This window comes from Paenibacillus sp. 01L418 (assembly GCF_056400045.1).
Genome location: NZ_JBFTSN010000005.1, coordinates 1 through 57671, shown reverse-complemented (window position 1 = coordinate 57671; position 57671 = coordinate 1). Strand labels below are relative to the sequence as shown.

Sequence of the window (57671 nt, the reverse complement as noted above, 5' to 3'; positions counted from 1 at the left end):
TGGATACAATTAAAGGCTATATTGACCTTGCGCACAGCAAAAACATGAAGGCGATGAACTACAATTTATTGTTCGGGGCATATGAGGGGGCAGAGGAGGACGGTGTCAAAAAAGCGTGGGCGCTGTACAAAGATCCTTCGCAAGCGAATCAGGATAAGCATCCATTGCCAGACAGCTGGGCCAGTGACATTATGCTCTATGACCCAAACAACGTGGAGTGGCAAAACTATCTGATCGATAAAGAAATTGAAGTATTTAACCAATTGAAATTCGACGGCTGGCATGTTGATCAATTAGGCGATCGCGGAGCGCTTTGGAATGCCAAAGGAGAAAGTGTAAAGCTGGCGCCGGGCTATGTATCATTTCTGAAAGCAGCTAAGGAGAAGCTGGATGTCGACTATGTGATGAACGCTGTCGGACAGTATGGGCAAGCCTTTATGGCTCCTCAGGCTCCTCTCTCATTCCTATATACCGAAGTATGGGACGGGCATCCGAAGTATGGCAACCTGAAGGGGATTATCGATCAAAACAACCAGTTTAGCAAAAATAAGCTAAACACGGTGCTTGCCGCTTATATGAACTATGATTTGGCAAACGCGAGCGGGGAATTTAATACGCCAGGCGTTCTGCTTACAGATGCAGTCATCTTCGCATCCGGCGGATCCCATCTGGAGCTTGGGGAAAATATGCTGGCCAAAGAGTATTTCCCTAATCGAAATCTCTCCATTCCAGCTGAACTGGAAGAGCAGCTTATTCGCTATTACGATTTCCTTGTCGCTTATCAGAACATTTTGCGAGATGGAGTAGAGGAATCTGAACTAATCGTATCAAGTACAGGGGACACAAGTGTTTCCGCTGCTCCAGAGCAAGGAAAAATATGGTCCTTTGCGAAGCAGAAAAGCGGAAGCGACATCGTTCACTTCATTAACTTCACTGATGCTAAAACCATGGAGTGGAATGACAGCAAGGGCGAGCAAGCTGTGCCTATTGAGCGTAAAGAAATAGACATTTCCATTGAGACAGAGCGTGAAGTTGCAAGTATCCTATTCGCCTCACCAGACTATTATCAAGGATCACCTATTAAGCTGAGCTTCAAGCAGCAAGAAGGCAAGGTTACACTTAAGCTTCCAGTCCTGAAATACTGGGATCTACTAACCATTAATTACAAGTAAGGTTGCGATAGCATGCAGAACCAAGCGATACGAAAGATAGTTTTCGTGCGCTTGGTTTTGTACACTGCAATGAAAGCGTTTGCTGATATGAACGTAATGCATGAGAATGAATGGAGCGAAGCCAGCATGGCTGCGCTCCTCTTCTATAAAACCTTCTATTTTAATCGTGTTGATTTAGGTAAACTAGGAGTATCTTCTTTAACAAGGTGGGCAGCTTATGGCGCGCTTCGAGAAAATAACGAACCGATTTGCTTCAAAAATGATTTTAGCGTTTTTACTCATTATTTTGATTCCGACCACTTTATCGGGTTTCTCTTTCTATTTGGAATCTTCCGCGCTTGTAAAACGAAATGTTAGAGCATCTACCGTTCAGGTTACCAAGCAAACCGCAGATGCCTTGTCTTCTATTTTCAACGCGGGAAGCGATACATCCGATTTAATATACAGTGATTTGAAGGTGCAAAAATCAGCGATGCAATATACCTCGAGTCCGCTTAGCGAGCAGATCGAGATGACGCAATCATTAAATACGCTGCTTAATAACGTCGTGTATTCAAGCTCATTCGTAAGAATTGTTTATATCATTAAAAGTGGGGGCATCGGCTGGGGGAGCGGCACATTTTCTACACCCAAACTGCGAAAGGTTGACTTGAATCATCAAGAGTGGGTAGCGGAGTCGAAAAAGCAGGATGGCGGGTTCGTATGGCAGCCGATGCGAAAGGATCCTTTTAGCGGTGGTGGGGAAAATACTGATCTTGTTCTCCCGATCAGCCGTGCGTTAAAAGACTTTGAATCGCTTCAGCAAATCGGTCTGCTGGTCGTTAATTTAAATGGCAAGGCCATCATTAATACGATTAAGCAAGTGAAGCTGGGGGAAACCGGACGTTATATGGTCGTTAACGCACAAGGTGAAATTATGATCGATGCGGATCTTTCACGAATTGGTCAGATGGTGGAGGATGCTAAACTGCATGAGTTGATCGTACATAATGATGCAGTTGAATTCGAGTACGCTAATAAGGGCGTCCATTATTATGGCGTAAAGCAGCTGCTAAGCAATGGTTGGCTGCTGGTTGGCACAGTTCCTACGCTTGAAATAACGGGGGCGCTGGATAAGCTGCATACACGTATTTTAATAACCTCAGCATGCTTCGCTTTGCTTGCGGTGCTCGTTGGTCTTCTCATCGCGAAGAAGGTTACGAATCCAATCAAGCAATTAACGCTAGAGATGAGGAGAGTTCAGCAGGGAGATCTATCTGTTCGAACAGCGTTAACGTCTACAGACGAGATTGGGCTCATGAGTAGGCATTTTAATAAAATGCTGGATGAAATTGAACAGCTGATGCTACGAGTGGAGCAGGAGCAAAACGAGAAGCTTGAGGCCGAGGTGCGTGCGGTCACTTACCGGATTCATCCGCATTTTCTCTACAATACGCTTAGTACGCTCAGATGGCTGATTCGAGCAGGAGAGATGGAGCGAGCCGAACAAGGGCTAGCGGCTCTAACTAGACTGCTTCAAGCGAATATGGGCAAGAACGGGCAAATGATTACACTTGCGGAAGAGCTGGAGATCATTCAGAAATATATCGTTATTTTAGAAATGCGGTATGAGCAAAAATATGCTTTGGCTATAGAGGTACAGCCTGGGGCGGATCAAGTGAAAATTCCAAGGATGCTGCTTCAGCCGCTCGTTGAGAATGCGATCTTCCACGGCTTCGTGCCGCTTAATCGCGGAGGAGATATTACGATTAAGGTGACAGAGCAGCAGGGAGAGCTGCGGATTGTGATCCATGATGATGGCTCAGGAATATCAGAAGAGAAGTTGAAACAATTGAATGCAAAGGAAGGTATGACGAAAGCAGGCATAGGAATGAAGCATGTTTATGATTCCTTAAGGCTTTATTATGGCGCAGGCTCGGGCATATCTGTTACGAGTGATATTGGACTCAGTACTCATATTCATATCGTCATCCGTTTATAAAGCTAAAGCTTCCGAGTTCAGATATTGCTGCCTACAACTTCGAGGAGGAAATGACGTGAACGATTATGTTTTGATTGTGGACGACGAGCCGATTATTCGAAACGGGCTTAAAAACTTCATAAGTTGGGATGAGCAAGGGCTGACCTTAGTAGGAGATTGTGCAAATGGCCTTGAAGCATTTGAACGGCTTCGATCTCAGCCTATTGATATTTTGATAACGGATATTAAGATGCCAGTTATGGATGGACTGGAGCTAACGCGAAAGGCGCTGGAGGTTAATCCGCTAACCAAGGTTATCCTAATTAGCAGCTACAATGAATTCGAATATGTGCGTGAGGGGATGAAGCAGGGTGCTGTCGATTACTTGCTTAAGCCGTCACTGGAAGCGGGGGAACTCATTGCTGTACTCGTGCGATGTAAAGAAATGCTGCAGCAAAACCGCAGACAAGTCGTGCAAAATCAACAGTTTGATGAGCAATTGGTTTTCCTTGCGAGAAGACGTTCTGAGCAGGAAATCATACGCTTGCTCGCAACCAGCGAGTCTGAATCTAAATTAGTTGATCTTTTTGATCAGCCAAATGATCGCTACGTTTGTGCTTTTGTTGTATCGGATGGTCTAAACGAGTGGCGGGAACGATACGGGGATTTGCATATTAGCATCATGTATGAGGATATGCAGGCTTTATTTTATGAGCAATTCCAGTATGGCAGTGCGCCGATTTTGACGGGAGAAGGTCTCTTTATGATCTTACCTCTTGTGGGGAATGCAGAAGGTGAGCTTGAGCGCTTCAAGAACCGGGTTGCTGCTGAACTATCGACCTCAATTTCTATTGGTTACTGTGTGGAGCAGGAAACAGAGCGGGTGGAAACAGGACTCAGAAAAAGCCGAGCTGCAGGGGAACGAAGATTTTTTGAAGGTACGGGCAAACTCTTTGCCTATGAACAAATACCGGATGAGAGCGAAGCGGGGTCTAATTATGAGGGAATGAACATGCAGGTTATGGTTGAGCAATTTCGCACCGAGGACCATACAAAAACAGTCATCGATCGCTTCGTTTCAAGCTGGACGAAGGGTGCTCAAACACCGGAGCACGTAAGAAAAGAAGCATATGAACTGCTCTCTGCCTATGCTTTTGTGAACGGAGGCTCAAAAACGCTATCAGATTTCCGAGAACATATTTGGCGCTGTGAGACGGTTGTTCAGCTCGAATCGACTATCCGTCAATTGTTTGAGGAAATGGAACATCCCAATCAGCTGAGGTTGGTTGATAAAGGCCATAGCGGACAGTTAATCACTAAAGCCATCGCCTACATTAAGCTCCATTACCGAGAAGACTTAACACTGCAACAAGTAGCAGATAACATACATGTAAGCAAAAGCTATTTTTCGAATTTGTTCAAAAAACAGGCAGGTCAAAATTTCATCGATTATTTAATCGATTTGAGGCTGCACGAAGCAAAACGGATGCTGGTTAAAAACGAGTACAAGATTTATGAGGTAGCTGAAAAATCCGGTTTTAACGATGTGAAATATTTTAGCAAGCTGTTTAAAAAAATGACTCAGATGACACCTGTAGAGTATCGAGATAAGCATCAACAATAGTTGATGGAGGAGATTGCCATGCTTATAAATAGGCTGATAATAATAGTGTGTTTACTTGCAATCTGCTCAGGCTGCAGCCAGCAGTCTATTCTTACAAATGACAGCAAGGTCGAGAAGTTAACAAATACCGAGAATACGGAAATCGAGTTCTGGCATACGTACAGTGATCAAGAGACTCGAATTTTGGAGGATATACTTATTCCTGCGTTTGAGGAGGCGTACCCCGCTATTCACGTCGTTCCTGTTCGGCAAAGCAACAACATGGAAATGAAATATACGCTCATCTCCAAGGCATCTTCCAATAGAGCGCCTGATGTAGTGCGTATGGATATTGTATGGGTGCCTGAGTTTTCCCAAAGCGGATTGCTGCTACCCCTGAGCGAATACGATGATTTTGGCAAAATAACGCAATTGCTGCAGAGCAATACAGGCTCAGCAGGTTATTATAAGGGTTCCTATTATTCTCTTCCCGTTAATATGAACACGAAAATTGCTATATTCAATCGTACATTGTTGGAACAGGCGGGCTTGTCAAAGCCGCCTGCAACTTTTCAGGAAGTGATTGATCTTGCTAAAAAACATCGATTCATGATTGGTATAGGGGGGCTTGAGTCGTGGAAGAGCTTGCCTTATATTTATGCGCTGGGCGGACGTATGACAGATGATTCATATTCGAAGGCATCCGGCTATTTGAATGGAGAAGCGACAATCAAGGCGGTTGAGCAGCTTTTATTGCTATATAAGGAGCAGTTGATTGATCGTACGGTTATTAACGGCGGCGGAGATAATTGGGAGGGGGTAAAGTCAGGGAAAATATTGGTCACAGATGATGGACCTTGGTTTTACAGCGTTTTTCAAGGCGAAGAGCTGGAGAGGGCGATTAACGCAACAATAGCAGTTCCGTTTCCGCCGGTTTTTGGTCCTGCCTCCATATTGGGAGGAGAAGATTTAGTTATTATGAAGGGCTCGAAAAATCCATTGCAGGCCTGGACATTTATGAAATGGATGGTCAATACGCAATCGCAAATTGCAATGTCGCAAACAGGCATAATTCCGACAAACTTGGAGGCCAAAGAGATAAAGGCGCAGGGTGAATCCTTTATTCATCCGTACACGGAGGCGCTTGATCATACATTTCTTCGTCCGCCAGTGAAAAGGTATAGTCGAATTGACGCTATTTATATAAAATATATGACCAAAATTTTTCAAGAGGAACTTTCGGTTAAACAGGGATTAACGGAAGCAGCCGCTAAGATTGATCGTTTGTTAAAGCAGTAAAATAGATTGATCCTCTAGACGAGACATGTTGTATGCAAAAAAAGCAGGAATCTATTTGTGATTCCTACTTTTTTTATTTCGAAGCGGCAGTCTGCTCCTTAACGGAGCTGAGCCATGCATCTTTAATATGAATTGAATTCACATCACTCAATCATCAGAATTTCACGAATATCCTTTTCCGATAGAGAGGATAGAGCCTCCTGACCAGGCTGGATAACCTCGTCAATCAGGTTCATTTTCTTTTGCTGAAGCTCATACATTTTGTCCTCGACCGTGCCTTGCGTTACGAGGCGGATGACCTGTACGACGTTTTTCTGTCCAATACGATGTGCACGATCGGCTGCTTGCTGCTCGACGGCGGGGTTCCACCAAAGGTCGTAGAGAATAACAGTGTCGGCACCCGTTAGGTTTAGTCCAGTGCCCCCGGCTTTTAACGAGAGCAGGAAGAGGTCGCGCTCACCGTCGTTGAATCGATTACAAAGCTCGACGCGCTCGGAGGCTTTTGTTTGTCCGTCCAAATAAAAATGAGTAATGCCTCGGTAACCCAGCTCCCGTGCGATTAGGCCGAGCATTTCTGTAAATTGTGAGAAGATGAGCAGCCGCTTGCCAGCACTCTGGCATTCCTCGATAATTTCGAGGAGCTGCTCAAATTTGGCGGAGCTTCCTCGGTAATCTTCTACGAATAAGGCAGGATGGCAGCAGAGCTGGCGAAGCCTTGTTATTCCAGCCAAAATTCGAATTCGATTTTGCTGGAAACTTTCATCGTTCAAATGCTTCACTGTTTCCTGCTGCAGCTTAGCAAGGAATCCAACATACAGCTGTTTCTGTTCAGGCAGCAGCTCCGACGCTTGTATTGACTCGATTTTGTCAGGCAGCTCCTTCAGTACATCACTTTTCAGCCTGCGCAGCAAGAACGGACGAACCCGCTTGGCGACAGCTTCTCGCGATAGCTCGTTGAAAGCTTGCTTGCTAGGAAATAACGCTGGGAAAACGGCTCCGAAAATAGACCATAGCTCCTCCAGCGTATTTTCCACGGGCGTGCCGGTCAATGCGAAGCGATACCCGGCATCAATAGCCTTAACGGCTTGCGCGGTTTGAGTCGTATGGTTTTTGAAATATTGCGCCTCGTCCAAAATAAGTGTGTGGAAGCTTTGCTTCATATAATCTTTAATATCTTTGCGCAGCAAGGGATATGAAGTTATGATCACATCCGCCGAAGAATCGCCTGTCAGCACGCCGCTGCGCTCTGACTTGGTGCCATCGGCAATAACGGCGCGAACCTCTGGAGCGAATTTCTTCAGCTCATTCAGCCAGTTGTAGGCGAGTGAAGCGGGAGCGACGATTAACGCTGGCTGCTCTCGCCTCCGAATCTCAGGAAGTACGGAAACGACAAATGCGATGGCCTGCACTGTTTTTCCGAGCCCCATATCATCGGCAAGAATGCCGCCGAAATGGTAATGGGCGAGCGTCTTCATCCATTGATAGCCATACTGTTGATAATCCCGCAGCACGTTCGCGAGATTGTCCGGTACAGGGAAATCCAAATTGTCGGGGTTACGCATGTTTTCCAGCAGCCGGCGGAACGATTTGCCAAGTCTTACCGCATTTCCGTTCTCATGTGAACCAATGAGATGAAGGCCGCGGGCTGTAGGTATCCGAAATTCAGTTCCTTGAATATCGCTCTGGCGCAGGCCGACCTCATTTAAGAAATGGATGATTTCTTGAAACTCGGCGCCATCAAGCGGCAATAACGAGCCGTTTGGCAAGCGGTGGTATTTGCGCTGCACTTCAAGCGACTTCAGCAGGTTCCGAATTTCCGATTCAGGAATGCCGTCCATATCGAACTTGAATTCCAGCCAGTCTGTACGCTCATCTACATTAATCGTTACTTTTGGCGCTGCATGCTTAGTCACAATTCGTACTTTAACAGCAGAGGTAGCGTACACGGTCAGCAGCTTCTCAAGCCGCGGGATGATATGGTGCAGAAATTCGAATTCCGAATCCTCGTCCTCCATGAAATAGCCGCCCTCTGTTTTGGCGAAGGGAACCAGCTCCATCAGCTCGAGAATGAGCCGCTCTTGTTCTCCGTCCCGCATGAGAATGCGATCAGTACCGCGTGATTTCTCGCTTCCTTCTAAAGGATTAATAATAATGTCGCCATATTGAAACTCAAGCCCTGCGACCAGCCGATCTCTTACCCGGTCCAAGTAAAGCTTCGCTTTAAGCTGCGTTTGCAGCACGCGGTCAGATATTGATTCCGCAATGCCGACACTGCCCAGCTTCATTAGTCCCGGGATGACCCTTTCCATAAACGGCTCCATTTGCGCAGGGGCAATATGAATCTTTGGCTTGCGCGAAGTGTCGAGCAGCTGCTTCATCTCCATAAGCCGTGTGCAAGATTCCGGTTTCAGCTCAATCAGCTTGCCGTTTGTAATGACCAGCTCATAATCTTCCATAATGATGATCTGATCAAGTCCCTGAATATCCAATTGATAGCCGTCGCTCGTCGCTTGATCAAACGCAAAATGGAGCGGGAGCGCTTCGTCACTCCGTTCAATGCCATGAAACGTTTGATTGTTATAGAGCAGCTGTACGGTCGGTGCAGCAGTTAGCAAAGGAAGCGTCTTATCCCATGAGGAGGGAGGCACAAGCAGCATACGGTCTCCGCTTGCCGGAGCCTCTCTTAGAATTGAGCGGGACAGCGATTCCCTGAATATCTTTTCATTTCGGTAGATTTGAATAAGCCTCGCAAGCACCGCATCATTCTCCTGCTGAAAGCTGTGAACGGCTGGATCATAGGTGAAATGTTTCGAGAAAACGTAAGGCTCCCGCCGATCGACCTTTTCCAGAAATTCTCGTATTTGCTGTACGATATATAACCGTTTTGGGCCAACCTTAAGCTCAATGCCGAACATATGCTTTCGGAAGCCGTAGGGGAAAAGCTTAACAGAAATCTCTACTTCAAGAGTGGTGCGCATGTCCAAAAGCGACCGGCTTCCGCTTGTGCGGATCGGACGGTGGCTGAACAAGCCTAACATGCCGTTAGCCAGCCGAGTATCGGCTGCTTCTAACCCCGCATGCGCCGCATATCGATTACGGAGATGGGTTGTATCTGCTTCGTCATCATCGTAGTAAGGCCTATCCTCTGGATGAAGGAGTGAGGGGTAGATACGGGCAGGCTTATCATACTCATTTTGAAAATGATGAATTTGCAGCAGCGCCGCAGCTACATGCTGGCAATACTTATCGTAGGTGCTGAAAGCGAGACAGGAGCACTCCGCTTCGACGTCTCCATCCAGGTCAATATCGATCGTAACCTCATAGCGATGGTTGCCCATTACGATAGCTTTAAAGCTGCTTGCCTCAGGACCTTGGTCCGCAAGCGTAACTTTTCCATCTTTATAGTAGGCTTCGCCGCGTTCATAGAAGGTATCGCCGCATAGCAGCTTAATAACTCGCTCGGACAACTGTACGCTCATGGTATGGTTCCTTTCCGCTAGCGGAACGCTTGTTCCGATGTGTAAGTTAATTCTTATCATAGCAGAATATGTACAGCAGGTCACAATTCAAAATGTGGGCATTGGGCTTCTGAAATAAAAGCCTAGCATGAAACAAGGATAATGCTAGCTCTACTTTTGATGTGGTCTAGGCAGCTCTTACTGAAATTGAATGCAATCAACGGTATAATGTAGGAAGAGAAGCTAAGCTTGATTATGGGAAAAGGAGCTGGACAACCATGCATTACCGACGACTTGGAAATAGCGGCCTCAAAGTATCCGCGCTCGGTTTAGGTACCAACGCTTTTGGCAAACGCGCAGATTATGAGGCTTCAAAACAAATCATTCATAGCGCGATAGACAATGGAATCAACTTTATCGATACAGCTAACATCTATGCAGCCACCGAATCCGAAAAAATCATTGGGCAGGTGCTTGAGGGACAGCGTCAACATGTTGTTTTAGCTACAAAAGCAGGGCTAGTTCGGGGAGCAGGCGTAAATGAGCGCGGCTCATCCAGATTTCATTTGCAGACGGAACTGGAACAGAGCTTAAAACGTCTAAAAACCGACTATATCGATCTATATCAAATTCATACGTTTGATCCTGAAACACCGCTTGAGGAAACACTTCGAGCATTAGAGGATATGGTACGCTCTGGCAAGGTGCGCTACATCGGAGCTTCCAATTACTTTGCGTGGGAGCTGATGAAGGCGCTCGGAATCAGTGATCGGCTTGGGATTAACCGCTTCGTATCGACACAAGTAAGCTACTCCTTAGCGGATCGAACGCCGGAAAACGAGCTGGTTCCGATGTGTCTAGACCAAGGCGTGGGCATCATTCCGTATTTTCCGCTGGCTGGCGGCATTTTGTCAGGAAAATACAGCGCAGCACAGCAAGCGCCAGAGGGCTCTCGCGCTCAGACCGACCCGAGTTTCCAGCGATTTATCGATACTAAAACCATTGCATTAGGTGAAAATGTAGCGAAGCTTGCGGAACAATTGGACTGTACGCCAAGCGTATTATCACTCGCGTGGCTCATGCATCAGCCTGTCGTATCTACAGTCATTGTGGGAGCGACAAAGGTGGAGCAGCTCAAAGAAAACTTGAAGAGTGTATCCTTGCAGCTGACCGCAGATACAGAAGAGGAATTGCAGAAGATTAGCCGCCCATTCCGTACGGGTGAACCTTTTGCATGGTATCGCTTGCCGTAGAGATAGACACAACGGGTACCCACACGCAAAACACTTTGAAGAAGGTGCATGGCTTGTGGGTGCTTTTTTGTATAGAAGCCTTGTTATTGTTGCATTCGTGGGCAAATTGTAGATGCAGCCTTGTTTCATCTCTATCCGATTTGTTTTATAAGTTATTATCAAATAGGAGGAGAGTGAGAGGCATGACGGAGAAGCAAACCTATTATGTATCGATTTCTGGAAAGCGGGTCGAGCCTGAACCTTCCATCAATGATCAGTTAACGGTAACCGCAACGCAGGCGGAGATCAGTGAGCTTCAGCAGCTGCTCGACCAAATTCAGCGGGACGATGAGAAAACACAATTTCGCGCACCAATCCCTTATAAATCAGCTGATAATGACAAAGCAACCGACAAGTTTAATGAGGATATCATCAAGGTTTACGAAACCGTATATGTGTTAGGCACGGCAGAAACTAGAGATCATATTCGCCAAATGAATATTTTAAACAAGCTGCAAGACTCTGATTACGACTATCCCGGATATGAGCGATAAAAAAACGGTAAGCCAGTAAACAGATAAGAGGCTGTCACTAAAGGCAAATTGCCTTAAAAGAGACAGCCTCTTTGCTTTGAAATGGATAAATGATGAAGAACATATTCAGATCAATATTGATGCCGCTCTAAGTCGTCTACGTAGTCCTTGGCCTCTTTGAGGCTGACGCCACTTTTTTTTCTAAACTCTTTAATTGCTTGAACTCTCTTTCCTGAAGCAACTAGCATGCGTAATCTATCATCGATATTTATAGGGGCGTTGTTGCGAGTCATACCGGGTGAGGAAGGAGGGGAATTCAGGTTTGGCTTGGGTGATCTCGAAAAATCCGAATGGTTGTTAGCCCGTTGAAGCTCTAATTTTATTTCGTCAACCTGTCTCTGCAAGCTAAATACTTTTAATCCAAGCAGGACGGATAGAACTAATGCACTCACAGCAACAATTTCGATCGTTTCCATTACGAATCTCCCCTTCCTGTTTTGAAAACCTATTATAACATAATTACAATTATTGTAAGGGCGATTTCTAGCTGCTGAGCAAGAATGTTTTGATAATGAGAATGATTATTAATATAATAAGAGAGGTGGAAATTGTAAATAGACATGGAAGGTGAACATGATGACATTACAGGAACATATACCATTATGGAATCATGCTGCTATACGGGTGCTTGATGTTCGTCGGTCTATTTTGCGATCGGGTGAGAGTGTGCAAGGCTTCCGATTGCCAGCTAGTGCCTTCTTTTTCGCTGCTGCTGGTGATGCAAAAATTCTCATAGACGGAATGGAGCATATGGTGAATCGTTTTTATGTGTGCCATGCCGGAAAAGGCGCTACGATTGATATTGTGCAAGTGAATGAAAAACTCGATTATTATTTTATTTTTTACAAAGCAGTCCTCGTTTTACCAGCTCGTAAAGAACTGTTAAAAGTATATRGAGACAATAATCCCTTTCAAATGCAATATGGTTTTGCCCCTGCCTTTCCGCTAGGTCTTCTGACGAGAATCGAGCAAATGTATTCGCACTGGATGCWTGATATTCAATTGGAAAGATTTCATGTGAGAGCGTTGTTTCACCAATTGGTATACGATCTTATGAAGCAGCTCCATGCCGCTGAGGGTGCAGCCAAAGCTCAGCCGGATTACGTCAGCCAAACGATTCGCTTCATGGAGGAACGTTACGCTGAGACAATCAGTCTTCAAGAATTGGCGAGCACTCTTCATTGCAATGAGAGAAAGCTGCAGCGATTATTTAAAGCGCAGCTTCGGATTGGGCCACTAGAGTATCTCATTCAGGTTCGAATGGATCATGCGCAAACGATGTTATTGAATACGAATATGCCGCTTAAAGCCATTGCAGAATCAGTAGGTTATGGTGATAGTTATTATTTTAGCCGAGCCTTTAAGAAGCATATTGGCGTTTCTCCTCTTAACTTCAGAAAGCACCGTCGGATAAGTTCATCCTCTATGTCGCAAAATTCCATTGTCGCGGATACTTCTCTCTCGTATGATGGTGATTGTGATAATCATTATCAACAATTAGACGGAGGAGTTATACGGATGAATAGGAGTAAGAGGTCGATTTTAGCGGTTAGCTTGATGCTCAGTTTAATGTTATTGTTGAGTGCATGTTCGACGGGAAATAGCATGGGAAACAATACGGGAGGGGCTAGTCCAGCTGGAGCTGAATCTAGTGCAGCTTCTACAAACACAAACGTATCGCAAACAGCGCAACAGGCGTATCCTGTTGTTATTAAACATATGAAGGGCGAAACAACGCTGGAGCAGCGCCCACTTAAAATTGCGGTGCTTGATACAAAATTTGTGGATCAATTGGTAACTTTAGAAGAGCAGCCAGCGGGCAGCGTAAAAGCCGCGGCAGACAAAACAGACTTCCCGGCTTATTTAATGGATAAGCTGAAGGATGTTAAATTGCTCGGTACAAGGGATGAGCCCAACCTTGAGGCTATTATGGCCATGGAACCCGATTTAATTATTTGTACAGAATTCCAAGAAGAAGTGTATGAGAGCTTGTCCAAAATTGCTCCAACGATCATGCTCGAATTTAATGAGGATTGGCGCGTCACTTTAGATACTTTTGGAAAAATTGTAGGGAAGTCTGAAGAAGCGAAGGCTGTCTTGGAGGCCTACAACGTGAAAACAGAGAAGCTGAAGGTAGAGCTAAAGGCTAAGCTCGGAGATCAAACTGTTGCATTAGCGCGCCCACGTGATGAGGGGATACGGATACATACACCAATCCACCGTACAGGAGCTATTTTATACAATGATTTAGGCTTGAATGCCCCAGAATCAGTTTTGAAGGAAAAGGATACCGCTTATGAAATTGCATTAGAGGCTTTCCCGGAAGTTGGCGCTAATCATTATTTCCTCGTAAAAGATGATATGTTCAAGGCGGCAGTGGACGAAATCCAGAAGACGGAAACGTGGAAAAATGTTGAAGCTGTGAAAAACAATCAAGTCTATGATGTGGATTCAAACATATGGATTGCCTATTATGGCCCGATTGCCATTAATATGATTGTTGACCGGGTAGCAGAAATTTTCCTTGGTAAGGCATAACATGTCAGCAAAGCTTTCAAATTCGGAGTGGGGTAATTTAAAAAGCAGATATAACTTCTCTTATGAAAATAATACTGACTCCGCTGATCGCTCCATTTATTCAAGAAATTTATTGAATAAGGAGCTATGCGAAACCTATCTGGATCGGCTAGGGAGCGAAATAGCTTCGCCATCAAGAAGAGTAACTGCGTCGATGCTCGCGAAGCGATATGCTTATCTAGTCGTTGCTCCTGTTCTGTATGCGATGACGGTATACAACAAGAATCTGACCATGACGTTGGACAATTGCCGCTTGGTTTCACCTAGCGACAGCGAGTTCAATGTGACGAAATCCAAGTATCCTAATTTAAGCTTTGAAGAACCAAGCGTTACGGAACCGGTAGCTGGGGAGCGGAAAGAGTGGCGGGATCAGGTAATAAGAGAACTTTTTGCAGAGCATATTTCTCCATTATTTCGTGCTTTATCTATGGTTGGCGGAATACCTATAGTGATCTTATGGGAGAATGCGATGGTTCGAATTGCTCCGCTTTATGAGGACGGGCTAGAGGAAGAAACGAATCCGGTTATCTTACAACGACTTCATGAGGATTTCACGTTTATAACGCAGACTGCACCAGCAAGCTTATTTGGAGAACGCCGCAATCCGTTTAAGAAGTTTATGAGCAAAACGAATATAGGCACGATGAGCGAGCTGCCTGATATTCGCAAGACCTGCTGCTTCTATTATGAAATGTCTTCGGCGGAATATTGCAGAGCTTGTCCGAAACCTTTCGAATGCCATAAATAGCTGGACATTGAGCAATCGTCTTGTCACCTTTTGGGGCAAGGCGATTGCTCATTTTATTTATTGGTTCTTAATATAAAAGGGATTTTGAAATATATTTTGATTCCACATATGCCATTTGACGGCCGGTGTCATAGAGCTGAAGCTCGGGATTTCTTTAGCAGCTTACAAACATTATTCATCCGAATTTATGTTAAATAGGAAAGAATGGTTTCTCCTGTTACAGCTATGAACATTTGAGCGAAGTAATGGCAGTTAAAGGGGTCATTTCGGCGGCGTCCGCTAGGGAGTTGGATGCCTCTTTTATAAACTTTTTCGAATGCTGAACATGTCCTCATGGGGATGCTTCCACCACAAATAGTGAATAGCAGGAGCTTTTCCTGCTATTTTATATTTAGCTGGAAAAGCTCCAGTTAATTTTAAGCTGTGCGCTCATTTGAGTTAATTAGCAGGAAAAGCTCCATGTAATTTTGCTGCAAAGCGGCTTTTTAGGGATTATGTGTTGAATTAGCAGGAGTAAATCCTGTTAATTGCTAAATTGGGCTGCTTCCATTACAAATAGCAGGAGCTTTTCCTGCTATTTTMKWTTTAGCTGGAAAAGCTCCAGTTAATTTTAAGCTRCGCRYTYATTTGAGTTAATTAGCAGGAAAAGCTCCAKGTAATTTTGCTGCAAAGCGACTTTTTAGGAATTATTTGTTGAAWTAGCAGGAGTAAATCCTGTTAATTGCTAAATTAGGCTGCTTCCATTACAAATAGCAGGAGCTTTTCCTGCTATTTTATATTTAGCTGGAAAAGCTCCAGTTAATTTTATGCTGCGCGAAGCTGACTTAATTAGCTGGAAGTGCCATGCTGAGCATTCTGCAGACTCCATATTATAATAAGTTTGTTTTAATACTTAGTGTGTTGATGGATTTTCAGTTTATCCCATGCGCTGATGGATTAGTGCTGTTAATTAGACACGTATTATGTAAGTTTGACCTGCTGCTCGCTCCATGCCCAAAGATTAGCCGCAAGCTCGGGATTGCTCGCTTTGCTTGCCGTTTGAACGCTTTTGCTGTCGATAAAATATTGGCCGGTCAGATTTGCCGCTTCATCGCTGGATGCTAAATAAATTGCCGTCTTTGCCCCTTCAAGCGGCGTTCTGAAAAAAGGCTTGAGCAGCTTATGCACCGTCTTACCGAAGCCGCTCTTGCGATCTACGCCAATATTGGTCGCTACCGCCCCGGGATGAAGACTGTTAACCGTCACCCTCGTACCTGCGAGACGCTTTGCCAGCTCATTCGTGAATAAAATATTCGCGAGCTTCGATTGCGCATAACCTTTTGCGACATTGTAGCCCCTCGTTAGGTTCGGATCGTCAAAATGTATTCTTCCGGCCTTATGGGCACCTGAAGATACATTGATAATTCTCCCTTGCGGAGCACGTTGAAGAAGGTCAAGCAGCTCGTTAGTCAGCAAAAAATGACCCAAATGGTTGATGCCGATTTGCGATTCAAATCCATCCGAGGTTATGCTTCGTTTCAAGGCGACAACCCCTGCATTGTTGATCAACACATCAAGCTGGCTATATTTCTGCTTAAATGCAGCAGTGAAGGTGCGAATGCTGGCAAACGAGCCCAAATCGCAGGTCATGAGGACAATATCGCTGCTGCCGCTTTGGCTGCGCGCTTGTTCAAGTGCAAGCTCGCCACGCTCCTTGCTGCGGCATATCATCACGACATGCGCCCCTTGCTTCGCAAGCTCGACCGTTGTCGCAAGCCCCATGCCGGAATTGGCGCCAGTTACTGCTACGACCTTTCCTGTCATATTGCTCATCCAAGCCACCTCCGTATATTCGTTATTTACAGCTTATCATGTGCAGCAAAGGTATGCCGTACAAATTCAATAAACGATCTGACATGTGGAGACAGCTGATCCTCGTTGCGGTACGCCAAACAAATATGCCGCTGGTTTACATACTGAGGCAGATCGCGCATAACGAGTTCGCCGGCTTCGATTTCTCGGATGACGCTTCGGCGCGGCAGGATGCCAACACCCATATTGCATTTTAGAGCTTCCTTGATCGTTTCGATCGCACCCAGCTCCATAACACTTTCCCACTGCAAGCCAGCCCCGGCTGCCCACTCATCGGACAAGGTACGCGAGGTTGAGCCAACCTCATGCAGCAGAAATGTTTCATGTCTAAGCTCTTCGACCTCTACTTGCGAATGGTTAGCTAACGGATGCTCCGGCGCAAGCAGCAGCTTCAGCTCATCAGCGACTAACGGCTGTATAATAAGGCCTTCTTCCAGCGATTCGCCAAGAGAGACGATGCCTATATCGATCTCATAGCTGCGCAGCATCGCAAGCACAGAAGCTGCTTGCTTCACGGTCAGCATGAGGCTTACTTTTGGATACAGCTTGCGGTAGGCGGCAAAGTGCGGCGGCATCACATAGGTTGCTGGCGTGTAGCTCGCCCCCAGCCTCAAACGGCCTTCCCCTTGTTCACGGCGCTCCAGCATGGCAAGCCTAGCTTCTTCCATAAGGAAAACGATTCGCCTCGCATAGGGAAGCAGATCCACAGCAGCTTCACTTGGCTGAAGGCTCCGCGAGTGCTTGCGGAACAGCTCCACGCCAAGCTCCTCCTCAAGCCTTTTGAGATGAAAGCTGATTGTCGGCTGCTTAAGTCCCAGCTTATCTGCAGCTTCCGCGAGCGTTCGACCGCTGCATACCTCCATAAACACATGCAGCTGCTGTACATTCATCCCGTGCTCACTCCCTCGCTTTTTGCCTATTAATATAGATTAAATCTATATGTATATCAATATCTATCGATTATATTTCATAATATCTCGACATTACGTTAACAATCATCTGACAAACCGTTGCTAAAGTTAGGAGGTAAGCAAAACAGATAGTGGAGGGAAATCAAAACGATGAAAACGAATGGGAAACGCTGGCTTGGAACCGTTTTGCTAGCTGGATTGATGGCACTAACTGCTGCATGCGGCAACGGAAATGCCGGAAATACGAATAAAGGGGCAGCAAATGCCGGAAATACACAAACGACGGCTCCTACCGAAGACGCGCAAGCGACAGAAACAGCTGCCACGGAGGATAAAGGAACGCTTACTGTATACTTGAACGATTTTGACAGCATTATCGCTCCATTATTTGAGGAAGCTACCGGCTACAAGCTGGAGGTCGTTGCGGGCAACGGAGCAGAAATTATGTCCCGCGTTGAAGCAGAGAAAGGCAATCCGCACTGGGATGTCATTTGGCTGGATGCGATGCCTTCCATTTATGGTCTAGGGGCAAGCGGTCAACTGCTTGAAGGCTGGTCGCCGAATAACGTCGCTAATCTAACTGACTTTGCCAAAGCTTTTGTGCCTGAGAAGCAATGGTATGTTCCTACTGGCGCACATGCTGCGGGAGTTATCGTGTATAACAAGGACAAAGTGAAGGCGGAGGATGCGCCAAAATCATGGGAAGACTTCTCGAATGCGAAGTACAAAAACTTGATCGGCATGGCTGACCCAGCGATCGCAGCTCCTGCTTATCCTTTTGTTTCTTGGTTTTTTAAAGAAAAAACAATCGATGGCGGACAAACGTTCTTTAGCTCGCTGATGGACAATGGGCTTCGTGTGTATCCCAAAAATCCAAACGTTGTCAAAGCGCTCGCCGCTGGTGAAATCTCGATCGCAGCACTGCAAGAGAGCAATGCCTATGCGATGAAAAACGATAACGAGCCTATCGAAATTATTTGGCCGGCAGAAGGCGCTCCTGCATCCGTACGGGTAGCTGCGATTCAGAAGGATACCAAAAATCCGAATGCAGCTAAAGCGTTTATCGAATTTCTGCTTGATCCAAAAACGCAGCAAGCTTTAATTGATCAAGGCGACGAGAGTTATTTCCAGCCTTCCGTAAACGGCGTAAATGCCAAGCAAGATCGCGCAGCCGATGCGAAGCTCGTTGCAGCCGACGCTTCCTGGGCATCTGAAAATGAAGCGGCAATCAAGCAATGGTTCGCCGACCAGTCCGTTAAGTAAACGATGCAAACCTTTATGAAGGATCGGTTAGGATGGTTTGTCAGTATCATCCTATTCATCCTCGTCTTATATCCCTTGGCGGCAGTCATTATTCAAGTACTGCTGCCTGGGGTTTTCTTCGGCAATTGGCAACTCGGGGATCTTGCGCTGCTGCTCGAAATATTCAAGCGTCCCTTATGGCAAAAATCACTCGAAAATTCCGTTGTGCTTGGACTTGGAACGACAGTGCTCGCTACGATTCTCGGCGGTGTGCTGGCAACGATACGCGCCAACTGGTCATTTCCAACAGCTAAGCTGCTGGATGCCTCCGTTTGGCTGCTCATTATTACGCCTTCGTTTATTTTAGCGCAGGGCTGGGTGCTGTTTGCTGCCGGAGGCGGCATCGCTGTTAACCTGCTCGGCTGGCACTGGGTTACGAGCGCTGTTTTTCAGCCTGCTGGACTTATTTTTATTATGACTTTAAGCAAATTTCCGTTCGCTTATTTGAGTGTTCATGCGGCGATGGAGTGGAAGGTTGATCAGCTGTCTCACGCAGCTCGCCTATCCGGAGCATCTGCTTTCACGGTATGGCGTACGATCCAAGCGCCTCTGCTTATGCCAGCTGTTTGGGCTGGAGCAGCGCTTGTCTTTATGGATACAATCGGCGATTTCGGGCTTCCTGCATCGATTGCCGCTGTTTATCGTTTTCCGACACTGCCTTACTCTATTTACTCGGCAATTTACACATCGCCCATTCGGTTCGATATGGCAGGCGTTCTGTCCTTTTATCTCGTATTGTTAATCGGCATTGCGATGTTTGTCCAATTTTATGCGATGCGCCGCTCACGCTTTGATTTCTTATCAGCACGGGCGCAGCGGTCTGTACCGAAGCCGGCTGGAAAGTTTGCTGTGCTTCTTACCACACTAAACTTGTTATTTCTTGCCGTAGTCATCGGCATTCCGATAGGCGCAAACGTACTGATGTCCATATTCAAAACACAGTCAGGCGGTATGAAGCTAACGAATCTCACCTTGGAGCATTACAGGGAATTGTTCCATAGCTCAAGCACGCTGTTGAAGGGTTTGTCTCATTCCTTAATGATCGCTGGAGTCGCTGCTCTGCTTGGCCTATTATTCGGGCTGTGCGTCGCTTATGTCTTAACCTATTCACAGTTCAAATTTAAACGGACGATTGAGGTGTTCTCTGTCGTCACGCTTGCTGTTCCCGGCGTCGTGCTGGGCATTGGGTATATTTTCGTCTGGAATCAAAAATGGCTCGATTCGATCGGCTTGCTCCTGTACGGAACGCCTTGGATTCTTGTGCTTGCCGCAATCGCTGGCGCTATTCCCGTCATTACGAGATTGATGGTCGGCGCAATGGCGAAAGTGCCGCTTAGCCTGCTTACTGCCGCGCAGCTGCAAGGCGGTACGCTCGCAAGCCGCGTCCGTTTCATACTTGTCCCTTTAATACGAGGCGCTTTGCTCTCTGCGGGCCTTGCTGCATTTGGCTCCAGCGTGTTTGACTTAGCGGTGAATTCGATCCTGTTCCCGCCAAACTTCCTCACGCTGCCCGTTACGATTAACAAAGCATTCGAGGATTTGGATTTTGGTTATGCTTCAGCGGCAACCGTCGTTGGATCATTTATCGTTATTATGATTATTTTGGCGGTTGAGCTCATGCTCCGCCGCAAGGAGGCAAACACATGACATCGACTGCGATTCAGCAAAGGTATGACGAGGCAAATGAGCCTAAGCCAGCGGCTCCCAAACCGCTGCTTGCAGCATCTGGTTTAATGAAAAGCTACGGATCGTTTCAAGCGCTTAAAGGAATTTCTTTCGACATGCGCGAAGGCGAGATTATTAGCGTGCTTGGTCCTTCAGGCTGCGGCAAGTCGACGCTGCTCCAGCTCGTCGCCGGCCTATCGAAGCCGGACGGCGGCCAGCTTAAGCTGGGCGATGAAATTATCGCCTCTCCGTCTGTCATGATGCCCCCTGAGAAACGCGGGGTTAACATGGTGTTTCAGGACTATGCGCTGTGGCCGCATATGAATGTGTTCGATAACATCGCTTATGGGCTGCATAGAAGCAAGATGGCTCGGGCGGATATTCAGCAGCGCGTTCAGGAGCTGCTGGCGATGCTCCATCTTGAAGGGCTTGAGCGCAGGCTGCCGCCGCAGCTCTCTGGCGGTCAGCAGCAGCGGGTCGCTATTGCGAGGGCGATTGCTACTAGGCCGAAGCTGATGCTGCTCGATGAGCCGCTCTCCAACCTTGATATGCGGCTGCGCGTAGAAATGCGCACCGAGATGGCGTATCTATTCCGCCAATTAGGGATGAGCGTTTTCCATGTTACGCATGACCCGGAGGAAGCTTTCGCTATGGCCGATCGGCTGCTTATTTTGCGCAACGGGCAAATTGATCAGATGGGCACGCCGCAGCAATGCTTCACGCGTCCGGCCAGCCGCTGGGCAGCTTCCTTGCTTGGAGCAATCAACGGCTTGCGAGGCGAGGTCATAAACGGAGACAGCGGCAGCGCTGTTCGCATCGGCTCATCGATCATTCACGGTTTGCTCGCGCCAGAGCAGCAGAAAATAAGTGACCATTCGCAAGCGATCATTATGTTCCGTCCTGAGGAAGCTGAGGTCATCGAGCGAAGAGACGCCGCAGCCGTGCTTTCATTAGCTTCATCGCAGGAGCGGACAGACAATACGATTCAGCTTCAAGTGCTTCACTGTACCTTTGAAGGCAATCGCTGGCGTGCAGTTGCACAAACGAGCTGCGGCCAGAAGGTATATCTAGTGCTCGCAGTCCCGTTAGAGGCTGGCGAGCATGTAACGATAAAGCTAGCCATTCGCTCTGTTTTCATTTACCCGAATGAGGAAGAAAGGTAGTCGATCCATTTGTATAATCCAACAAAAACAGACTCGCGTCTTTTAGCCATTGCAGATATACACGGTTATGAAGAAGAACTGCTGCTTTTGCTTCAAGAAGCAGCTTATAACCCGCACCATGATCGGCTTATTTTGCTGGGCGACTACATTGATGCCGATAGGCCCGCTACATGGGGCACGCTAGATACGATTCACCAGCTTATCAACGAAGGTGCACAGGCATTGCTCGGAAATCAGGAGCTGCGGCTTCTTGCATCCGCTGAGTCCAGCAGTGCGCTTCACCCGGAAACGAAAGAATGGCTGCACAAGCTTTCATTGTATGTGGTAGTCGGCCAGTATTTATTCGTTCATGCAGGCATTCGGCCAGGTGTCCCTCTGCATGAGCAAAAAAAGAAGGATCTAACGGAAATTCGCGACGAGTTTATTTATACGCCTTTGCCTGATTCGGACGAGGCGCAGTCGTACACCATTATTTTTGGCCATACGCCAACGTTCAAGCTGGATGCTTCTTCCCCTGGAGCCATATGGCAAGGAAATCGACGGCTCGCCATTGATACTGGGGCCAAGCATGGCTGTCGCTTAACACTGCTTGATGTCAGCAGCCAATTGAGCTATTCGTGCTCGACTGCGCCAGAGAGCCGCGGCGGCGATTTCAAATTGCTTAAGCTCTAACCCATTTAACTCACAAAAAAAGCGCTGCCCGTTTGCCTTTACGGGTTAAGCGCTTTTTCTTTTCTTAAATAGAGCTATTTATATTGCTATTTCGTTCAAAAGCAACGATCCAATCCCCTTGGACTGCCGCATAACCTGTGTCACCCTCAACAACCAAGCCGTACAAATTTTTGACGTCTACATATTCCTTGCGAGTGCCATTATCGAATTCAAGCGTGATGTAATAATACGTACGGGATGAATTGCTGCTATGCCCTACTCCGTCGTGGTTATGGTGATTCGTATGATGGCGAACGTCCATGCGCTTGGCTACAACGCGCGCGTAAGTCGTTTCTTTTGGCGCGGTCGAATTTTTGAAATATTTAACTATGCTAAAAATAATGCCGCCAATAACGAGCACGAATACGATCATTATAAATATAGGAACAATCGTAAACATGATTCCTCCGCCTGGAGGGCCGAATCCAAATCCATTCACAAACCATCACATCCAATCTTTTCTTTTCATGTCATTAATTTTACTATTAATACGTTCTTCCGACTAGTCTGATGCGGTATAGGCTGCAAAAGCTGAGGTTAATTAATAAAAAGGAAGGGAGTAACGAAGCGGATTGTTGGGGCTTAATAGAGTTAGGATATAGGCTCACGCAGAAAAGAGCGGCTGGACGCTGCGCACGTCGGATAGCTGGATAGCCGCTCAGCGGGATCATTTTTATTTTGACAGCAGTTAAGCCTCATTCCTGCTTATGTAACGGAAAACGATCGATGATCTCGTACATAGGGGACTCGTTCATATGGGTGAGCATGAGCACAAACTGATCGATTTCCCAGCTGAACGATGAGGCAATAGACGTCGCTGCTTCAATTGGCATTCGATTAGCGTCAGCGAATCCTTTGGCAAGCGTGATATGCGGCGCGTAGGGACGATCGTCTGGAATGAAGCCGACTGAACTCGTTGCCCGAATAATCTCCTCGTGAAGAGCGGACAGTTCTTTTAAGTTTCCGCTAACAGCACCCCATAGAACGCGTGGAGCAGCGGGCGGACCAAACGTTCCGATTCCGCTCCAAGTTAAGGAAAAAGCATTTGCTCTTACTTTTTTTAGAGCGGCTGCCAGCTCTTCAAGCTGAGCAGCCGAAGTGTCGCCTAAAAACTGAAGCGTAATATGGTAATCGCTCGGAAGTGTCCATTTACGGAAAGGCAGCGTATGTTTATGATCTTCTGCCCAGCTTTCCAGCTCCTTGGACACAGATGGTGATACAGGTATAGCCACGAACAAGCGCATTATATTTTCCCTCCTAATCTCAGTATGCAGCCATAACACTCGGACCATTCATTCTGCACGTTGGATTTGGCCTTTTTTTCCATTTCAAATATCTTTAAGTAAACCAAATATCGCGGAAGCGTACCCAGCCCAGCGATTCCAATGAAATGCCGCGCACGGAAGGGTGGAACGCAGTTTTCAAATGTTTACGGTAGAGGAAAAACAAGCTGTGCCTGGCTTTGAGCTGAGCCTCGATGTCTATGAATATCGCTTCTCGACGTGCTCGATCCGGCTCACCCAATATCATCTGGATACTGTGCTCCAGCATATCATGAACCTCGGGAAGCGCATGCTGCTGCATGCTTTTGTACAAATCAATTAGTCTCAGCTCGCGATGCTCGTCCAGCATGACAGCGAAAAGCAGCAGATCGGCGGACATGCGTGCTGTTCCTTTAAATTGCTCGGCAGGAATGAGGTTTATTTGCAGCGGAATGCCTGATTCCGCATACACCTTCTGAATGATCTCTGCATCCGCTGCATATTGCGGAATCGTAGCTAGTACCAGCGGTTCGCCTTGATAGCCGGAGCTGGCAAGCGCTTGCTTGATTACGCTCCAATCAATGGGGGCTGCATCCTGCGTTTGATCAATCTGGTTCAGCCAGAAGCTGTTAACTCCTTCAATGACATCTCCGGATAACAGCTGCAAAAGCTCTGTCCGCTCGATAGCGAGGTTAATTGCCGCTCGTATGGCGGGGTTTGCCAGCAAGCCGTGCTTTTGTTCATTAACTGTGATGAATTTACAGGTCATGCCGGACTGTCTAACCTGCTGCCATCGTTCAGCTGCCATATCCGTTAGTCTCGCGTTGTGCATGATTTGAAACGATTGCAGCTCAGCGTGGTTTTCGCGCGTTGCCTCCTCGGCAACGGTCCATACTTCTACACGGTCGAGGAATGCTCTGCCGCGGAAATAGGCAGCGAAAGCTTCCAATATCCAGACGCCTTGATCATTTCCGGTGAATCGAAACGGACCTGTACCAATCGGTTTGCTGCCAAATTGCTCTCCAGCTGCCGAACAAGCATCTTGAGGCACGATAGAGGCGCGATTAGTTGTCAAAAAAGAGAGAAAAGCTTCGTTGCGCTCGGATAATTGAATGCGAATGGTTGTGTCATCCGGTGTATCCATAGAAATGATGTTGGTGTAAGCCCAGCTGTAGAGCCCTTGCGGTGCAAGGCGTTTAAGCCGTTCAAGCGAATACTTGACGTCTGATGAATCCAGCTCACGGCCATGGTGGAACAGAACGCCCTTGCGCAAATAGAAAGTCCAGCGCGTACGCGATTCATCCACCTCCCACGCATGGGCAAGCTGCGGCAAAATCTGCTCGCCCCTCGGATCGATGCGAACGAGCCCATCAAATATTTGATTAACGAGGTGGGACTCGCCCGTGTAATGGATAGCTGCCGGATCTAGCGAAAAGATCGTCTGCGGAAGCGGGAAGCGCAAAATATCAGTGCGCCGCTTGCCCTGCACCTCCGAATGAAATCCGAATTGACCAGAGAGCCATTCCTGAAACTGGTCGCGCAGCAAAGGCGCTTCTTCGATTTGCTGGAGAAGCTCAAGCGCCGAATGCAAATCCTGCTTTTGCATCATTTCTTGCGCTTCCTCCAGCGCGACTTGTTCCTTGCTGACGAGGAAGGAGAGGGCAGAGCGATTGCCGCGTCCCCGCTTTGGCTCCCACACTAACCACTCTTCCTGCTGCATACGTTTCAATAAAAGTACCATATTCCGATGTGTGCAATCGAGCAAATTTGCGAGCTCCTGTGTTGTAACCTCGAAGGGAATATTCTCTTGAATAGTCGGATATGAGCGCCTAAGCGCGAGATAATGCCTGCGGATTTTCATGCAAATTACTCCTAACTCGAAAATATGAAATTTTCCAATTATAACTTACACTTTTTGTTCTTGTTTTCTAGGTTACAATAAAAGGAGTAAATTAACAAATCCAGTTTAAAGATGGAGTGAGTGAAAAATGAGAGATCCAGCACCATGGCAAAAAAGGTATGAGAAAATGCTTATTCTTGCCCTTCTGTTTGGTCTAGTCAGTCAATATTTGTTCGTAGGAGCTGCCGCAGGCATTTCGGTTATCGTGTTCATTGCCAGCTTTTATGGGTTGTTTTTTTATTCCATAAAGGGGAGGATGGGGGGCTTTGAGAAATGGGAAGGAAAAGCACGATCTGGCTGGCTGCTGCTCATTCCAATCTTTTTACTAACGCTGACGTATGCACTATATGATAACGGTCTGTTCCGTCAGCTGAATATGTTTGCATTATTTGCATTGATCATTTCTCAAACGGTGCTTATGACGAGCAGTAGTGTGAAGCCATGGTACCGAGGCGTATTTTATACAGAGCTATTATTTCTGGCTTTAATTAAGCCGTTTGCTTTTATAGGCGTACCGTTTAACCTAGTTAATGATCGTTTGAGAGGAAAAGAGAAAGGTGAGAACTCGGCGAGAAGCAAGTTTGGCAAAATATCGCTAGGACTGCTCCTGTCCGCACCTATCCTTATTGTCGTTATTGCGCTGCTTGCTTCAGCGGATGAAATTTTCCTATCTTGGCTGCTTGAGATTCCGGGCGCCATGGATCGTTTCTCTTTAGGGGAGAGCATCTGGCGCATAATCGTAGCAGCAGTATTCGCCTTTTATGCTTTTTGCTACATATGGGGATTGCTCTTTAATAAGGCAACAGATACAACAAAAAACTCACCGACAGACACGCCGGCTGCTGCGATACAGCCAAACGGACGTATCGAATTTGATCCCATCACTGCTGGGACGCTGCTTGTCAGTATTAATATCGTTTACGTGCTGTTTGTTATCATTCAGTTCTCCTATTTGTTCGGAGCGGCAAACGGTCTGCTGCCTGAGGGAGCTGCGTATGCCGAATATGCACGCAGAGGTTTTGCGGAATTAATTATGGTTGCACTCATTAACGTTTGCTTGCTTATGTGCGGTTTGCATCTTATTCGGCGCACTAGCGCAGCAGCGGAGTGGATTCGCAAGCTGTCTCTTACCGTGTTGATAGGCTGTACAATCATTATGCTTATTTCCGCTTACAGCAGGCTCTCTTTGTACGAGGAGGCTTACGGCTTCACACAGACAAGACTACTCGTTCATGGCTTTATGATTTATCTGGGCTTTTTGCTCGTCATTGCATTACTGCGTATATGGAAAGAGCATTTCTCGATGGGCAAGGTCTATATATGCATATCTATTATTGCATTTGTTGTGATGAACTATATCAACATAGATGCGCGGATTGCTGAGAACAATGGTGATCGCTACGAACGAACAGGTAAGATTGATATCGCTTATCTCGGTACGCTGTCCACAGATGCGGCGCCGGCGCTGCTAAAGCTGCAAGCGAAGCATCCGGAGTTGAAGGGGCTGAACGGAGTAATAAATAAGCTTCAGGATAAGGCCCATAAGCATAACAAGTGGCAATCTTGGAATCTATCGAAGCAACGGGCTAAATAATTGGAGAAAGGCAAGGTCGTTTGTATGATGAAAATATCCCTTTTTGATCGTAGTATTCGACTTATCCTCTCACTTGTCGGATTTCCACTGTTAATCGTACAGTATTTGATAACGGTCTATGAGCAAAAAAAACATAAACCTACGGGGTGGCATGCCGACATCGGCTCACGCAAGCTGCATGTTACCGTGACGGGTCATGGTTCGCCAACAATTATTTTAGAAGCGGGGATGGGCGGTTGCTCGCTGGATTGGGCACTCGTTGCTCCGGCGCTTTCGACGAAGGCGAACGTGATTACTTATGATCGCGCAGGGTTTGGCTGGAGTGAGGCGGTGCTTGATCTGCCTACTTGCAGCGCTTATGTTGATGATTTGCGTTCACTGCTGAGAACGCTTGGCGCAGCTCCGCCCTATTTGCTAGTTGGCCATTCCTACGGCGGGATGATTATGAGGCTGTTCGCCTCGCGTTATCCGGAGGAAGTATGCGGCCTTGTGCTTGTAGATGCGACGCACGAGAGCCGCTATCTGCCGGAGCAAACAACCGCTGGCCGGCAAAAACAGCTGTTTAGCCACCGTTCCCAATATAGACTAGGCTATATGCTGGCGCCGCTTGGCATACCGAGATGGCTGAAGCAGCATATCGGCTCTAAGCGTTTGCCGGAAGAATGGCTGGCGCCAGTACGCGCATTAGGTTACAAGGCAAGCGCGTATAGGGCTGTCTATGCTGAGCTGCTTAGTACGACGGAAAGCAGCCTGCAATTAAAAGCTGCCGAGCCGCTTAAGCAGGATTTGCCTGTTATCGTATTAAGCGCAGGGAAGCAGAATGAGGAATGGCAGCAGGGGCAGCGGAAGCTTACAAATTTGACCAAGCGCTCGAATCAGATTATAGTCGAGGATAGCTGGCACTCTATTCATATTCATAGACCAGATGCTGTCATTCACGCTATTAATCGTTTATTAGATGAAATAGATTTGTCTAGTTATCGCTAAAATGTAAGGAGTTTTGCAGTAATGCGCATGACCAAAAAACGTTTGTTGTGGATTTTACCATTAGCTATTCTTGTAGTAGCCGCTTTTCTTTATTACGAGAATAATGCGATCGGAATAACAAAATATGAAATCAGCTCAGCGAAGCTTCCTGAAGGAGTCAGCTCTTACCGTATCGTTCACTTAACAGACCTTCACAGCAAGTCCTTCGGCAAGGAGCAAAGCACAATTACGAGCAAGGTAAAACAGCTGAAGCCGGACCTCATTGTGATGACAGGCGATTTGGTTGATAGCAGAAGATACAATGCAGAAACTAGCCTTACCTTGATGCGCAAAATGACGGAACTGGCTCCTGTCTACTATGTGACCGGAAACCATGAATATGGCCCGAGGTTAATCACATTACAGAAGGCGTTGAAAGAGCTGGGCGTCCATGTGATGCGCAACAAAAGCGAAATGATAAAGCTGGGTAATGGCGAGATTCGAATAGCTGGCGTGGATGATCCGGTTTTTAATTTAAAGGCTGATGGCGATGTTGCGAAGCTGAATGAAAATATGGCGACGGCTATGAAAGCAACCGAATCCGAAAACAACTCCGACACGCTCACTATTCTTTTATCGCATCGCCCGGAACTTTTTTCGGTCTACACGCAACACAAAATCGATTTAACCTTCTCCGGCCATGCGCATGGCGGACAGGTGCGCTTGCCTTTTTTGGGTGGGCTCGTGGCCCCGGGGCAAGGTTTCTTGCCAAAGTATGACGGAGGCAAATATGTGGAAGGCGGCACAACGATGATCGTCAGCCGCGGACTCGGAAATAGCATTTTTCCGCAAAGAATATTTAATCGCCCAGAGGTTGTACTGGTTGAGCTTACGCGTCCGTAACGCTTAGCATCCACGAAACTATGTGGAAAAGCTCTCTTTCTAATAGCAAAAGAATCCAATGGCAGTCCAGCAAAGCAGCAGCGAAATGAGTTCGATTTCTCGTCGAACTTGTTTCGCTGTTGCCGCTTTTGCAATAAATAAGTTCGTTTCGGCTATGTCCAAAATACTAGCTATACTATAGAATGAAAACGTTCCTACTAGTCATCCAAACCACCAAAGGAGAGTCATAATGAAGATGAAGAAAAAAGTAAGTTTAGTGATTGCTGCTCTCATGTTGTTTGGAAGCGTCATCAATTCTGTTCCGAGTTCGGTAAAAGCAGCTGAATCGGCAAGCACGGATACCCAGATTTCCATCCTAGGTACTTCGGATATTCACGGACGTTTTATGCCATGGGATTATGCTCTTGACGGTCCCAATCCCACGGGGAGTTTAACGCAGTTATTTACAATAATCAAAAAAGTTCGCGAAGAGAACCCGAATACGGTTTTACTGGATGCAGGGGATATGATTCAGGGCAATTCGGCTGAATTATTTAATGATCAACCGAAGTCTCCGATGATGGTAGCCATGAATGAAATGAACTTTGATGCATGGGTAATGGGCAATCATGAGTTCAACTTCGGGATCGATGTGTTCAATAAGATTACCACTCAGTATAAAGGTCAAAGGCTGGGCGGGAACATCTATAAGGACAATGGTGATCGATTCTTGCCTGCGTATACCATTATCGAAAAAGCTGGCATAAAAATTGGAGTTATTGGAATGGATACGCCAATGACGACTGAGTTTGAAAAAGGAACGGATCATCTAGACGGGATTGTATTCAAAAATCCTGTTGATGAAACGAAAAAAGCAATCAAGGAATTAGAAGGTAAAGTAGATGTAATGGTTGGTCTTATGCATATGGGACTGGAGAACGAAAATGGTGTACCAGGTACTGGCGTAGCTGATATTGCCAATGCGAACCCGGAGCTGGCTGCTATTTTTGCAGGTCACATGCACAAGCTTATTAAAGAGGATACGGTGAATGGCGTTTTAATTGTTGAACCGGATAAATACGGAACGCATGTTTCTCGTATCGACCTTACGTTCACGAAGCAAGGTGATAAGGTAGTTCTTAAAGATAAGAAAGCTGCTGCATTGCCTGTTAAAGCGGCTGATGGAACGACTGAAGTATCGGATCCAGCATTGGAATCCACGCTGCAGCCGTATCATGATTTTGCTAGGGCAGATGCGAATATCGAAGTGGCACAACTTAAAGGAATGAATCTTGTAGCTAAAAATGAGATTAATGATATTCCTACTGTACAAATTCAGGAAACACCGTTATCAGACTTCTTTAACGAGGTTATGTTGTATTACAGTAAGGCAGATGTCGTTGCTCATCAGATTGATAACGATAAGGCGCGGCTGGATGTAGGTCCTATTAAGAAAAAAGATATTGCCTATAACTATCAGTTTGCTCTAGGAGAAATTACCGTTTACCAAGTAACGGGTAAAGATTTGAAAGATTACATGGAATGGGCAGCAGGTTATTTTAACTCAACACGACCTGGCGATGTAACGGTTAGCTTTGATAAGACACGCCGCGCTTCCAAATATAGCACCAACGATTTTTTTGGCGGCGTCAAATATGAAATTGATCTAACGCAGCCTGCTGGCAATAGAATTACGAACTTACGTAAAATGGATGGCAGCAGCATCAAATCGGACGATGTGATCAAACTCGGTATGAACGCATATAGGATGGATGCACTTAAAGCCAAAGGTGGAGCACTTGAAGGACGCAACTTTGAGCAGCTTTGGTCTTCGAAGGATGCAAGCACATTTGGCGAAATGGACGGAACCATTCGTAATCGTGCCATTGCGTACCTAAAAGACGTGAAAAAAGGTGTATACGAGCCTAAAATTCAAAGCAATTGGAAAATTACAGGTGTAGATACGAAATCTCCTGAACGTGCAGATGTAGTTKAGCTTATTAATACTGGTATATTGGAGATTCCGAAAACGGAGGATGGCAAATATACCAATGTAGCCTCAATTAACATTTTGGATGCGGTCACTGAAAATGAAATAGCTGAGTTGTCTAACAAAGCAAAGGTGGAGCAAAGTCTATTTGCCGGCGTGAAGACAAAAGGTGAGTTCTACCATAAACTGAATGCGGCGATTAAGGCGGCAGTGACTGCCCCAGAGGTAACTACTCCGGAAGTAATCATTCCAAAGGAACCAGTTAAGCCTAATCCTAAACCTGATCCTAAACCAACAGTAAAGCCGGTCGTTAAGCAGCAAGCAAAGGTTACAGCATACTTCTTGAATGTTCGTGCTGAAGCTTCTTCGAAGGCAAAGATTTATACGGCTGTACCAAAAGGTACTGTTCTTGAAGTGTTAGGAACGGAGCACGGCTGGGTGAAGGTTTCGTATAAAGGGAAAATAGCATATGTGTATGGTAAATATGTAGATATGATTTAATATTTTATTTTAGCTTAGTGCCCAGTCTTTGTAGACTGGGCACTTTTTGGGTAAATACTATTTTCCAAAATAGACAAAAAGAGACCCACAGCATTCGGTGCTGTGGGTCTTCATTATATATATTACAAAAGGGGGTTGTTTTCATTATAGTAGGCTTTCATTAAAACGAGATGAAAATTATATTTCAAGTTTATTACAAATGATTGGAAAACGATGTAATACTCGCTTGCATATCGAGGAGAAGCAATGAATAGACTTGTTAAAAGCAGAAAACTTGTCCGATTATGCTTGTCTGGAGAGGGTGGGAAATTACGATATGAAGCATTCACAATCGAGTATTGCGATATTAGGGATAGGTACGGCGGTTCCGCCTCATCTTGTTGATCAAGCGGATACAGCGCGAAGGTTAGTCGATGCATTAAGCGATAAGCCGGATTCCGCCCGGTGGGGAAGAAGGATTTTTAAGCAATGCGGCGTGCAAAGCCGGTATACTTGTGAACCGAATCTGCTCGCGGAAGCAGCCGAATGCCGCTACCTGCCGAGCGCTTCACCGGAGACCGCTCCCTCGACAGCGGAACGTATGGGGATATACAAGCGGGAATCCGTTCCACTTGGGCTTCATGCAGCGAGACAAGCTTTGGCAGATGGAGAGGTTGATGCGGCTGAGATTACACATCTTATTACGGTCAGCTGTACCGGACAATTTTTGCCCGGAATGGATGCAGCGATCATACATCAATTAGGACTAGCCCCCACGATAACCCGTATCCCGCTTAATTTTCTCGGCTGTGCTGCGGGGCTTAAAGCCATTGGCCTGTCACGTCAAATTGTATCGAATGACAGTAACGCCAAAGTACTTGTTGTATGCGTCGAGTTATGCACGCTTCATATTCAGCCATCTGGCGATAAGGAATCGTTATTTGCCGCTTCATTTTTCGGGGACGGAGCTTCAGCCTGCGTCATTGGTGCGGGCAAGCCGCATCACAGGCCTATTTTTGCGCTAGGCGAAGAACGTTCGGTTCTGCTGCCTGAATGCGCAGAGGAAATGGTGTGGGAGGTTGGCAACCACGGCTTTGACCTATACCTTTCCCCGCATATTCCGAAGCTGATCGGCGAGTTTATACCTGCGGAAGTAAAGCAATTATGCGGGGATGAAGCGCTGGATCTATGGGCAATCCACCCAGGCGGCAAAGGTATTATCGATATTTTGCAAAATAAGTTCGAGCTTACGGATGAGCAAACCTCGCATAGCTTAGGCGTGCTGCGCGATTACGGCAATGTCTCCTCCGCTACGATTTTGTTTGTTCTGAACGCCATGAGATCGCATCTTCAAGAAACAGGCTCGGAGCGAGTAGGCGGCATTGCACTCGCATTTGGTCCAGGCTTAACCGCTGAGATGATTAAGATTGCTTATGTTCCCGCTGTACTAACGGGGGATCAAGAGCAAATGGCGGACGAGGCTTATGTCTAGAAGCTTGCGTCATCGGGCTGCAGCTGCCGAGCTTATGGATGATTTTTCAATAGGCGGGGCTGAGCTGCATGAGGCTTTGCGCCAGCTTCGTCAACTGAACCGTATTTTTGTTGCAGCCGCACCGACGATTTACGGCGTTGAACGACTTTGGGAGCAAGCGAATAACCCGAGAAGCCTGACCATTCTTGATGTTGGAGCGGGCTCAGGCGATGTGAACCTTGGGCTGCTGAAATGGGCGGATGGACGAGGAATTGACCTTTCTATTCAGCTAGTGGATATAACGGAAGAGGCTTGCGAGGAAGCTAGGTTGGTTTTTCAAAAGGAGCCCAGAGTCCAGATTAAGCAAGGAGATTTGTTTGATTTGGCGGATGGCAGTGCGGATATCGTAACGGGGACGCAGTTTTTGCATCATTTCTCAGAGGAGGAGCTGCCGCATGCAGCTGCAAGTATGCTCAAGGCAGCACGGCTTGGCGTGGTTGTCAATGACATCCACCGTCACTGGATCGCATGGGCTGCGGTATGGCTGACGACTCGGATCATTTCCACTAATCGATACATTTTGCATGACGGTCCATTATCGGTTGCCAAGGGTTTTCGCGCAAAAGATTGGAAGCTTCTTGGCCAAAAACTGAGCAACGGTTCTATCAGCTACAGCTGGAGACCTTTGTTCCGATATGCGGTCGTTATTAGCAAGTCACATAACAGTCCATTTGACGGAGCTGAGTAAAATGACGCGTATACTGGATGCAGCTGTGCTCGGAGCGGGCATAGCTGGGAGCAGCTTAGCCAAAGCGCTTGCCGATAAGGGCTGGGAGACGCTGCTGCTCGATCGTCAATCATTTCCGCGCCATAAGGTGTGTGGAGAGTTTCTATCTCCCGAAGCGCAAGGAACACTACAGGTGCTTGGTTTAAGCGAGTCTATTAAAGCGCTGGGACCAAGCCTGATAGAGCGGATACGTTTAATTTTCGAAAATGGCGCTGAGATCAATATTCCGCTTTCAAGTGCGGCATGGGGTCTCAGTCGATATTCGCTTGATGCCGCGCTCCATCAAGCGGCGCAGCAAGCGGGCGCAAAATTGCAAACGGGAACGACAGTGACGGCAGTGAAGCCTACTGATTTTGGCTATTCCATTGAAACAAAACAAAACGGTAAATTCAGCTCAGTTGAGGCTCGTACTGTCATCGCCGCTTGGGGAGCAAATAAGCATGCAGGATTACCGGGCTACAAGCAACATCAGACGGCGAAGCCCTCGTACATGGGCGTGAAATCCCATTTTCGCGGCATAGCTATGGAGCCGGTTGTTGAGCTATATTTCTTCCGCGGCGGTTACTTAGGTTTATGTCCGGTAGAAGACGGGCTTGTGAATGCTTCGGCTCTGCTCGCTCGCGATAGCTTTGCAGATGCAGGAAAGACGATACTGGGGATTATGAACGCCGCTGCAAGGCGAAATCCGAGGCTGCATGAGAAGCTCGCGCTTGGGGAGCCTGTTCAAGGAACGCAGGCAGCAGTAGCGCCTGTTCATTTGAACCATAAGCCGCTCGCGTGGGATCAGCTTCCGCTTCTTGGCGATGCAGGTGCGATGATTCCGCCGCTTTGTGGAGATGGAATGTCCATGGCACTTCGCTCCGCTGCTCTATGTGCTCCGCTAGCTGACAGCTACTTAAATGAAAGTCTTACTATGGCTGATTGGAATCGTGCGTATACGAGGGCAATTAAACGTGAATTTGAGGGGCCGCTGCGATGGGGAAGCTTCCTGCAATGGTTATTTCATATGCCGACCGTTTCTAGTTGGCTGCCAAACGCCGCGCGAATAGCCCCTCCACTTGCACAGGGGCTCGTCCGGGCGACGAGATTAAAGCCATTCCGGATGTAAAGGCGAAGCCAATGAGCAGCGTGCGGATGTGACTGACTTTGGAGGTGCATATTCATGGGGATGAACGGCCTAGCACTTCTATCCTTTCGCTTTCCGCGAGTGTGTATTTTCTTATGGTCAATTGCACTTATCTTAGTTGGCAGTCATGCGCTTAGGCTGGATTCCGTCGTACAAGACCATGGCTTGTATCCGCAAAAGGGAAGTTATGCAAAGGTGCAGCAGGTGCTCGCATCCGATTTTAATCTGTCAGAAGCACCGGTCATGCTGCTATTCGAGAAAACGGACAACTTATCGAAGTTGCGATTTCATGCTTTTATTGAACAGACGCTTCGGCAGGTGAGCGGGACTCAGGGTCTGACTAATATTATTTCTCCGCTTGAGCGGCAGGAACTGCAGAAAGGGAACTACGCGTACGCAATGCTTTCATTCGACGCTCCACCTTATCGGATGGAGGATACGCTAAAGCAGTTAAATCAACTTTTGCCCGCCTACAGCGGAATTTCGATAAAAGTGACAGGCAAATCAGTTATTCAAGGTGATGTAAATGAGGCTAGTCATGCGGATTTAGCAAAAGCAGAGCTGATCGGTATACCGCTTGCTTTTCTGATCTTGTGGCTTGTTTTCCGTAAAATCATTATTGCGCTGCTCCCCATCGTTATTGGTATAACGGGAGTGACGATTGCTATGGGAATTGTATATGGAATAGGCACCCAATTGCCGCTGTCCAATTTTGTTCTGAATGTGATTCCGATGGTGGGACTTGCCCTAAGCATCGACTTTGCACTTATGCTCGTTAGTCGATTTCGCGAGGAACTCGGAGGGCATAAGCAGCCTATCCAGGCGCTTGCTGCAACGATGAAGACAGCTGGCAGAGCTGTTTTTGTATCGGCAGCTTGTGTCTTCTTGGGTTTGCTGAGCTTTATCTGGATTCCGCTGCCCATGTTCTCGTCCATTGCGCTCGGAGCGATGACAGTAGTAGCCGTATCGCTGCTGCTCGCGTTTACGCTGCTGCCTGCACTGTTTGCGATTTGCTTGCCTTCCATGCAAACGAAAAAAACACGCCCGATTGGTACCAGTCGTTCATCCGTATGGGATGGGCTTGCTCATTTGGTAATGAAACGGCCCATGGTGATGGGGATGCTGGCAGGGGGCGTGCTTATCCTATGTTTGTTGCCCCTTAGTAGAATGGAGACTGCTGTTCCAGATGAGGCTTCATTGCCTCAAAACTATGAATCTCGTTTGGCCGCTGAGACCTCAGAGGCTGTTTTTGAGCTGCCCTCCACATCAAAGGTATGGGTTATTGCTCGCGGGGATAGCTTGTTTCTGGAGCAAGCGGATTGGATGAATGCCTTTGAGCTGACGAAGCGCTTGGAGCAAGACCCGAGCGTCTTGAGGGTGGACTCGGTATTCTCTAGGCTTAATTTGTCACCCGAGTATTTGACAACAATCATGCAGCGGCCACTGCAAAATAAGAAATTCCAGCCGGCGCTCCAGCCATTTCTGAAAAATAATCAAATGCTGCTGCAAGTGACGATTGCGGGCGAACCATCCTCTCGCGAGACGATGAATTGGCTGAGGGAGTGGGAGCGAAGAGGGGAATCATCAAAAATATTCTTCTCGCTTGGTGGAGAGGCCAAGTATGAGCAGGAAGTATTCGATCATGTTTTTGGAAGCTTAGCTTATGTGCTGCTCTTTCTATTCGTTACGAATTTCATCGTGCTTCTTGTTGCCTTTCGTTCCGTCCTCATTGCTCTCAAAACTATCCTCCTCAATCTTCTGAGTATAGGAGCATCCTTTGGTATTCTGACATGGATCTTCATGGATGGCCGATTGGGGATTGAGCCGAGCAGCATTGCCATTATGATTCCGGTATTTATTTTTGGATTAGTATTTGGAATTAGTATGGATTACGGCGTTTTTCTCATCTCGCGCATAAGCGAGAAATTTCATCATACGCGCAGCAATAAGCAGGCTGTACGAATGGGGCTTTCCTCCGTCAGTCATGTGATAACCGCGGCTGCAGCTATCATGATCGTCGTCACCGCACCCTTTGCATTTGGCGAAGTAGTAGGCGTAAAGCAGCTCGGCATCGGCATTGCGACGGCCATATTTATTGATGCAACAATTGTTAGAATGGTGCTGGCACCTTCCTTAATGCTCATGCTTGGAAAATGGAACTGGTGGGCTCCGAGCTGGTTGAAGCAATAGAAATCGTATGCGTATTGCGGCTGCTTCGGCAGTCGTTTTTCATTTGCCTATTTGAGGACAAGCATAATTGCGCCTTATTTTTATTTCTTATAGCGGGAATTGATTTGTGCTATAGTTTGAATAATCATAAAGCAGAGGAGACATTTCATGTATATACCTCAATCGTTTGAAGTGACGGATAAAGAGACATTATACGCTCTGATGGAGCAGAATAGCTTTGCTATATTATTTTCACAACATGAAGGTAAGCCCTGTGCAACGCATCTCCCCTTACTGTTAGATGAAAGCGAAGGTTATTTGTATGGTCATATGGCAAAAGCAAATCCGCATTGGGCAAGCTTAAAAGGGGAAGTACTCGTTGTTTTCACTGGAGTTCATTCGTACATTTCATCCTCTTGGTACGAAACGCCAAATTCCGTGCCGACGTGGAACTATACCGCTGTTCATGTGTACGGTCATGTTGAGCTCATTGAAGATCATGCGGAGCTGCTCAAAATCGTAGACCAATCGGTTAGCCATTATGAATCAAGCATGCCAAATCCGTGGAGCATGAGCCAAGCTGATCCAACGTACATTAACAATTTGTCCAAAGGCATTGTTGGATTTAAAATTCATATTTCAAAAATAGAAGGCAAATGGAAGCTGAGCCAAAATCATTCCAAAGAAAGACAAGAACGAGTCATCGATGCGCTGGAATTACAGAAGGATGTTCAATCGAGGCAGATTGCAAAGCTGATGAAGGATAATGTGAAGAGATCATCTTTGTAGCGCATGAAATAAATAAAAAAGGCAATGAAAAAACCAGACGAACACGCTTGTAGTGTTTGTCTGGTTATTTGATGTACATATGACGCGTAGGTTGTTTAATCCGCTGTGGCAACAGCCTGCAGCTTGGCGCTTGCAAGCTCGCGGACTGCTTTCCATTCTGCCAAATGTTTTTCTAATTGGTCGATCAGCGCGCTGACTCCTTGAATGAAGTCAACTTGACCGCTCGCTCGAATCGCTTCAATGGATTGAAGGATATCCGAAGACAAAGTCATGTGAGAAGGAAGGGCTGCAGTCAGCTCATGAAGAGCAAGCTCAATGGACGCAGAAGAAGCTGGTAGTTGGCTAGTCTTTGGAGCTGGTTCAGAATCAGCTTGTTCTTGTATGATTTGCTTCTCTACTTTCGAAGCAGCTGCTTTGGGCTCGGCAACAGGTGCAGGCTTGGCGCGCTCCGCTTTGTTTTGCTCATGAGTTGACCAGGTTTCGATGAGTCCAGCGCCTGATTTAAATAGCAGCTTGTCCTTCGTGCTGTCAGAGATCGTTTTATCTTTAAACAGCTTGGCGATTTTTTTCACGTCGCTTACTGGCAGTTCATCTCTTGCTGCAATCAGCGCTAGTGGATCGCGGTGCTCGATCGGCAGATCCTTTAGGGGGAGCAGTTGATCTTCGGTTAGCTTATCCTTCCTAATCTCAGTGCCGCCAACGATCAGCTTCTTTACGGCATTGCCAAACTTCAGCAGCTCACATTTGTTTTTGATATACGATTCAGGCTTGCCCAGCTTGCCGGACAAAAATTTGGTGGAGCTCTTAAACTTCGAATCGTTCAACAGCTTATTAAACGCCTCGGCCTCTTCAATCGGAGAGAAGCCTTCGCGCGTCAAATTTTCCGCTATTTGCTCCAAATATATTTCCATCTCGTCTGTTACGGTTGAGACGATACAAGGAATCGTTGGCCGTCCGAGCATTTTGCTCGCCTTATAGCGGCGGTTCCCATAAATGATTTTATAACGTYCGTTGCTTGTTGTTCTTACTTTAATCGGTGAGAGCAGGCCTATTTCTTCGATGCTTCTCATTAATTCTTGCAGCGCTTCTTCGTCAAACTGGTACCTCGGCTGATCGGTATCCTCATCAATTAAATCAGTAACAATTTCAATGATATCCATAGGTCTCTCCTTAATTTTTTGTTTACTAGAATGCATGGCGTCATTTGTTCTTCGTTCGTCTGTTATGTAAAAGTATTGAGCATCCGATTATGATAGTGGCTTCCTCTATTATATCGGATCTTTTGTTAGGAATGGTTGCAAGATAACATTTTCAATGAAATGATGCAGCTTCTTCCGAGAGAAGACTCATCAATTTGGACAAACAGGTGTTCTGATTAATTATAGCAGATGGCACGAAATAGTGACACTAGCTGGAAAGAGGGTACCGATATGGAGGGGGAGAATGGACAAAAAAAGCCAAACCCCGTGAACGAGGCTTGGCTTAGGCTCACAAATTATTTAACTGTTTTATTATAGTTTGCAATTTTTTCAGTGATCGCTTTGGCGGCATCATCAAGTGCTTTTTGCGGTTCTTTTACGCCAGTTAATGCTTCTTCAATCGCTGTCTCAACAAGCTGACGCGCTTCAGGGAATACGCCCATCACTGCGCCTTGCGAAGCAGGGGAAGGGATAGAAGCGTGCAGTTGATCAACTGCTGTTTGGAACTGTGGATATTTTGCTAAATTATCGGCAACGATTTTTTCGTCATAAGCTTTTTTTGTAATTGGGAAGTAACCAGTGTTGATGTGCCAATAAGCTTGTGTTTCCGGCTTAGCTAAAAATTTGATGAAATCCCATGCTGCTTTTTGTTCAGCTTCAGGCTTGTTATTCAGAATCCACAAGCTTGCTCCGCCAACGACAACACCGCCATCCTTCGCATCGGCAGGTTTAGGCAGGAAGCCAGTACCTACTTCAAATTTGCCAGCCACTGAATCTACAATACCGCGAAGCGAAGCGGTAGAATCTAAGGTCATAGCGATTTGGCCAGCTGCGAATGCTTTTTTCGTATCGTCTGTTTTACGTCCTAGGTTAAGTGCTGATTTGCTGTCAATAAGATCCTTCCACCATGACAATGTTTTAACACCAGTCTCATTATTCAATTGCGATTCTGTAGCGGAAGCTGTACGTCCGTTGCCATTATTCAAATATTCTACGCCTTGGTTTGCAAAAAATTGCTCCATGAACCAGCCATAAATTGCGAATGAAGCACCTGTTTGACCATTTTGCGTAAGCTTAGCAGCAGCTTCCTTCACCGCTTCAAAAGTTACTGGCGCTTTTTCTGGATCAAGTCCAGCAGCTTTGAATAAATCTTTGTTATAATACAAAATTGGGTTTGATGTGTTAAAAGGCATGGAGTGAAGCTTTCCGTCAAATGTATAGTAATTTGTAATATTTTCTTCTAGCTGAGAAAGGTCATAATTTTCCGCATCTACAAAAGTTTGAACAGGTGTAGTTGCTTTGGAGTCGATCATGAATCTTGAACCGATTTCGTATACTTGAATGAGTGATGGTCCGGATTTGGAATCCATCGATGCTTTCATTTTATTTAAACTCTCGTCATAGGTTCCTTGAAACACTTCTTCAACGACTACATCTTTTTGAGAAGCGTTGTAGTCTGTAACGAGCTGGGTTACTGCTTTGCCAAGTTCTCCGCCCATGGAGTGCCACCAAACAACTTTAACAGGTTCTTTTGCCGTTTCGGTAGGAGCTGCTGAAGCTTCAGTTGAGTTCGTAGCAGAAGGCGCCTCTGCATTGCCTTTGTTCCCAGAGTTGTTGCCTCCGCAGGCTGTGACTACAAACAACATTACCGCCATCATAATCGTCAAACCAGACCTAAACCTTGCTTTCATTCTTTTTCTCTCCCTCTCTACTACTTTTTTTGTTTATAGTACATTTATGGAAACGTCTATAAAGACGGAGCCACCTCATTCATTATCCTTTTACAGCACCAGCAGTAATCCCTCGTACGAGCTGCTTTAATCCAATAATGAGCAGTAATAAGGAAGGCAGCAGCACAATAGCTACGCCGGCTAAAACGATGTTCCAGCTTGTCATTTCTTCGAACTGCAGCATGCTAATGCCGATCTGTACGGTTCGCATCTTATCGCTGTTCGTTATGAGCAGGGGCCAAAGGTACATATTCCACGAGTTCAAAAACACATACACAGATAATGAAGCTATGGCTGGACGTGAAAGTGGCAGTACGATAACTAAGAAGTGGCGGATATGCCCGCTGCCATCTATTTTTGCTGCTTCAAAAAGCTCGCGAGGCAGCTGTAAGAAATATTGCCGCAGAAGAAACACGCCAAACGCAGACGCGAGAAAAGGAATCGTCAATCCTTGATAGGAATCCAGCCATCCCCATGATTTTACCGTCAAATAATTGGGGATAATGGTGACTTCCCACGGAATCATCATGGTGGAGAGGAATAAGGAAAACCAATATTTTTTGCCTGGAAAACGGATATATACAAAGGCGTAAGCAGCCATGCTTGCGATAAAAACTTGACCAACCATAATAATGGTCGCGATAAGAAAGCTGTTCGCTATGAACGCACCAACGGGAATAAGCTCAAATACGGCAGAGATGCTGCCCAAATACACGCTATCGGGAAACAAGTCAGGCGGAAATTGAAGAGACTGCTCAGGTGTCATCAATGCCTGTAGAAATGTGTAAATCAAAGGAAACAACATAGCGATGGAAAGCAGTGAGAGCAGCAAGTACACACTAGAGCGGCGTAAAAACGGCTTTAATCCGATCATTGGTAATACACCTTCTTTTCTACAAACACAAACTGGATAATCGTCAAAATAAGAATGATAGCGAATAGGACTAACGACAAGGCGCTTCCAGTCCCGAACTGGTAGTTAATGAACGCTTCTTTATAGATGGAATATACGAATACCTCTGTTGATCCGGCAGGTCCGCCTTTGGTTAGAAGATGGATTTGTCCAAAGGATTGAAAGGAGCCGATGATCGAGATAACAGCTAGAAAAAATAGAGTAGGCGACAGCAGTGGGAGTACGATTTGCAAAAATGCACGGAATGGGCCTGCGCCGTCAATCTTTGCGCTTTCGATCATGTCATCCGGAATACTCTGGAGACCGCTCAGCACGATAATGTAGTTGAAGCCCGATTGCATCCAGATGGTCATCATGGATATTGATAATAAAGCTGTGGATGGATTGGTAAGCCATTGGATGGGGGCAATGCCAAGCGTTGATAGGATATAATTCAGCATTCCGAGGCTGGGGTGAAAGAGGATCATCCAAATGACGGCTGCAGTACTTACGGACAGCGCGAGCGGCATTGCGAACATGAATTGAAAAATACGCATGGCTGGCAGCTTGATATGGGTGAGTGCGGCTGTAACGATTCCAAGTACAATGCCGACAGGAACGGTGTATAGTGTGAATAGGCCTGTAACCGTCAGGCTATTCCAGAACATTTCCGATGAAAACAGCTGTGTATAGTTATCGAACCCGACATACTCAGCGACTCTTCCTCTGGGATCTGTTAATTGGAAGCTTAAATAGACTGATTTCAGCAATGGATAAAATAAAAATACTGTAAATAGCAAAAGTGAAGGAGCCAAAAACAAATAACCAAGTGCGTTCTCCCTCAATCGATTCGTTTTAGCCAGTAGTCGACTAGCAGCGTGAGAGCTATGTGTACGCTTAGCGGCTAGAGTAAGCTTGCCTTCTTGCATGTTCATTCCCTACCATCCTTTCACATCCATGTTCTCCATTTAGTGTAGATTTCGAATGTTCGAGGAATGTTTTGAAATTAATAATAAATTGTAGATCGCTAGCATTAAAGGATAGGCATGCACTGTTAGTGAATTGTAAAATACCGGAACATTTAAATCGTGGTGCTCGTTATTAGTTGAAAGGGGGGGGGGATGATGAAACGATGGACGAGTGCAGGCCTCATCTTATTTTTGACAGTAGGGATGCTCCTGGCTGGCTGCAGCAGTAAGCCGTATGGTCATTACCGTGATGACCAAATGATTGGTTTTATTAACGGTTTGAACGAGCAAGAGAAAAAAATTGAATTCGATATTTCTGAGTGGACGAAGCGCGATGAGCCGGGTCCAGCTATAGAAGATTGGGGCGTAGAATATGAAGCCCTCGTGCTTCCAAGCACCAAAATAAACAATGAAGCAGGCGATAAGCTGAAATGGGAGGACTTGAAGCAAGGACAGATGGTTCAGATCAATCCCTCGCGTACGGAGAAGATTACGGATACGCCGGATGAGCTCATTGTTTTATCGATGTCCAATGAGCAGCTTTTTAAGAGAGCAGGCTTGTTGGCAAGCAAAAAAGGCAGCTACCGAACGACAGTTATATACGAGGATGGTAAGGGAGAGCCTTTTGATATTAATGACATCGAGAAAGAAGCAAGCATCATGCTTAATGGTGGCTACAGCATGATGGCGTACAATCCAAACGACGTGCTAGATATAAAGAAGATGTTTAATATCGAGCAATTTCCAGTCATTTTAGTATTCAATACTGAGAAGCTAGCGCTAAAAACAGATCGTCTGGAGGATGCAGTAACTTTTTTGAAAACTAAATAGAGTTGCGCATCAGCCAAAGATTTTATTTAATGAGATAAAAGATAAAGCATATTAAGGTGGGGCTCAAAATGGAAGAAATACAAGGGGATTTATTAACATCGGAAACGTTGAAATCGGATTTGATTAAGCTCGGCGTACAACCTGGAATGACGGTTATGATGCATACCTCGATGAAGGCGCTTGGCGGTTTTGTATCCGGCGGGCCGACTGCGGTAATTTTGGCGATAGAGTCATGTCTGACAAGCGAAGGTACACTTGTTATGCCAACGCATACGCCTGATTTGTCTGATCCTGAAATTTGGCGATACCCGCCAGTGAAGGAATCATGGTGGCAGCCGATCAGAGATACAATGCCTGCTTTTGAAGCAGACCTGACTCCTTGCTTAGACATGGGAGTTATAAATGAATGTTTTAGAAAACAAAATGGCGTCGTTCGAAGCAATCATCCACAGGTTTCTTTTGCAGCGTGGGGCTCCCAGAAGGATAGGATAACTGCAAATCATAGCTTGGAATACAGTCTGAGTGAACAGTCTCCGTTAGCGAGGCTTTATGACTTGGAGGGCTGGGTGCTTCTGCTGGGCGTTGGTCATAATAAAAACACTACTCTTCATCTAGCGGAGTATCGGGCTGAGTATGCAAATAAAGCAGAAACGATTAATAAAGCACCGATGCTTGTAGACGGAGAGAAAAAATGGGTTGCGCTGCGCGACGTTGATTTTGATACGGATGATTTTAATCATTTAGGCGAGTGTTTTGAGAAAGAAACAGATCATGTTAGCAGAGGAAAGGTCGGTAATGCGGACGCGCTGCTCATGCCAGTTAAAGCTTTAGTTGATTACGGAGTAAAATGGATGGAAGCTAATAGAGGCCGCTAGTTTCCCTTTTGTAATATTTTTCCCCAATGTCGAAATACGGTGGTATGATGAGAAATATAACCATATTCATCAGGCAAAGCTTTCAAGAGCAATAACTTGCTAGTGAGCGAACAGAGGGGAAGCGAACGAATGATAACGCTATTGAAAAAGCATCTGATTGTCCGTGTTTTATGCGCTATGACCGTAGTTATGATATTGATCGCGGGAGGCTACATAGGAACACAAGTAGTGCAAACCAATTCTGCAGTTGAAGAGGCGATTAACAGCTACAATATTCGAATTGCAGAGAGCTATGCGGCCACGCTTGAGTCGGGGGAATTTACGGAATTTCTCAAGCAGCCTGAGGAAACAGAGCTATACTGGTCAATTCGCCAAGAGCTCAGCTATTTCCGTTCGCAAATTGGCGCAAGATACGTCTATTTTGTTCGTTTTGATGAAAATCGTGAACCGAGAATTATGATTGACGGTTTGCCTAAAGATGATAGCTCAGCTTCCCCTATTAATGAAGTAACAGATATGCCGGCTTCGGCGGTTGAACATATTTTTGCTGGAAGAAACGCAAGCTCTCCACTAATTGAAAACCCGGTATATGGTTCTTACTTGTCTGCCTATGTACCTTTGAAAGATGACAGTGGCGCAGTGGTTGGAGCAATTGGCATTGATACGGATGCCGCTGTATTCCAACAGCTGGCTAAGAGTGTCATAAAGGAAAGCATCCCACTCTATATCATGATGCTAGTCATCACGCTTGTTTTAATCGGGGCGATCATCTGGTTTGTCCGTCGTTCGCTTCAGCCTCTGGAGACGGTAACTGCCAGTGCTGAGAAGATGGCTTTAGGTGATCTGGTGGAGGCGAATGCGATTTTGCGAGCAAAGCCAGTCAAATCTGTTGATGAAATAGGTACGGTATACAAGGCGATGCTTACGATGTCCGAGCATTTGAATGAGCGAGTTCGAGGAGTAGTTGTCAATGTAGAAAAGACGTCTGAGCAGCTCGTTTCATCAACACAATCCTTTGCAAGCAGTGCTGATCATATGCTGCAAATGGGCGAGGCGATGAATGGTTCAGTTCAGCATATTTTCGAGGGTGCACATGCCCAGAAAAAAAGTGCAGACGACAGCGCACTTGCGATGGAGGAAATTGCGCAGGGAATCGTTAAGATTGCGGAATCTTCATCCACCGTTTCGAGTGCAGCGGTACAGTCACTAGAAATCGCACAATCGGGCGAGCAAGCGATGATACAACTGAACACACAAATTAAAAATATTTCGGCTTCTGCCGGTCAGACACTGCATATTGCAAGGCAATTGCAGAGCTATACAGGTGAAATCGGTCATGTCATTGGCTCCGTTCGCGATTTTGCTTCCCAGACCAAGCTCCTAGCACTAAATGCATCGATTGAAGCAGCGAGGGCTGGTGAGCATGGAACAGGCTTTATGGTTGTAGCGAAAGAGGTAAGCAAACTAGCGGAAGCTTCTGCTTCCTCCGTACAGCAAATTTCATTGCTGCTTGGCAATATTGAAATAGAATCAGGGAAAATTAGCGAAGAGATGGAGAAAGCCTCAAGAGATATTGAAGACGGAGTTTCTTTATCGGGTGAAGCAGCCGAATCTTTCTTGCATGCTGTTGAATCGTTCCGACTTGTGAGCGAGCAAATTATGGAGGTATCGGTGACGACGGAGCAGTTAACAGCTGGTTCTGAGGAGGTAGCCGCTACAGTGAGCAGTATTGCGCATATCGCAAGAGATGTATCGGATCAAACGGAGCAAATTCAAATGCTGACTGCACAGCAGCTGGACATGATGAAGCAAGTACATGATGTGTCTGTGGTGTTAAGCTCTAATACGAAGGATATGAGACAAGCCATTGCTCAGGTAAATGTTTGATTTAAGCAAGTAAAAGGCTGCCAATGCTGGCAGCCTATTTTTTATTTGCATATTAACTTATTACTTAAGCTTCTATGGGCTTAATCGCTTCATATACATAATTTTGTTTGCCGTTTGATGGTGCTTGGCCATAGTTGTAATCAGCTGACACAATTACATCGGAAAAACCAATGTTTTCTAAAATAAGCTTAAACTCTTCGACACCGTACCAACGTAAGGCAAATCGCTGCAGCTCAGTTTGGATAAGAGCGCCGTTGTGCCATTTTTCATATTTAATATATGAAATCTTATATTGATTGTATAAGTCGGCTTCAACAAGCTTGTCTTCCATGGTGATGATGTCTCCATCCGGCAGGTTGAATGTCGACGTACCGCTGTATTGCCCACAACTGAAATTGTTGTCAGGCAGAAACAGGTCAAGTATGATACGTCCCCCTGGCTCAAGATGATTATACAAATTTTTTAGAGCCAGAAGTGATTCGTCTCGGTTCTCTATTAATAGGAATGAACCGCCTGGGATAATGATTGCTTCATAGCGATGAGGCAAATCAAGCTGTTGCAAATTTGACTCATACAGCTCAGTAACGAGCCCGCGTTCCTCACAGCGTTGACGGCAGGATGCGAGCATTTCCGCTGAATAATCAACGCCATCGACTTGCAGCCCTGCTTCTAGAAGCGGAACGAGAACACGACCAGAACCGGCCATTGCTTCGAGAATACGACCCTTGCAATCTTTCAGTCGATCTTGGTAATATTCTAAATCGCCACCGATAGATTGACCTGTTTTCTTGGATAAATCATAGACCACTGTACAAAGTTCTCCATAATAACTAAACGACATACGTAATTCCCTCCGATAATTAGATGTTTACGGAAGGGATTGTAATGATTATCCCTTACGCACCTTAATAATGAACGTACCGGAATGTAGTTTTTGCATGATAACCACTCGCTTTCTTGTAAAGTTATTATAAGTATAGGCAATGGGTAAATATAGGTCAATATTTCCAGAAAAAAGATATTTCTAAATTCTCATTTACAACGGGTTCATTTATACTATTAATGAATGTTGGTCTATGAGAGGGTGATTATGGAATGCATGTAAACTGTATGTTGTGCAGAAAACCATTTGATATTAATCACAGTGATCCTCAATATCGAAGGCTCATTGAAAAACAAACGAAGTATTATATTTGTCAGTCATGTCATTCCAAAACAACAAAAGAAGCCAGTGCTATGAGCGAGATTAAGCCAGAAGGCCTTGATCCCAAAGGGTATGACAAATTAATAACTTAATTGTCTATGCTTTATGATGAACAACTACAAAACCGACCCACAAAACCCACCCACAAAACCAAAACACAAAACCCAACCATAGAACCTACACACGACACTCGGTAACGGACAGGAGAGACCTTATTTGCCGTAAATCGTACTTTTTCTCGATCTAACGGACATAGGATCTCTTATTTCATGATATCCGAATGAATTTGGGGTCATTTTGGGCAAATAGAGGATCCTATGTCCGTTAGAAAGCAAATTAGCCTTTATTTTGAGAAATAAAGGCTTATATGTCCGTTAGGACGGAACCTAAGCACAGTCGAGGTAATCAACGAGCCACATCGTATTTATTTATTGAGATGAAGCTTTTTATCCAAATATTTAAGAGCTTTCTCCGTACAAACATCGCTCAGCTCTGCTTTGACGATAGCTCTGGTCTCTGCTAGATTATCGTGAGCAACAGCCTCTTTACCAAGTGTGGTTTGAAGCCAGTGATCTGAGCTTTCAAAGCACATGCTGCTCCAACCGCCATCGAAGTCAGCTTCCTGTGCCCCGGTAATCACAATGTCAGCAAAGTTTTGAAGATCAACAAGCGCCCGATCGTAGTCTTTCTTCTGCTCTTTAGCAGTCAGCCGGCTTTCCTTACGTAAATTGCGTGAGTCGATATTGCCTGCTTCCTTAATAATATGATAAATATTTCTGGCTTCTTGGGACATAAGCCCGCTGCTATAACGTTCCTCAACGCTTTTTCCTTGGGATAACAAGAACGGGATATGAGGAAACAAGTCAACGTGAATAAAGGTTAGTTTGCTGCCAAAAAACTTGCCATATGCCGCATGCTCATCCTTTACGATTTTAACCCRCCATATCCACGGATCAAACTCAGTTTCTGTATGCCAGCTGTCACTAGGAACCACGGCAGTGAGGGACGGATGCTCAGGGATAAGGTCAGAGAATGGAAATATCTTATATTGACTGACTAGCTTTACGAACTCTGGATAAGTAGTAATGCTCATATATACACTCCTTATAACGTTTACTCCTTTATTCTAGTTTTCTCCTGTCTAATCCTTCCATACATCGACTTATTAAATTTGATTTAAAAAAGTAACTTTTTTACAGTATCTGGCGTCACTATAGAAGAGGTTAAAATGGAACAGCTTTTTGCTCATGAAAGGACTGGCGAAAAAGTGAAAGGAACATTCGTTTCAGCTGTCATTACGGTGCTGCTTCTTGCTGGTTGTGCAGCCGAAAGTGTTGGCCCAAAAGCAACAAATGTACAGGAGCAGCAACGGGTTCAAGCTAAACTAACAGGGTTATTGGATAAGAAGACTAGTCCTTCATTTAACATCACAGATGCGAAAGAAATATCTATTTCCAGAGCAGCGGGTGCCAAGTCTGTTGAGTCAGTGTACACGGATCAAAGGAGGCTGGAGGCTTTTGTCAGCGCTATAAATACGGCAGTACAAATGCAAGGGATTTTAAATATGTCGAAACCGATCTTTACGATTACGGTGAAACAGCCAATCGTGAAAAACACCTTCAACCTTTGGATAAACGAGAGTTCTAAACAGGGCGTTATTATGGATGTGAAAGATACACATAAAGGCTTTACATTAACAAAGGAAGCGACGAATGAATTACTCCAAATCATTCAAGAGGACTCACAGCTCACTGAGCAGAGTGAGTTCGTTATGCCGCTTGCCTATGAGAAGGTTCAAAACGATCAGAAGGTTGCGAAGGTAGATCACTTTCAAATGGAGCAGCTTATTAAAGAACAGAACATTAGTGGCGGAAAAATTAGTATTTATTCGAAGTCGGGCGACGTTGAGCAAGTGTATGGTGCTTTCGAATCTGAAGCTGGTCTTTATGAGCTTGGGGCAGTCGGAGGCATGCACTCACAAAACAATGATGAGCTTCTATCGGTCAAAGAGCTAGAGCTTTATGGTAAGTCGCTTATTCGAATCGACGGTGTCTTTGGGGCAAATGCACCGATACACAACTATTTTGAAATGAAAGATGGTAAACCTATTCCATTCCTGCTCGTAGACACGGGTCATGCGAAAGAAGTGGATGTAGACGGAGATGCCATCGAAGAAGTGGTCTCGAAACACGGTCTACCACTGCTCACTTTTGTTTACAAATGGGAGGATGGCGCTTTTAAAGTTGGCGAAGTGGAATCGCAACAATAATAAAATTCGCAGGAGGTTTTAATGATGAAAAAATGGATAAAAGCAACGACAGCTGCACTAACAATAGCGGGTGTACTTAGTGCGGGTTCTGCAACGATGGCGGCATCTGCACCCAAGGCAACCATTAAAATGTTCATCGATGGCAGGCTCCAAGATGATGTGCTCAACGTGAACGGCAGAACAATGGTGCAGCTCACAGCCTTTAATGATCCTGAAAAACTCAAATATTCCTACGAAACGGCTACCAAGACGATTGTGATTCAAAATCCAGCTCGGAAATTGACTGTTCGATTAAAGGACGGACTAAAATCAGCTGATGTAAATGGGAAAAAAGTTCCCTTAGATGCCCCAGTTACCGTAAAGAAAGGACGTACTTACGTTCCAGTTCGTTTTGTTACGGAAACACTTGGCGGAACAGTAGGAAGCGACAGCACAGGGAAACAGATTATTGTAAGAACACCGTCGGGTGAAGAGCGGTTTAAAACGCTGAGAAATGGCGATCTTACAGAAGCGCGAAAGCTAGCGATTCATACTCCTGGAGTTGACAATGGGATGGATATTGCACCATATGGTGAAGGCTTCACTTTCGTGTATACTTTCCCTCAAGGGGAGGCACTCCGTTATACCTTGGAATATAGAGGTTTAATCACGTATTATGAAATCAACGATAGCGGTATTAGTGAAGTAAAATGGCAAAAGGATCTATTGGGGAAAAACGGAGAAGCGGGCAAGGAACCAAAGCCGTTTGGCGATTCCGTCTATTTCTTAGATAACTTTATGGCGGATTGGCTGAATTATGGGACAATTGACAGCAACGGAAAGAAGACGGAACTAGGCTCTATCGATCGTTATACGAATAAAGAATTTGCTAATGTCGTCATTTTACCAATTGAGGGAGAAGTACGAACAGATATTAAATAATTAAAGGATTCTATAAGGAATTAGAGAGGAATTAACATTGATTAGAAAAATAGACATCACAGATGCTGCCATAGCAGAGGAAGTATTGCGTATACAGCTTCCATCCTATAGGGTGGAAGCAGAGCTCATTGATTTTTATGAGATACCGCCATTAAAAGACACCGTAGATACGCTGCGTAATTGCGGGGAGACCTTCTATGGTTATTATATTAATAATGAACTGTGCGGAGCCATCGCCATCATGATTGATAATAACATCATAGACATTCATCGGCTCATTATCCACCCTGACCATTTTAGAAAAGGAATCGCGAAGCAGCTGCTTCAACACATCGAAAGCGTTGGAGTCAGCGGAAATGTGATCGTCGTATCAACGGGATCTAAAAACGCTCCTGCGGTTAACCTTTACAAGCAAAGCGGATATGTTGAAACGGGAGTTATTAAAGTGGAAGAACGGCTATCGCTCACCTCCTTCCAAAAAACATTAAATTAACTCTGCTCTCGCACGTACTGAAGGAGTTTGATGATTTGTATCAGTTAGCCAAGGAGCTTAGCGGCTCTCAAGAGATTACCGTCTATGAAGCCAATCAATTATTTGGGGAGATCGGAAAATATCGCTTCTTGCAGTTCTCTGATCATGCGATTCAAGGGGCGATAGATTTGAAGGATCCGAAGCGAGTCGTCATGGAGTATCCGCGTGCGATCATGCATCTGATGGAAAATAACGATCAATCGTTCGAAAATGTTTTTATGATTGGTCATGGAATTGGAACCATCGCCGGACACTATTCCGATAAACGATTTGTGATAGCGGAAATCAGTGAGAAGGTAGTTGAGCTGAGCAGAACTTATTTTAGCTATAGCGAGGACAATGTTGTAATTGGAGATGGGCGGCAGATCCTTGAAAATCAGGCGTCCGGCGGCTTTGATTATATTATTTTGGACGCCTTCACGAAAGAGGGGACACCGTATCATTTAACGACATTGGAATTTTTTGAGTTAACGAAAGAGAAGCTGAACGCAATCGGTTCGATGATTATGAATCTCTTCGGAAAAGTCAGAAACGATAAATTAATTAATTCAATTTATTCAACGCTGAAAGAGGTCTATCCGTATACGAAAGCCTTCTCTCTGCCTGCAGAAGATTTAGCCGATACTCGTAATATGATCATCGTCGGTAGTAACAAAACGCTCAGCTTTCAATCACGGGAAATGGCTGGTTTCCTCGAAATAGAATTAGAAGAAGGGCATCGCATCGCGGACAAACGAAAAGGATGAACCGACTATACGGATCATTTGTTGTCACGTATGATTTTTCGATATTCGCGCGGCGTCATGCCGACAATTCGTTTGAAATGGGTGAGGAATGCATCGATATTTTTGCAGCCGACCTCTTCCGCAATGCTGCTAATTTTTAGCTGGGAGTTCCTAAGGAGCTCGCAGCTTTTTTTTATGCGCAGATGCTGCAAGTAATGCAGGAAGGTTTGTCCGGTATGCTGCTTGAACACTCGGCTGAAATGCCGCTCGCTCCACTCGCAGCGATTTGCAAGCTGGCTGATGGTTACATTCTCATGAGCGTGCTGCTCAATGTAGTTCAGCACATGATGGAAGCGGGCGGAAGAATTCTCTTCTAATAATAGCTCCTTAGCGTCCTTCATTAATCGATAGACGGATAGAAACAGCTGCACTAGCAGCGTTAGCAAATAAGCCGATGACCCACTCCGCGGGAGCTCATATTCACGCAGCAGGCTGCGAAATAAATCTTCAATAACACTATCCGAGTCGAACAAGGAGTGGAAAGTGGATGCATCATTAAAACAGGTTTCCAGAAAATCAACGATCTCCTGATCGCCAATCCAGTCTTTCTGAGATTGAAGGAGCGAGGGCATGAAGACGCAATTATATACAATTAATGGTGAGCTGTTGCGTGAAGGTGTTGAAGGACGAAAGACATGCGGAATGCCAGGCGGCAGAATAAATAACATCCCTTTATAAACGGGGACGACGTCATCCCCTATATGATGAAAGCCCTTGCCTTCAGCTACATAAGCAAGCTCAATGAAAACATGATTGTGCAGCGGCAGATCAAAGTCTTCCTCGGCGCGGTTTACGAAGATGAATTTACTCTTTTGAAAATATTGCTCGCTCTCGTAAAGCAGCGTATGCTTGCTTGTCATCAGCTTTCATTCCTTTCATCCGATGTCGTTTTTCAGGGAATAAATGTCCGAAACAGGGGTAATTGAGTAGCATGATTTTACTATAATTAGAGGTAGAATGCACGTGCAAACCTACGATTACTCGCTTAGAAGGGGCGGAATAACATGATGGATTGGGATTGGAAAGCGAATTGGATTTGGGGCGGAGAAGCTGAAAGCCCTCGCAATGAATGGCGCTGCTTCAAAAAGAGCTTTGATGTTGCACCATCATCGGATGATTTTGACCAAAATACTCAAACAACACTGCGAATTAGTGCGGATTCTCGCTATGTTCTTTATATTAATGGCAAGCAGGTAGGACGCGGCCCTGTACGTTCATGGACCGTTGAGCAATTTTATGATGTGTACGATATTGGCCATCTGCTGGTGCCTGGGCAGTCAAATACGATTGCGGTGCTCGTACATCATTTTGGCGTAACGACCTTTTACTATTTAAGAGGCCGCGGCGGGCTGCTTGTGCAGTTGGATAGGAGCAGTGAAGAGGGAACGCAAACGCTGCTTGAATCAGATGATACTTGGAGCACAGCTATTCATGAAGGCTATCATACACGTACGCCTCGAATGTCTTGTCAGCAAGGCTATTCTGAGTATGTTGATGCTGGTTCATGGGACAGCGATTGGACTACAGCCACGGGTAGTGGTGATGCTTGGGAGAAAGCAGCGTTACTAGGCGTTGTTGGCACTGGACCGTGGAAGACGCTAATAGAGCGGGACATTCCGCTGTTAGCAGAGTACCCTGTTTATCCTTCCCGCATTTTATCTCTGAGCAGCGTTAAGTCCTTTAGCTTCTCTACGTCAATTGATATTCGCAATCAAATGGTTGAAGGCAGTGAGGACCATGCAAATGTTGTCGGCTTCACGGGTTATGCGGCTACCATTCTCTCTGTCCAAGAAGACGCGGATATTATACTCGGGTTCCCATTTGCGAGTGAGTGCGTAAGAGCAGTCTCAATTAATGGGGTGAAGCTGGATTCGGATCAGTTCACAGGAGTGCTCCCTGAACGTTATGCAGAAGTGACAATTCAAAAAGGCGAACATTTACTCTTAATTGATGTGAGTGGAAGCATGCATACAGGTCAGCTGCACCTGGGCATCTACAGTGAAGTTCCGATTGAGGTTCGATCACCGCTAGCTTCTGAGCAACAGTCAGTAGGTGCATCAGCTTTTATTAGCATTGGTCCTTTTGACAGTACCGTATATTTGGATCATCAGGAATCGAGACAGATTGATTTTGAGGATGCGTATTATAAGCAAGTAATAGATAAGGTATCTTCCATTCAAGATTTGGATGCCTATTCTCCATATATTCGTTCTATTAATGAGAGTCTAGTAAGTGAAGTAGATGTATTCGGTCTCTCTGTCTGGAAGAAGGAAAGCACTCCACATGTTATTCCGGTGGCTTTGCAAAATCTTGTTATTCCGAACGCATCGCCGGGAGTTATTCCGATGTATCCAGGTCTAGATACAGAAATTATTATTGATTTCGGCAAGGAGCTTACGGGTTATCTGTCATTTGAGGTTGAGGCAGAAGCGGGTGCTATTTTAGACTTTTACGGATTTGAGTATATGACAGAGGATTATCGCCAAGATACGTTTGGACTGGACAATACTGTGCGCTATGTATGTAAAGAAGGGAGACAGACTCATGTCTCTCCAATTCGCAGAGGCTTGCGATACTTGATGCTGACTGTCCGAAATGCGAATACGCCGGTCAAAATACAAAATGTTCATTATATAGCAAGCCATTATCCAGTAGCAGAGATTGGCAGATTCCAAAGCTCAGATCCTTTATTGAACGACATATGGGAGATTAGCCGCCATACGACGAAGCTATGCATGGAAGATACTTTTGTGGATTGCCCAGCTTATGAGCAAGTTTTCTGGGTGGGGGATAGCCGCAATGAAGCACTGGTTAGCAACTACTTATTCGGCGTAAATGATATGGTTAAACGATGCTTGCGTCTTGTACCGGGATCGAAGGATCAAACGCCTTTATACGTAAATCAGGTTCCGAGCGGCTGGAGCAGCGTTATTCCGAACTGGACCTTTTTCTGGGCTATTGCATGCCGTGAATATGTTGAGCAAACAGCAGATCTTCATTTTGCCCAAGAGATGTATCCGCATATCCGTTTTACGCTAGAGCATTATTTGAAGGAAATCAATGAGGATGGATTGCTCGCTATTAAGGGCTGGAACCTGCTCGACTGGTCGCCGATTGATCAGCCTAACGATGGCATTGTCACACATCAGAACTGCTTCTTAGTGAAGACGCTGCGAGTTGCCTCTGAGATGGCTGGTTTTTCCGGTGATGAGGAAGGGCGCTCACGTTTTGCGGCAGCAGCCGATGATCTTCAAGCGGCGATTAATCAGTATTTGTGGTCCGAGGAACAGTCTGCCTACTTGGATTGTATCCATGTGGATGGACGCAGATCAGACATCTTCTCCGTGCAAACACAGGTGGTCGCTTATTTGACAGACGTTGCGCAAGGAGAACGTAGAAGCATTATGGAGAAGTATTTGCTGGAATCGCCTTCCCATTTTGTTCAAATCGGCAGTCCATTCATGTCTTTCTTCTATTATGAAGCATTGTCAGCATCGGGACAGTATTCTACGATTGTTGAAGACATCCGTCGCAATTACGGGCAAATGATCGAGCATGACGCGACAACTTGCTGGGAGATGTATCCGAACTTCTCGGAAAATAGAGCGAATCCGAATATGCTGACTAGAAGTCATTGTCATGCTTGGTCGGCAGCGCCAGCTTATTTCCTTGGACGCGAGGTGCTTGGCATTCGCAGTACAGCAATGGGCTGGACGGAGGTCGAAATTAGTCCTAATCCTTGCGGTCTTACTTGGGCGAAGGGCAGCGTTCCTCTCTCCGATGCAGGGCAAATCGATGTATCGTGGAAAGTGATCGATGAGAAAATCATTGAGGTTTCCATTCAATCCCCGGCATCGGTAAAAGTGAATGTTAAAATACCAGAAGGATACGAAGGTATCGTTCGGGAGAAAAAAATCTTTTAGCAGAAGTATCGGTTGAATTACGCTCAATGGAATGAAGATGCAAAAAAGCTCTCGCTGTCAGTAGACAGTTGAGAGCTTTTTTTATAGGAGCGGTAAAATGCATTTGAATTATTTTAGTATAGATCGAACATGTTGACTTCATAGCCTTGTATCTTCAAATATGTAAACATCTGCGCCCGATGATGCTGAATATGGGTCGTAATCTCAATCAGCCATTTTGCCTGTACCGAACCGTGTTCTAGATAAAATGGTTTTGTTTTCTTGTGCAGGAAATCCTCATCCGGAAGACTTTCCATATAAGCTCTGACTTCATGCAAACCAGTCGTGAGCCAAGCAATTAGTTTCTCGTGGTCTTGATCGGCAGCTATATCCGCTTCAAGCTTGCGGATGACGGTTTCATCGTTCTCCTGAAGAATGAGCAGATCAACCGAAGGAATAGATACGATATGTTGGACAAGCTCCAGCAGCGTCCTCATATTGTCATGCGGTCTGTATGACCAATGATCGGTTGAGATTTTGCGAATCAAATTGGAAGAGGTTTTCGCGATATGCTCCAATTCCTCCAGCAGTAATCCTTTTACTTCATTAATAGTTTGAGATTGCATTGCCTTCACTCCATTCTTCTTAATTATAGTATTGTTGTCACCCTTAGTGGGCTTAATACTGATTGTAGCTTATAATAGTGACAGTAGTTGTCATAATTAAGAAATGAATGGAGAATCAATATGTCAAAATCGAAACGGCTCATTGAATTGATGATGACTGTTAATAGAAAACGTAAGTTCAACGTCAAAGAACTCGCGGTTGAGTTTGAAGTGTCGACAAGAACGATATTGAGGGATTTGCAAGAGCTGAGTGAGCTGGGCGTTCCGTTGTATTCGGAGGTAGGGCCGCATGGCGGGTATCAGGTATTAAAAGAAAGGATATTGCCTCCGATTGCTTTTACGGAAGAAGAGGCTGTTGCGATATTTTTTGCCAGCCATGCTTTGAGGCACTATTTATATCTTCCCTTTGAACCTGAATCATCCTCGGCACTCAGCAAGTTCTATTATTACATGCCTGGTGATGTGCGGGATCGTATTGATCAAATGAAAAATCGTGTTGATTTTTTCACGCCTGCTCGGCAAATGAAATCCCCTTATTTATCGATCTTGCTTGAAGGGGCTATTCACCAAAAAGTGTTGGTTATCGAATATGAATCACGAGAAGGTCGGTCAAGCCGTCAAATACAACCGATTGGCATATATGCAAGCAACGGATTATGGTACTGTTCCGCTTACTGTTTTCTTCGTGCTGAATTGCGGTTGTTCCGTTGTGATCGAATTCACTCCGCTGTAGAGGAYACATCTGATTTGGAAGCGCTGGATTTGCGGCATGTAAACCTTGGGAATAGCGATGAGGTTTTTCAGACGCAGGAGACATATGTTAATCTTTACGTTGAATTAAGCAGAGAAGGCTTGCAGCGCTGCGAGTCTGAGCTATGGCCGCTGCCCAAGCTGAATATTCGCGAAGATGGTACAGGCTGGATAGATGGCGATATTCGAAAGGTTGATCTTTCGTTTTATTCGAAGTTTTTTATGGGTTTAGGTAATGAAGCAACAGTTAAGGAACCGGTTGAACTAATAGATCGCATGAAAAAGATATTAACTGAAGTCATGGCTAAATATGCGTGAAGTTAAAGGATAAACAACAAAATAAAATTAATTTCAAAAAACACTTGCATTAGTAGGCGAGTACATGGTATATTCTTATTCCGGCCAAGAAACACACCGGAACAAAAGAAAAACAAGCAAGACAAACGATAGAAAAGTTTGCTCTTTGAAAACTGAACAACGAGTAATAACTGCCTTGCAAATCCTTCGGGATGAGCAAATATAGCGATAAAAGTAATGAGCAAGTCAAACACCAATTTGGAGAGTTTGATCCTGGCTCAGGACGAACGCTGGCGGCGTGCCTAATACATGCAAGTCGAGCGGAGTTGATGAGGTGCTTGC

Annotated in this window: 46 protein-coding genes and 1 rRNA gene (1 of these 47 running past the window's edge); 32 read left to right on the top strand and 15 right to left on the bottom strand. The window is 45.6% G+C overall.

What is annotated here, in order from left to right; all coding sequences use genetic code 11:
* The 4 genes from AC1DSE_RS01565 to AC1DSE_RS01550 form a co-directional block, all read left to right on the top strand.
* Nucleotides 1-1172, top strand: partial view of a glycoside hydrolase family 66 protein gene (locus AC1DSE_RS01565; protein WP_477510011.1) — the 3' portion only. Its footprint begins 622 nt before the window's first position; only the last 1172 of its 1794 coding nucleotides appear in the window; its start codon lies off the left edge, out of view; it ends in the stop codon at nt 1170-1172.
* 217 nt (nt 1173-1389) lie between these two features.
* Nucleotides 1390-3153: a cache domain-containing sensor histidine kinase gene (locus tag AC1DSE_RS01560; RefSeq protein WP_477510012.1), complete on the top strand. Its 1764-nt coding sequence runs from the start codon at nt 1390-1392 to the stop codon at nt 3151-3153.
* Nucleotides 3154-3208: 55 nt separating this feature from the next.
* Nucleotides 3209-4756: a response regulator transcription factor gene (locus tag AC1DSE_RS01555; RefSeq protein ID WP_477510013.1), complete on the top strand. Its 1548-nt coding sequence runs from the start codon at nt 3209-3211 to the stop codon at nt 4754-4756.
* Between the two features lie 18 nt (nt 4757-4774).
* On the top strand, nt 4775-6034 hold the full coding sequence (locus tag AC1DSE_RS01550) for an extracellular solute-binding protein (protein WP_477510014.1): 1260 nt from the start codon (nt 4775-4777) through the stop codon (nt 6032-6034).
* Between the two features lie 143 nt (nt 6035-6177).
* Here the strand turns inward: AC1DSE_RS01550 and AC1DSE_RS01545 are convergent, their stop codons facing one another.
* Complete coding sequence (locus tag AC1DSE_RS01545; protein ID WP_477510015.1) at nt 6178-9513, bottom strand: DEAD/DEAH box helicase; 3336 nt, start codon at nt 9511-9513, stop codon at nt 6178-6180.
* 257 nt (nt 9514-9770) lie between these two features.
* On the opposite strand from AC1DSE_RS01545, the gene AC1DSE_RS01540 reads away from it, so the two are divergent.
* Together AC1DSE_RS01540 and AC1DSE_RS01535 are read left to right on the top strand one after the other, a co-directional pair.
* Nucleotides 9771-10745, top strand: coding sequence for an aldo/keto reductase (locus tag AC1DSE_RS01540; RefSeq protein WP_477527345.1), 975 nt, complete (start codon nt 9771-9773; stop codon nt 10743-10745).
* Nucleotides 10746-10927: 182 nt separating this feature from the next.
* On the top strand, nt 10928-11278 hold the full coding sequence (locus AC1DSE_RS01535) for a hypothetical protein (protein ID WP_441912881.1): 351 nt from the start codon (nt 10928-10930) through the stop codon (nt 11276-11278).
* 110 nt (nt 11279-11388) lie between these two features.
* Here the strand turns inward: AC1DSE_RS01535 and AC1DSE_RS01530 are convergent, their stop codons facing one another.
* Nucleotides 11389-11733: a hypothetical protein gene (locus tag AC1DSE_RS01530; protein WP_441884354.1), complete on the bottom strand. Its 345-nt coding sequence runs from the start codon at nt 11731-11733 to the stop codon at nt 11389-11391.
* 157 nt (nt 11734-11890) lie between these two features.
* Here AC1DSE_RS01530 and AC1DSE_RS01525 point away from each other — a divergent pair, with 157 nt between their 5' ends.
* Entirely contained in the window at nt 11891-13855 is a 1965-nt protein-coding gene (locus AC1DSE_RS01525; protein WP_477527344.1) for an ABC transporter substrate-binding protein, read from the top strand.
* Nucleotide 13856: 1 nt separating this feature from the next.
* Nucleotides 13857-14642 carry an IucA/IucC family C-terminal-domain containing protein gene (locus AC1DSE_RS01520; protein ID WP_477510018.1) on the top strand — a complete coding sequence of 262 codons (786 nt, stop codon included), beginning with the start codon at nt 13857-13859 and terminating at the stop codon, nt 14640-14642.
* Between the two features lie 960 nt (nt 14643-15602).
* Here the strand turns inward: AC1DSE_RS01520 and AC1DSE_RS01515 are convergent.
* Complete coding sequence (locus tag AC1DSE_RS01515; RefSeq protein ID WP_441884454.1) at nt 15603-16445, bottom strand: SDR family oxidoreductase; 843 nt, start codon at nt 16443-16445, stop codon at nt 15603-15605.
* 35 nt (nt 16446-16480) lie between these two features.
* Nucleotides 16481-17383 (bottom strand): LysR substrate-binding domain-containing protein, encoded by a 903-nt coding sequence (locus tag AC1DSE_RS01510; RefSeq protein ID WP_477510019.1) that lies wholly within the window; start codon nt 17381-17383, stop codon nt 16481-16483.
* Nucleotides 17384-17554: 171 nt separating this feature from the next.
* On the opposite strand from AC1DSE_RS01510, the gene AC1DSE_RS01505 reads away from it, so the two are divergent.
* Genes AC1DSE_RS01505 through AC1DSE_RS01490 form a run of 4 tightly spaced genes read left to right on the top strand, consistent with a single transcriptional unit; the run spans nt 17555 to nt 22206 of the window.
* Entirely contained in the window at nt 17555-18667 is a 1113-nt protein-coding gene (locus tag AC1DSE_RS01505) for an extracellular solute-binding protein (protein WP_477510020.1), read from the top strand.
* 15 nt (nt 18668-18682) lie between these two features.
* On the top strand, nt 18683-20353 hold the full coding sequence (locus tag AC1DSE_RS01500) for an ABC transporter permease (protein ID WP_477510021.1): 1671 nt from the start codon (nt 18683-18685) through the stop codon (nt 20351-20353).
* Entirely contained in the window at nt 20350-21534 is a 1185-nt protein-coding gene (locus AC1DSE_RS01495) for an ABC transporter ATP-binding protein (protein ID WP_477510022.1), read from the top strand. Before AC1DSE_RS01500 ends, AC1DSE_RS01495 begins: the two co-directional genes overlap by 4 nt.
* A gap of 9 nt (nt 21535-21543) precedes the next feature.
* Nucleotides 21544-22206: a metallophosphoesterase gene (locus AC1DSE_RS01490; protein ID WP_477510023.1), complete on the top strand. Its 663-nt coding sequence runs from the start codon at nt 21544-21546 to the stop codon at nt 22204-22206.
* A gap of 64 nt (nt 22207-22270) precedes the next feature.
* Here AC1DSE_RS01490 and AC1DSE_RS01485 read toward each other — a convergent pair whose 3' ends face one another.
* The 3 genes from AC1DSE_RS01485 to AC1DSE_RS01475 all read right to left on the bottom strand — a co-directional run bounded on the left by AC1DSE_RS01485 (nt 22271) and on the right by AC1DSE_RS01475 (nt 25368).
* The gene (locus tag AC1DSE_RS01485) at nt 22271-22645 is read right to left on the bottom strand and encodes a DUF2500 domain-containing protein (RefSeq protein ID WP_441884335.1); all 375 of its coding nucleotides are present in this window, start codon (nt 22643-22645) and stop codon (nt 22271-22273) included.
* A gap of 295 nt (nt 22646-22940) precedes the next feature.
* The gene (thpR, locus tag AC1DSE_RS01480; protein ID WP_477510024.1) at nt 22941-23489 is read right to left on the bottom strand and encodes an RNA 2',3'-cyclic phosphodiesterase; all 549 of its coding nucleotides are present in this window, start codon (nt 23487-23489) and stop codon (nt 22941-22943) included.
* A 94-nt stretch (nt 23490-23583) separates the two neighbouring features.
* Nucleotides 23584-25368, bottom strand: a complete 1785-nt coding sequence (locus AC1DSE_RS01475; protein WP_477510025.1) for an ABC transporter substrate-binding protein — start codon at nt 25366-25368, stop codon at nt 23584-23586.
* Nucleotides 25369-25495: 127 nt separating this feature from the next.
* Between AC1DSE_RS01475 and AC1DSE_RS01470 the strand changes: the two genes are divergently transcribed.
* From AC1DSE_RS01470 to AC1DSE_RS01430, 9 genes are all read left to right on the top strand, one after another.
* Nucleotides 25496-27001 carry a DUF4153 domain-containing protein gene (locus AC1DSE_RS01470; protein WP_477527343.1) on the top strand — a complete coding sequence of 502 codons (1506 nt, stop codon included), beginning with the start codon at nt 25496-25498 and terminating at the stop codon, nt 26999-27001.
* On the top strand, nt 27002-27988 hold the full coding sequence (locus AC1DSE_RS01465) for an alpha/beta fold hydrolase (protein ID WP_477510026.1): 987 nt from the start codon (nt 27002-27004) through the stop codon (nt 27986-27988).
* 21 nt (nt 27989-28009) lie between these two features.
* A complete protein-coding gene (locus AC1DSE_RS01460) occupies nt 28010-28870 on the top strand; it encodes a metallophosphoesterase (protein WP_477510027.1) in 861 nt (286 codons plus the stop codon).
* A gap of 271 nt (nt 28871-29141) precedes the next feature.
* Nucleotides 29142-31340 (top strand): 5'-nucleotidase C-terminal domain-containing protein, encoded by a 2199-nt coding sequence (locus AC1DSE_RS01455; RefSeq protein WP_477527346.1) that lies wholly within the window; start codon nt 29142-29144, stop codon nt 31338-31340.
* 316 nt (nt 31341-31656) lie between these two features.
* Nucleotides 31657-32811, top strand: coding sequence for a type III polyketide synthase (locus AC1DSE_RS01450; RefSeq protein ID WP_477510028.1), 1155 nt, complete (start codon nt 31657-31659; stop codon nt 32809-32811).
* Nucleotides 32804-33538 carry a methyltransferase domain-containing protein gene (locus AC1DSE_RS01445; RefSeq protein WP_477510029.1) on the top strand — a complete coding sequence of 245 codons (735 nt, stop codon included), beginning with the start codon at nt 32804-32806 and terminating at the stop codon, nt 33536-33538. Before AC1DSE_RS01450 ends, AC1DSE_RS01445 begins: the two co-directional genes overlap by 8 nt.
* Nucleotide 33539: 1 nt before the next feature.
* Entirely contained in the window at nt 33540-34685 is a 1146-nt protein-coding gene (locus AC1DSE_RS01440) for an NAD(P)/FAD-dependent oxidoreductase (RefSeq protein ID WP_477510030.1), read from the top strand.
* A 54-nt stretch (nt 34686-34739) separates the two neighbouring features.
* Nucleotides 34740-36893 (top strand): MMPL family transporter, encoded by a 2154-nt coding sequence (locus AC1DSE_RS01435; protein WP_477510031.1) that lies wholly within the window; start codon nt 34740-34742, stop codon nt 36891-36893.
* A 147-nt stretch (nt 36894-37040) separates the two neighbouring features.
* Nucleotides 37041-37661, top strand: a complete 621-nt coding sequence (locus AC1DSE_RS01430; RefSeq protein ID WP_477510032.1) for an FMN-binding negative transcriptional regulator — start codon at nt 37041-37043, stop codon at nt 37659-37661.
* A 95-nt stretch (nt 37662-37756) separates the two neighbouring features.
* Here the strand turns inward: AC1DSE_RS01430 and AC1DSE_RS01425 are convergent, their stop codons facing one another.
* From AC1DSE_RS01425 to AC1DSE_RS01410, 4 genes are all read right to left on the bottom strand, one after another.
* Nucleotides 37757-38821, bottom strand: a complete 1065-nt coding sequence (locus AC1DSE_RS01425) for a ParB/RepB/Spo0J family partition protein (protein ID WP_477527342.1) — start codon at nt 38819-38821, stop codon at nt 37757-37759.
* Between the two features lie 335 nt (nt 38822-39156).
* The gene (locus AC1DSE_RS01420) at nt 39157-40551 is read right to left on the bottom strand and encodes an ABC transporter substrate-binding protein (RefSeq protein WP_477527341.1); all 1395 of its coding nucleotides are present in this window, start codon (nt 40549-40551) and stop codon (nt 39157-39159) included.
* An 82-nt stretch (nt 40552-40633) separates the two neighbouring features.
* A complete protein-coding gene (locus tag AC1DSE_RS01415; protein WP_477510035.1) occupies nt 40634-41464 on the bottom strand; it encodes a carbohydrate ABC transporter permease in 831 nt (276 codons plus the stop codon).
* Nucleotides 41461-42417 (bottom strand): carbohydrate ABC transporter permease, encoded by a 957-nt coding sequence (locus tag AC1DSE_RS01410; protein ID WP_477510036.1) that lies wholly within the window; start codon nt 42415-42417, stop codon nt 41461-41463. The genes AC1DSE_RS01415 and AC1DSE_RS01410 overlap by 4 nt, the downstream gene beginning before the upstream one ends.
* 186 nt (nt 42418-42603) lie before the next feature.
* On the opposite strand from AC1DSE_RS01410, the gene AC1DSE_RS01405 reads away from it, so the two are divergent.
* The 3 genes from AC1DSE_RS01405 to AC1DSE_RS01395 all read left to right on the top strand — a co-directional run bounded on the left by AC1DSE_RS01405 (nt 42604) and on the right by AC1DSE_RS01395 (nt 46043).
* Nucleotides 42604-43281 (top strand): hypothetical protein, encoded by a 678-nt coding sequence (locus tag AC1DSE_RS01405; RefSeq protein WP_477510037.1) that lies wholly within the window; start codon nt 42604-42606, stop codon nt 43279-43281.
* Nucleotides 43282-43349: 68 nt separating this feature from the next.
* Nucleotides 43350-44156 (top strand): AAC(3) family N-acetyltransferase, encoded by an 807-nt coding sequence (locus tag AC1DSE_RS01400; protein ID WP_477510038.1) that lies wholly within the window; start codon nt 43350-43352, stop codon nt 44154-44156.
* Between the two features lie 129 nt (nt 44157-44285).
* Nucleotides 44286-46043 carry a methyl-accepting chemotaxis protein gene (locus AC1DSE_RS01395; protein WP_477510039.1) on the top strand — a complete coding sequence of 586 codons (1758 nt, stop codon included), beginning with the start codon at nt 44286-44288 and terminating at the stop codon, nt 46041-46043.
* Nucleotides 46044-46107: 64 nt separating this feature from the next.
* Here AC1DSE_RS01395 and AC1DSE_RS01390 read toward each other — a convergent pair whose 3' ends face one another.
* The gene (locus AC1DSE_RS01390) at nt 46108-46884 is read right to left on the bottom strand and encodes a class I SAM-dependent methyltransferase (protein ID WP_477510040.1); all 777 of its coding nucleotides are present in this window, start codon (nt 46882-46884) and stop codon (nt 46108-46110) included.
* A gap of 254 nt (nt 46885-47138) precedes the next feature.
* Between AC1DSE_RS01390 and AC1DSE_RS01385 the strand changes: the two genes are divergently transcribed.
* Nucleotides 47139-47339 (top strand): DUF2197 domain-containing protein, encoded by a 201-nt coding sequence (locus AC1DSE_RS01385; protein ID WP_441884278.1) that lies wholly within the window; start codon nt 47139-47141, stop codon nt 47337-47339.
* A 332-nt stretch (nt 47340-47671) separates the two neighbouring features.
* Here AC1DSE_RS01385 and AC1DSE_RS01380 read toward each other — a convergent pair whose 3' ends face one another.
* Entirely contained in the window at nt 47672-48340 is a 669-nt protein-coding gene (locus AC1DSE_RS01380; protein ID WP_477527340.1) for an AlkZ-related protein, read from the bottom strand.
* Between the two features lie 135 nt (nt 48341-48475).
* Between AC1DSE_RS01380 and AC1DSE_RS01375 the strand changes: the two genes are divergently transcribed.
* Genes AC1DSE_RS01375 through AC1DSE_RS01360 form a run of 4 tightly spaced genes read left to right on the top strand, consistent with a single transcriptional unit; the run spans nt 48476 to nt 51715 of the window.
* Nucleotides 48476-49516, top strand: a complete 1041-nt coding sequence (locus tag AC1DSE_RS01375; RefSeq protein ID WP_477510041.1) for a YhfM domain-containing protein — start codon at nt 48476-48478, stop codon at nt 49514-49516.
* A gap of 21 nt (nt 49517-49537) precedes the next feature.
* Nucleotides 49538-50437, top strand: a complete 900-nt coding sequence (locus AC1DSE_RS01370) for a copper amine oxidase N-terminal domain-containing protein (RefSeq protein WP_477510042.1) — start codon at nt 49538-49540, stop codon at nt 50435-50437.
* 37 nt (nt 50438-50474) lie between these two features.
* Nucleotides 50475-50930: a GNAT family N-acetyltransferase gene (locus AC1DSE_RS01365; protein WP_477510043.1), complete on the top strand. Its 456-nt coding sequence runs from the start codon at nt 50475-50477 to the stop codon at nt 50928-50930.
* Between the two features lie 17 nt (nt 50931-50947).
* Complete coding sequence (locus tag AC1DSE_RS01360; protein ID WP_477510054.1) at nt 50948-51715, top strand: spermidine synthase; 768 nt, start codon at nt 50948-50950, stop codon at nt 51713-51715.
* Nucleotides 51716-51729: 14 nt separating this feature from the next.
* Here AC1DSE_RS01360 and AC1DSE_RS01355 read toward each other — a convergent pair whose 3' ends face one another.
* The gene (locus AC1DSE_RS01355; RefSeq protein WP_477510044.1) at nt 51730-52614 is read right to left on the bottom strand and encodes a helix-turn-helix domain-containing protein; all 885 of its coding nucleotides are present in this window, start codon (nt 52612-52614) and stop codon (nt 51730-51732) included.
* Nucleotides 52615-52758: 144 nt separating this feature from the next.
* Here AC1DSE_RS01355 and AC1DSE_RS01350 point away from each other — a divergent pair, with 144 nt between their 5' ends.
* A complete protein-coding gene (locus AC1DSE_RS01350) occupies nt 52759-55677 on the top strand; it encodes a family 78 glycoside hydrolase catalytic domain (protein WP_477527339.1) in 2919 nt (972 codons plus the stop codon).
* A gap of 113 nt (nt 55678-55790) precedes the next feature.
* Here AC1DSE_RS01350 and AC1DSE_RS01345 read toward each other — a convergent pair whose 3' ends face one another.
* A complete protein-coding gene (locus tag AC1DSE_RS01345; RefSeq protein WP_477510046.1) occupies nt 55791-56282 on the bottom strand; it encodes a DinB family protein in 492 nt (163 codons plus the stop codon).
* A 120-nt stretch (nt 56283-56402) separates the two neighbouring features.
* Here AC1DSE_RS01345 and AC1DSE_RS01340 point away from each other — a divergent pair, with 120 nt between their 5' ends.
* Entirely contained in the window at nt 56403-57350 is a 948-nt protein-coding gene (locus AC1DSE_RS01340) for a helix-turn-helix transcriptional regulator (protein ID WP_477510047.1), read from the top strand.
* A 234-nt stretch (nt 57351-57584) separates the two neighbouring features.
* Nucleotides 57585-57671, top strand: a 16S ribosomal RNA gene (locus tag AC1DSE_RS01335); the annotation flags it as partial.

Coding starts and splice junctions, on each gene's coding strand:
- AC1DSE_RS01560 (WP_477510012.1), top strand. CDS start 1,390: ATGGCGCGCTTCGAGAAAATAACGAACCGATTTGCTTCAAAAATGATT.
- AC1DSE_RS01550 (WP_477510014.1), top strand. CDS start 4,775: ATGCTTATAAATAGGCTGATAATAATAGTGTGTTTACTTGCAATCTGC.
- AC1DSE_RS01545 (WP_477510015.1), bottom strand. CDS start 9,513: ATGAGCGTACAGTTGTCCGAGCGAGTTATTAAGCTGCTATGCGGCGAT.
- AC1DSE_RS01540 (WP_477527345.1), top strand. CDS start 9,771: ATGCATTACCGACGACTTGGAAATAGCGGCCTCAAAGTATCCGCGCTC.
- AC1DSE_RS01535 (WP_441912881.1), top strand. CDS start 10,928: ATGACGGAGAAGCAAACCTATTATGTATCGATTTCTGGAAAGCGGGTC.
- AC1DSE_RS01530 (WP_441884354.1), bottom strand. CDS start 11,733: ATGGAAACGATCGAAATTGTTGCTGTGAGTGCATTAGTTCTATCCGTC.
- AC1DSE_RS01520 (WP_477510018.1), top strand. CDS start 13,857: ATGTCAGCAAAGCTTTCAAATTCGGAGTGGGGTAATTTAAAAAGCAGA.
- AC1DSE_RS01515 (WP_441884454.1), bottom strand. CDS start 16,445: ATGACAGGAAAGGTCGTAGCAGTAACTGGCGCCAATTCCGGCATGGGG.
- AC1DSE_RS01510 (WP_477510019.1), bottom strand. CDS start 17,383: ATGAATGTACAGCAGCTGCATGTGTTTATGGAGGTATGCAGCGGTCGA.
- AC1DSE_RS01505 (WP_477510020.1), top strand. CDS start 17,555: ATGAAAACGAATGGGAAACGCTGGCTTGGAACCGTTTTGCTAGCTGGA.
- AC1DSE_RS01500 (WP_477510021.1), top strand. CDS start 18,683: ATGAAGGATCGGTTAGGATGGTTTGTCAGTATCATCCTATTCATCCTC.
- AC1DSE_RS01495 (WP_477510022.1), top strand. CDS start 20,350: ATGACATCGACTGCGATTCAGCAAAGGTATGACGAGGCAAATGAGCCT.
- AC1DSE_RS01485 (WP_441884335.1), bottom strand. CDS start 22,645: ATGTTTACGATTGTTCCTATATTTATAATGATCGTATTCGTGCTCGTT.
- thpR (WP_477510024.1), bottom strand. CDS start 23,489: ATGCGCTTGTTCGTGGCTATACCTGTATCACCATCTGTGTCCAAGGAG.
- AC1DSE_RS01475 (WP_477510025.1), bottom strand. CDS start 25,368: ATGAAAATCCGCAGGCATTATCTCGCGCTTAGGCGCTCATATCCGACT.
- AC1DSE_RS01470 (WP_477527343.1), top strand. CDS start 25,496: ATGAGAGATCCAGCACCATGGCAAAAAAGGTATGAGAAAATGCTTATT.
- AC1DSE_RS01460 (WP_477510027.1), top strand. CDS start 28,010: ATGCGCATGACCAAAAAACGTTTGTTGTGGATTTTACCATTAGCTATT.
- AC1DSE_RS01450 (WP_477510028.1), top strand. CDS start 31,657: ATGAAGCATTCACAATCGAGTATTGCGATATTAGGGATAGGTACGGCG.
- AC1DSE_RS01445 (WP_477510029.1), top strand. CDS start 32,804: ATGTCTAGAAGCTTGCGTCATCGGGCTGCAGCTGCCGAGCTTATGGAT.
- AC1DSE_RS01440 (WP_477510030.1), top strand. CDS start 33,540: ATGACGCGTATACTGGATGCAGCTGTGCTCGGAGCGGGCATAGCTGGG.
- AC1DSE_RS01435 (WP_477510031.1), top strand. CDS start 34,740: ATGGGGATGAACGGCCTAGCACTTCTATCCTTTCGCTTTCCGCGAGTG.
- AC1DSE_RS01430 (WP_477510032.1), top strand. CDS start 37,041: ATGTATATACCTCAATCGTTTGAAGTGACGGATAAAGAGACATTATAC.
- AC1DSE_RS01420 (WP_477527341.1), bottom strand. CDS start 40,551: ATGAAAGCAAGGTTTAGGTCTGGTTTGACGATTATGATGGCGGTAATG.
- AC1DSE_RS01415 (WP_477510035.1), bottom strand. CDS start 41,464: ATGATCGGATTAAAGCCGTTTTTACGCCGCTCTAGTGTGTACTTGCTG.
- AC1DSE_RS01410 (WP_477510036.1), bottom strand. CDS start 42,417: ATGAACATGCAAGAAGGCAAGCTTACTCTAGCCGCTAAGCGTACACAT.
- AC1DSE_RS01405 (WP_477510037.1), top strand. CDS start 42,604: ATGATGAAACGATGGACGAGTGCAGGCCTCATCTTATTTTTGACAGTA.
- AC1DSE_RS01400 (WP_477510038.1), top strand. CDS start 43,350: ATGGAAGAAATACAAGGGGATTTATTAACATCGGAAACGTTGAAATCG.
- AC1DSE_RS01395 (WP_477510039.1), top strand. CDS start 44,286: ATGATAACGCTATTGAAAAAGCATCTGATTGTCCGTGTTTTATGCGCT.
- AC1DSE_RS01390 (WP_477510040.1), bottom strand. CDS start 46,884: ATGTCGTTTAGTTATTATGGAGAACTTTGTACAGTGGTCTATGATTTA.
- AC1DSE_RS01385 (WP_441884278.1), top strand. CDS start 47,139: ATGCATGTAAACTGTATGTTGTGCAGAAAACCATTTGATATTAATCAC.
- AC1DSE_RS01375 (WP_477510041.1), top strand. CDS start 48,476: ATGGAACAGCTTTTTGCTCATGAAAGGACTGGCGAAAAAGTGAAAGGA.
- AC1DSE_RS01370 (WP_477510042.1), top strand. CDS start 49,538: ATGATGAAAAAATGGATAAAAGCAACGACAGCTGCACTAACAATAGCG.
- AC1DSE_RS01355 (WP_477510044.1), bottom strand. CDS start 52,614: ATGACAAGCAAGCATACGCTGCTTTACGAGAGCGAGCAATATTTTCAA.
- AC1DSE_RS01350 (WP_477527339.1), top strand. CDS start 52,759: ATGATGGATTGGGATTGGAAAGCGAATTGGATTTGGGGCGGAGAAGCT.
- AC1DSE_RS01345 (WP_477510046.1), bottom strand. CDS start 56,282: ATGCAATCTCAAACTATTAATGAAGTAAAAGGATTACTGCTGGAGGAA.